57 protein-coding genes and 2 tRNA genes (1 of these 59 only partly in view) are annotated in these 56,952 nt (G+C 58.2%); 8 read left to right on the top strand and 51 right to left on the bottom strand.

The annotated features are described in order from the left end of the window. The 3 genes in view from bioD to B5F39_RS11450 are tightly spaced (each overlapping or abutting the next) and all read right to left on the bottom strand, a layout consistent with a single transcriptional unit that may run on beyond the window. Positions 1–409: the 5' portion of a dethiobiotin synthase gene (gene bioD, locus B5F39_RS11460; protein WP_087367655.1), read on the bottom strand. Its footprint begins 293 nt before the window's first position; 409 of the gene's 702 nt are visible here — the first part of the coding sequence; it begins with the start codon at positions 407–409; its stop codon lies beyond the left edge, outside the window. Beyond that, positions 406–1,368 carry a biotin synthase BioB gene (gene bioB / locus B5F39_RS11455; RefSeq protein ID WP_087367652.1) on the bottom strand — a complete coding sequence of 321 codons (963 nt, stop codon included), beginning with the start codon at positions 1,366–1,368 and terminating at the stop codon, positions 406–408. Before bioB ends, bioD begins: the two co-directional genes overlap by 4 nt. Further along, positions 1,368–1,928 carry a biotin transporter BioY gene (locus B5F39_RS11450; protein WP_087367649.1) on the bottom strand — a complete coding sequence of 187 codons (561 nt, stop codon included), beginning with the start codon at positions 1,926–1,928 and terminating at the stop codon, positions 1,368–1,370. The genes bioB and B5F39_RS11450 overlap by 1 nt, the downstream gene beginning before the upstream one ends. A gap of 147 nt (positions 1,929–2,075) precedes the next feature. On the opposite strand from B5F39_RS11450, the gene B5F39_RS11445 reads away from it, so the two are divergent. After that, positions 2,076–3,716 (top strand): NFACT family protein, encoded by a 1,641-nt coding sequence (locus B5F39_RS11445; protein WP_087367646.1) that lies wholly within the window; start codon positions 2,076–2,078, stop codon positions 3,714–3,716. Here B5F39_RS11445 and B5F39_RS11440 read toward each other — a convergent pair. Next, on the bottom strand, positions 3,703–4,704 hold the full coding sequence (locus B5F39_RS11440) for an RluA family pseudouridine synthase (RefSeq protein ID WP_087367643.1): 1,002 nt from the start codon (positions 4,702–4,704) through the stop codon (positions 3,703–3,705). The two genes, B5F39_RS11445 and B5F39_RS11440, sit on opposite strands and share 14 nt — an antisense overlap. Continuing rightward, the gene (ileS, locus tag B5F39_RS11435) at positions 4,688–7,468 is read right to left on the bottom strand and encodes an isoleucine--tRNA ligase (protein ID WP_087367640.1); all 2,781 of its coding nucleotides are present in this window, start codon (positions 7,466–7,468) and stop codon (positions 4,688–4,690) included. The genes B5F39_RS11440 and ileS overlap by 17 nt, the downstream gene beginning before the upstream one ends. Before the next feature lie 170 nt (positions 7,469–7,638). On the opposite strand from ileS, the gene B5F39_RS11430 reads away from it, so the two are divergent. Then, positions 7,639–7,995, top strand: coding sequence for a diacylglycerol kinase (locus B5F39_RS11430; protein WP_087367637.1), 357 nt, complete (start codon positions 7,639–7,641; stop codon positions 7,993–7,995). A gap of 83 nt (positions 7,996–8,078) precedes the next feature. Here the strand turns inward: B5F39_RS11430 and B5F39_RS11425 are convergent, their stop codons facing one another. Then, entirely contained in the window at positions 8,079–10,292 is a 2,214-nt protein-coding gene (locus tag B5F39_RS11425) for a SpoIVB peptidase S55 domain-containing protein (protein WP_087367634.1), read from the bottom strand. Between the two features lie 18 nt (positions 10,293–10,310). Continuing rightward, positions 10,311–11,421, bottom strand: a protein-coding gene (gene prfB / locus B5F39_RS11420) for a peptide chain release factor 2 (RefSeq protein ID WP_143330735.1) whose coding sequence is annotated in 2 segments (ribosomal slippage) — positions 10,311–11,348 and positions 11,350–11,421 — 1,110 coding nt in all. Because the reading frame shifts where the segments join, the coding sequence is not laid out codon by codon here. Positions 11,422–11,524: 103 nt separating this feature from the next. Here prfB and B5F39_RS11415 point away from each other — a divergent pair. Continuing rightward, positions 11,525–12,535: a biotin--[acetyl-CoA-carboxylase] ligase gene (locus B5F39_RS11415; RefSeq protein WP_087367629.1), complete on the top strand. Its 1,011-nt coding sequence runs from the start codon at positions 11,525–11,527 to the stop codon at positions 12,533–12,535. Positions 12,536–12,548: 13 nt separating this feature from the next. Continuing rightward, complete coding sequence (selD, locus tag B5F39_RS11410; protein ID WP_087367626.1) at positions 12,549–13,580, top strand: selenide, water dikinase SelD; 1,032 nt, start codon at positions 12,549–12,551, stop codon at positions 13,578–13,580. 66 nt (positions 13,581–13,646) lie between these two features. Here selD and B5F39_RS14105 read toward each other — a convergent pair whose 3' ends face one another. Beyond that, the gene (locus B5F39_RS14105) at positions 13,647–13,826 is read right to left on the bottom strand and encodes a hypothetical protein (protein ID WP_143330734.1); all 180 of its coding nucleotides are present in this window, start codon (positions 13,824–13,826) and stop codon (positions 13,647–13,649) included. A gap of 214 nt (positions 13,827–14,040) precedes the next feature. Between B5F39_RS14105 and B5F39_RS11405 the strand changes: the two genes are divergently transcribed. Then, on the top strand, positions 14,041–14,523 hold the full coding sequence (locus B5F39_RS11405) for an Lrp/AsnC family transcriptional regulator (protein ID WP_087367623.1): 483 nt from the start codon (positions 14,041–14,043) through the stop codon (positions 14,521–14,523). 123 nt (positions 14,524–14,646) lie between these two features. On the opposite strand, the gene B5F39_RS14295 is transcribed toward B5F39_RS11405, so the two are convergent. The 12 genes from B5F39_RS14295 to B5F39_RS11350 form a co-directional block, all read right to left on the bottom strand. Next, the gene (locus B5F39_RS14295) at positions 14,647–14,811 is read right to left on the bottom strand and encodes a hypothetical protein (RefSeq protein ID WP_158096034.1); all 165 of its coding nucleotides are present in this window, start codon (positions 14,809–14,811) and stop codon (positions 14,647–14,649) included. Positions 14,812–14,908: 97 nt separating this feature from the next. Beyond that, positions 14,909–16,027 (bottom strand): LptF/LptG family permease, encoded by a 1,119-nt coding sequence (locus B5F39_RS11400; protein ID WP_087367620.1) that lies wholly within the window; start codon positions 16,025–16,027, stop codon positions 14,909–14,911. Then, entirely contained in the window at positions 16,024–16,503 is a 480-nt protein-coding gene (locus B5F39_RS11395) for an HAD-IIIA family hydrolase (RefSeq protein ID WP_087367617.1), read from the bottom strand. Before B5F39_RS11395 ends, B5F39_RS11400 begins: the two co-directional genes overlap by 4 nt. A 2-nt stretch (positions 16,504–16,505) precedes the next feature. Further along, positions 16,506–17,318 (bottom strand): acyl-ACP--UDP-N-acetylglucosamine O-acyltransferase, encoded by an 813-nt coding sequence (gene lpxA / locus B5F39_RS11390; protein ID WP_087367614.1) that lies wholly within the window; start codon positions 17,316–17,318, stop codon positions 16,506–16,508. Next, positions 17,315–17,794, bottom strand: a complete 480-nt coding sequence (gene fabZ / locus B5F39_RS11385) for a 3-hydroxyacyl-ACP dehydratase FabZ (protein WP_087367611.1) — start codon at positions 17,792–17,794, stop codon at positions 17,315–17,317. The genes lpxA and fabZ overlap by 4 nt, the downstream gene beginning before the upstream one ends. Positions 17,795–17,837: 43 nt before the next feature. After that, positions 17,838–18,659 carry a UDP-3-O-acyl-N-acetylglucosamine deacetylase gene (gene lpxC / locus B5F39_RS11380; RefSeq protein WP_087367609.1) on the bottom strand — a complete coding sequence of 274 codons (822 nt, stop codon included), beginning with the start codon at positions 18,657–18,659 and terminating at the stop codon, positions 17,838–17,840. After that, entirely contained in the window at positions 18,646–19,689 is a 1,044-nt protein-coding gene (gene lpxD, locus B5F39_RS11375) for a UDP-3-O-(3-hydroxymyristoyl)glucosamine N-acyltransferase (protein WP_087367606.1), read from the bottom strand. Before lpxD ends, lpxC begins: the two co-directional genes overlap by 14 nt. Before the next feature lie 25 nt (positions 19,690–19,714). Further along, on the bottom strand, positions 19,715–20,911 hold the full coding sequence (locus B5F39_RS11370; RefSeq protein WP_087367603.1) for a hypothetical protein: 1,197 nt from the start codon (positions 20,909–20,911) through the stop codon (positions 19,715–19,717). Between the two features lie 58 nt (positions 20,912–20,969). Further along, on the bottom strand, positions 20,970–22,979 hold the full coding sequence (locus B5F39_RS11365) for a POTRA domain-containing protein (protein ID WP_239391238.1): 2,010 nt from the start codon (positions 22,977–22,979) through the stop codon (positions 20,970–20,972). Positions 22,980–23,055: 76 nt separating this feature from the next. Continuing rightward, complete coding sequence (locus B5F39_RS11360) at positions 23,056–23,655, bottom strand: hypothetical protein (RefSeq protein WP_087367600.1); 600 nt, start codon at positions 23,653–23,655, stop codon at positions 23,056–23,058. Positions 23,656–23,692: 37 nt separating this feature from the next. Then, positions 23,693–24,295: a sigma-70 family RNA polymerase sigma factor gene (locus B5F39_RS11355; RefSeq protein ID WP_087367597.1), complete on the bottom strand. Its 603-nt coding sequence runs from the start codon at positions 24,293–24,295 to the stop codon at positions 23,693–23,695. 93 nt (positions 24,296–24,388) lie between these two features. After that, a complete protein-coding gene (locus tag B5F39_RS11350) occupies positions 24,389–25,099 on the bottom strand; it encodes a histidine phosphatase family protein (protein WP_158096033.1) in 711 nt (236 codons plus the stop codon). A 223-nt stretch (positions 25,100–25,322) separates the two neighbouring features. On the opposite strand from B5F39_RS11350, the gene B5F39_RS11345 reads away from it, so the two are divergent. Next, positions 25,323–25,398 (top strand) — tRNA-Gly (locus B5F39_RS11345). Positions 25,399–25,405: 7 nt separating this feature from the next. Continuing rightward, positions 25,406–25,481: transfer RNA gene (locus B5F39_RS11340), tRNA-Thr, on the top strand. 135 nt (positions 25,482–25,616) lie between these two features. Here the strand turns inward: B5F39_RS11340 and argF are convergent. The 24 genes from argF to tig form a co-directional block, all read right to left on the bottom strand. Beyond that, positions 25,617–26,570 carry an ornithine carbamoyltransferase gene (argF, locus tag B5F39_RS11335; RefSeq protein WP_087367591.1) on the bottom strand — a complete coding sequence of 318 codons (954 nt, stop codon included), beginning with the start codon at positions 26,568–26,570 and terminating at the stop codon, positions 25,617–25,619. A gap of 99 nt (positions 26,571–26,669) precedes the next feature. Continuing rightward, positions 26,670–27,905 (bottom strand): arginine deiminase, encoded by a 1,236-nt coding sequence (locus B5F39_RS11330; protein ID WP_087367888.1) that lies wholly within the window; start codon positions 27,903–27,905, stop codon positions 26,670–26,672. A 159-nt stretch (positions 27,906–28,064) separates the two neighbouring features. Continuing rightward, positions 28,065–29,108 (bottom strand): (E)-4-hydroxy-3-methylbut-2-enyl-diphosphate synthase, encoded by a 1,044-nt coding sequence (gene ispG, locus B5F39_RS11325; RefSeq protein WP_239391236.1) that lies wholly within the window; start codon positions 29,106–29,108, stop codon positions 28,065–28,067. A gap of 47 nt (positions 29,109–29,155) precedes the next feature. Further along, positions 29,156–30,208, bottom strand: coding sequence for a M50 family metallopeptidase (locus tag B5F39_RS11320; protein ID WP_087367585.1), 1,053 nt, complete (start codon positions 30,206–30,208; stop codon positions 29,156–29,158). Then, positions 30,205–31,374, bottom strand: coding sequence for a 1-deoxy-D-xylulose-5-phosphate reductoisomerase (locus B5F39_RS11315; RefSeq protein ID WP_239391234.1), 1,170 nt, complete (start codon positions 31,372–31,374; stop codon positions 30,205–30,207). Before B5F39_RS11315 ends, B5F39_RS11320 begins: the two co-directional genes overlap by 4 nt. Then, the gene (locus tag B5F39_RS11310; protein ID WP_087367582.1) at positions 31,375–32,208 is read right to left on the bottom strand and encodes a phosphatidate cytidylyltransferase; all 834 of its coding nucleotides are present in this window, start codon (positions 32,206–32,208) and stop codon (positions 31,375–31,377) included. Continuing rightward, positions 32,195–32,884, bottom strand: a complete 690-nt coding sequence (uppS, locus tag B5F39_RS11305) for a polyprenyl diphosphate synthase (RefSeq protein ID WP_087367579.1) — start codon at positions 32,882–32,884, stop codon at positions 32,195–32,197. Before uppS ends, B5F39_RS11310 begins: the two co-directional genes overlap by 14 nt. An 11-nt stretch (positions 32,885–32,895) precedes the next feature. After that, positions 32,896–33,558, bottom strand: coding sequence for a uracil-DNA glycosylase (locus tag B5F39_RS11300; protein ID WP_087367576.1), 663 nt, complete (start codon positions 33,556–33,558; stop codon positions 32,896–32,898). After that, positions 33,555–34,388 (bottom strand): Asp23/Gls24 family envelope stress response protein, encoded by an 834-nt coding sequence (locus B5F39_RS11295; protein WP_087367574.1) that lies wholly within the window; start codon positions 34,386–34,388, stop codon positions 33,555–33,557. Before B5F39_RS11295 ends, B5F39_RS11300 begins: the two co-directional genes overlap by 4 nt. Continuing rightward, positions 34,389–35,645, bottom strand: coding sequence for a UDP-N-acetylglucosamine 1-carboxyvinyltransferase (gene murA, locus B5F39_RS11290; RefSeq protein ID WP_239391232.1), 1,257 nt, complete (start codon positions 35,643–35,645; stop codon positions 34,389–34,391). It abuts the gene before it with no gap. A 36-nt stretch (positions 35,646–35,681) separates the two neighbouring features. After that, entirely contained in the window at positions 35,682–36,806 is a 1,125-nt protein-coding gene (gene wecB / locus B5F39_RS11285) for a UDP-N-acetylglucosamine 2-epimerase (non-hydrolyzing) (protein ID WP_087367568.1), read from the bottom strand. 25 nt (positions 36,807–36,831) lie between these two features. Then, entirely contained in the window at positions 36,832–37,722 is an 891-nt protein-coding gene (locus B5F39_RS11280) for an MraY family glycosyltransferase (RefSeq protein WP_087367565.1), read from the bottom strand. A gap of 13 nt (positions 37,723–37,735) precedes the next feature. Then, a complete protein-coding gene (gene upp, locus B5F39_RS11275) occupies positions 37,736–38,836 on the bottom strand; it encodes a uracil phosphoribosyltransferase (protein ID WP_087367562.1) in 1,101 nt (366 codons plus the stop codon). 27 nt (positions 38,837–38,863) lie between these two features. Further along, positions 38,864–39,799, bottom strand: a complete 936-nt coding sequence (meaB, locus tag B5F39_RS11270) for a methylmalonyl Co-A mutase-associated GTPase MeaB (protein WP_087367559.1) — start codon at positions 39,797–39,799, stop codon at positions 38,864–38,866. Positions 39,800–39,863: 64 nt separating this feature from the next. After that, positions 39,864–40,100, bottom strand: a complete 237-nt coding sequence (locus B5F39_RS11265) for a flagellar biosynthesis protein FliR (RefSeq protein WP_087367556.1) — start codon at positions 40,098–40,100, stop codon at positions 39,864–39,866. Positions 40,101–40,203: 103 nt separating this feature from the next. Continuing rightward, positions 40,204–41,175, bottom strand: a complete 972-nt coding sequence (locus B5F39_RS11260; protein WP_087367553.1) for a Gfo/Idh/MocA family oxidoreductase — start codon at positions 41,173–41,175, stop codon at positions 40,204–40,206. Positions 41,176–41,221: 46 nt separating this feature from the next. Beyond that, a complete protein-coding gene (locus tag B5F39_RS11255) occupies positions 41,222–42,136 on the bottom strand; it encodes a polyphenol oxidase family protein (RefSeq protein WP_087367550.1) in 915 nt (304 codons plus the stop codon). Then, positions 42,126–43,424 (bottom strand): folylpolyglutamate synthase/dihydrofolate synthase family protein, encoded by a 1,299-nt coding sequence (locus tag B5F39_RS11250; protein ID WP_087367547.1) that lies wholly within the window; start codon positions 43,422–43,424, stop codon positions 42,126–42,128. The genes B5F39_RS11255 and B5F39_RS11250 overlap by 11 nt, the downstream gene beginning before the upstream one ends. A gap of 1 nt (position 43,425) precedes the next feature. Next, positions 43,426–46,086 (bottom strand): valine--tRNA ligase, encoded by a 2,661-nt coding sequence (locus tag B5F39_RS11245; protein WP_087367544.1) that lies wholly within the window; start codon positions 46,084–46,086, stop codon positions 43,426–43,428. A gap of 95 nt (positions 46,087–46,181) precedes the next feature. Beyond that, positions 46,182–46,811, bottom strand: coding sequence for a ribosome biogenesis GTP-binding protein YihA/YsxC (yihA, locus tag B5F39_RS11240; protein ID WP_087367541.1), 630 nt, complete (start codon positions 46,809–46,811; stop codon positions 46,182–46,184). Between the two features lie 4 nt (positions 46,812–46,815). Then, on the bottom strand, positions 46,816–49,146 hold the full coding sequence (lon, locus tag B5F39_RS11235; protein ID WP_087367539.1) for an endopeptidase La: 2,331 nt from the start codon (positions 49,144–49,146) through the stop codon (positions 46,816–46,818). Then, entirely contained in the window at positions 49,130–50,455 is a 1,326-nt protein-coding gene (gene clpX / locus B5F39_RS11230) for an ATP-dependent Clp protease ATP-binding subunit ClpX (RefSeq protein ID WP_087367536.1), read from the bottom strand. Before clpX ends, lon begins: the two co-directional genes overlap by 17 nt. A gap of 67 nt (positions 50,456–50,522) precedes the next feature. Beyond that, positions 50,523–51,107: an ATP-dependent Clp endopeptidase proteolytic subunit ClpP gene (gene clpP, locus B5F39_RS11225; RefSeq protein WP_087367533.1), complete on the bottom strand. Its 585-nt coding sequence runs from the start codon at positions 51,105–51,107 to the stop codon at positions 50,523–50,525. A 40-nt stretch (positions 51,108–51,147) separates the two neighbouring features. Further along, positions 51,148–52,503, bottom strand: a complete 1,356-nt coding sequence (gene tig / locus B5F39_RS11220; RefSeq protein WP_158096032.1) for a trigger factor — start codon at positions 52,501–52,503, stop codon at positions 51,148–51,150. A 359-nt stretch (positions 52,504–52,862) separates the two neighbouring features. Here tig and B5F39_RS11215 point away from each other — a divergent pair, with 359 nt between their 5' ends. Further along, positions 52,863–54,065: a site-specific integrase gene (locus B5F39_RS11215; RefSeq protein WP_087367527.1), complete on the top strand. Its 1,203-nt coding sequence runs from the start codon at positions 52,863–52,865 to the stop codon at positions 54,063–54,065. 99 nt (positions 54,066–54,164) lie between these two features. Here B5F39_RS11215 and B5F39_RS14290 read toward each other — a convergent pair whose 3' ends face one another. The 7 genes from B5F39_RS14290 to B5F39_RS14485 all read right to left on the bottom strand — a co-directional run. Then, positions 54,165–54,452: a helix-turn-helix transcriptional regulator gene (locus B5F39_RS14290; RefSeq protein WP_158096031.1), complete on the bottom strand. Its 288-nt coding sequence runs from the start codon at positions 54,450–54,452 to the stop codon at positions 54,165–54,167. A 210-nt stretch (positions 54,453–54,662) separates the two neighbouring features. Further along, positions 54,663–54,815, bottom strand: a complete 153-nt coding sequence (locus B5F39_RS14285) for a hypothetical protein (protein WP_158096030.1) — start codon at positions 54,813–54,815, stop codon at positions 54,663–54,665. 175 nt (positions 54,816–54,990) lie between these two features. Next, on the bottom strand, positions 54,991–55,437 hold the full coding sequence (locus B5F39_RS11205; RefSeq protein WP_087367521.1) for a hypothetical protein: 447 nt from the start codon (positions 55,435–55,437) through the stop codon (positions 54,991–54,993). 206 nt (positions 55,438–55,643) lie between these two features. Further along, positions 55,644–55,934 carry a hypothetical protein gene (locus B5F39_RS11200; protein ID WP_087367518.1) on the bottom strand — a complete coding sequence of 97 codons (291 nt, stop codon included), beginning with the start codon at positions 55,932–55,934 and terminating at the stop codon, positions 55,644–55,646. A gap of 4 nt (positions 55,935–55,938) precedes the next feature. Beyond that, a complete protein-coding gene (locus B5F39_RS11195) occupies positions 55,939–56,148 on the bottom strand; it encodes a hypothetical protein (protein ID WP_087367516.1) in 210 nt (69 codons plus the stop codon). Beyond that, entirely contained in the window at positions 56,145–56,672 is a 528-nt protein-coding gene (locus B5F39_RS11190; protein WP_087367513.1) for an N-acetylmuramoyl-L-alanine amidase, read from the bottom strand. The genes B5F39_RS11195 and B5F39_RS11190 overlap by 4 nt, the downstream gene beginning before the upstream one ends. A gap of 92 nt (positions 56,673–56,764) precedes the next feature. Beyond that, on the bottom strand, positions 56,765–56,952 hold a 188-nt coding region (locus B5F39_RS14485), incomplete at its 5' end, for a hypothetical protein (RefSeq protein ID WP_204245115.1).

Raw genomic sequence — 56,952 nt, 5'->3', positions numbered from 1 at the left:
TGTCCGAGAGCATAATGCGCTCGCCGTCCCAGCGTATCGGGCAGACGATGCCGCCGCTGCCCTCGACGCATAGGTATTCGTATTTTTTCAGGGCGCGCGCGAAATCACGGCGTATTACGTTAAGATTAGGCGGATCACCTTCGATGCGCGCAGCGAGGTGAGGCGACAGAGGATTTTTGTAAATGTAGGAGACGAGGCTCTCCGGCGCTTCTGTCATGCCGCTCATACGGGCGACGAAATCCGCGTCGCCGGGGACGAGCTTGCCGCCGCGCTCCTCCGCGCCGCTGAGCGCCGCCTTGTAATAACCGGCGTTTATTCCGGCATCGCGCAGCTTTTTTACAATCAGCGCCGTGACGTAGGTCTTCCCGACGTCCGTTCCAGTCGCGGTGACGAATATCGCGCGGCTCACGGCCTTCTCGCCTCGTAGCCGAGTTCGTTTATCATTTTCATATCCTCCTCGATAGAGATTCCGGCGGTCGTCAGCATGTCGCCCGATATCGCCGCGTTCGCGCCAGAGCGGAACACGGCGCGCCCCTTGTCGGCGAGCAGGCCGCGGCCGCCGGCCATACGTATCGCCGCATCCGGCAGAATGAACCGAAAGAGCGCCGCAGTCCGCCGGATTTCGCCGTATCCGAGCGGCGGCATGTTTTCGTACGGAGTGCCCTTGATAGGGTTGAGCACGTTGAGCGGCACGGATTTCACGCCGAGCCCGCGCAGCTCGAGAGCCATGTCGGCGCGGTCGGCGAAGCTCTCGCCCATGCCGATTATCCCTCCGCTGCATACCTCCAGCCCGGCGCGCATGGCGGCCTTTATCGCCGCTATCTTGTCTTCATAGCCGTGCGTCGTGCAGACGTTCGGGAAGTTGCGGCGCGAAGTCTCGAGGTTGTTGTGCACACGCGTGACGCCGGCCTCCCTGAGCTTCACAAAATCTTCGTATCCGAGCAGCCCGTGTGAAGCGCAGAGGTTTATTCCGCATTTCTCGCGGAGAAAAGCGTATATTTCGCAGACGCGCCCCACTTCGCCGCCGGCTAGCTTTCTTCCCGAGGTGACGAGCGCGACGCGGCCTATGCCGCGTTCCTCGTTGTAGCGCGCCTCGCGCAATGCCTCTTCGGCGCCTATCAGGGGATATTCCTTAGCGCCGGAGCGGTAGGCCGCCGACTGCGCGCAAAACTTACAGTTTTCGGTGCATCGTCCGCTTTTCGCGTTGATTATCGTGCAGGCGTCGAAGCCGCTTCCCGAAAACCGCCTGCGTATATCGTCGGCGGCGCTTGAAAGCTCTTCTATATCCGCATTCTCAAGCGAAAGGGCCTCTGCCCTCGTTATGCTTTCTCCGGAAAAAATTTTTTCTTTTAATTCGCCGATTTTCATTAATGTTTTCCGCCTCCGATGCGTGGTATGACTTTTACGGCGATAGCCGCCGATACGAAGCAGAGCGCGACGTCGCCGGGCGCAGCCAAAACCACGCAGTACAGCAGAAGCGTCAAGACGGCCACCGGCGAGCCTGCAAAGTACGATGCCGCGAACCAATAATAGACGACGCCGAAGAGATACACGACGGCGATATTTGCGAAGCTCGCGCAGAGAAGCAGAGCAAAGCTCTTTTTTTCGCGCGACCACGCAATTTTGCCTGCGATCCACGCGCCGGCCGCGAAGCCTACGATGTAGCCGAACGTCGGATTCATCACGTACCACGGACCGCCGCCGCCTGTGAACACAGGCAGCCCTATCAGCCCGGCAGCCATGTAAAGTCCCGCCGCCGACGCTCCGCTCTTCGGCCCGAGCAGAAGTCCGGCGAGGTTCGCGAAAAGAAATTGAAGCGTAAAAGGCACCACGGGCACGGGAATTCTGATGAACGCCCCGACCGCAATCAGCGCCGCGAAAAGCGCTGTCAGCGCCATATCCCTGCTGCCGCTTCCCCTTTCTTTCATCCGCCCGCCTCCTATGTCAACGTCTTTACAAATGAAGTATGACATGAGGCATTGATTATGTCAACCTATACATGTCTGTTAAGTTGACTACAGTAAAACCCCGATGGTGTATAATCTCGGCGAGAAATTACGTTAGGAGGTATAGCCTTGTCCTTCGGTCCCGAACTTATATGGAGCTGGAGCCGTGAGCTTTCCGCGCTCGCCGGAAGACGGGCGCAGCGCGTCGACGGCGGAGGCAGCGCCGTCATAATCTCGCTCGCCGGCGGCGCTGAGCTGCTGCTCTCGTGGGGCGCGCAGAACTGCGGAGCCGCGGTCATCAGCGCAGGCGACAAGAAGTCTCTGCTCGCAGCCGCGCGCCAGACCCCGCCGATAGCTAACGCCGTGAAAAGCCATCTGACCGGAGCGCAGCTCGTCTCCGTCGCGCAGCTCCACCGTGACAGAATACTGGAATTCACATTCAGGAAAACGATAGGGGCCGGCTTCTCCACCGAGAGGCGGCTAGTGCTCGAGATAATGGAGCGCTTCAGCAATCTCGTCATCACCGACGAGAACGGGACGATCATAGAAACCGCGAAGCACGTACATCCCGCTGACAACAGCTTCAGGACCGTCCTCCCGGGCGTACCTTACCACATGCCGCCGCTCTTCGGAGGAACGCCGCTCGAGGAATGGCTCGCGGAGCCGCGCAGGGATACGCTGATGAAGGTCGCAGGCGTCGGCAGGCCGCTGCTGAAACTGCTCGCCGCTTACCCAGCCGCGCTCGCCGCCGAATATCTTCGCGGGCTTTACTGCGATTCCGGCGCGCCTATGACGCCGCAGAGGATAGGAAAATATGTTACGGCGCTTCCGGGACTTCTGCCCGACGCTGAAAAACTGCCCGACGGCTCCACGTACGCGCTCATCGCGCTCGCGCCAATGAAGGACGGCTCGATCGAAAGCCGCCGCAAAAATATAGTCAAACACATCGAAAAAGAAATCACTCGACGCGAACGGCAGCTCGGAGACATCAGAAACCTGCTAACGGACGGGAGCCCTGCGCGCTTCAAGCTTTGGGGCGAGCTGATAGTCGCCAACATGTGGAATATAAAACACGGCGCTGCGGAGGCGGAGCTGGCAGGCTACGACGACGCCGGGAACGAGATTTCACGCAAAGTGCCGCTTGATCCGCGCCTCTCGCCGTCTCAGAACTCGGCTGCGTATTTCGCGAAATACAAGAAAATAACGTCGGCGCAGGAACGCGCATCGTCGCTCGTGCGGAAGGTGGAAGAAGAGCTCGACGAACTGCGTGAAGAGCTGGCGCTCGCCTCGTCGATAGACGAAGCGCAGGCGCTCGTGATGCTTGAAGAGGAGCTGGGCATGTCGAAGACGCAGAATCAGAAACGCGGAGGCAAAAAAGAGCCGCAGCTCCCACCGCATGTGCGCTTTGAATTTGAGAAGGCGATAGTCTGCGCAGGATTATCCGCGAAGGGCAACCGCTGGCTGACCTTCCGCTTCGCCTCGCCCGACGACTGGTGGTTCCACGCGCAGGGCGTGCCGGGCGCCCACGTCGTACTGCGTGCGGCGGATACGCTGACCAGCGAGGAATTCGGCGAACTCGCGGCATTCTGCGCCTCGCTCGCGGTCTTTTACAGCAAGGCCAAGAACGAGCCGCGCCATCGCGTGGACTACACGCGCCGCAAATACGTCAGCCCGATACGCGGCGGCGAGGCGAACGTAACGTATAAGGAATTTTCGAGTATAACCGGAGAGCCGTCGCTGTGGAGCGAAAAGGCGCCTAAACGGGATTAGTCCCCGCGCGCAGCTCTTCCAGGTAAGAGGATAGCTCTGGCGGGAGAGGCTGAACGAAGCTCATGTCCTCGTGCGTGCGCGGGTGTTTGAAGCCGAGCTTCCACGCGTGAAGGAAAAGCCGCTCAGGGCCGAACGGCGAAGGGCGCGACGGCGCGTAGAGCCTGTCTCCGACAAGCGGGCAACGCAGAGCCTGCATGTGAACCCGAATCTGATGCGTCCGCCCGCTGTGTAGACGGCATATGACAAGCGACTTTCCGCCTCGCGTCCATATTTTCTTATAATCCGTCCACGCCTCTCGCCCGTCCTCGACGCAGGCCATTTTGAGCCTGTTGTACGGATCGCGCCCGATCGGGTATTTGACCGTCCCTTCCGCCGCCGGCGGCTCTCCCCAGCAGAGAGCGAGGTATTCTTTATTTACTCGCCTTTCCTTGAATTCTTTGAAAAGCCCCTCTTGCGCCAGGCCGCTGCGCGCGACTACCATCAGCCCAGACGTAGTTGCGTCGAGCCTGTGGACTATGCCGGGACGCTGGACTCCGTTGAGCGCGCCCAGGCCGGGATAACGGAACAGCAGGCCGTGTACGAGAGTACCGCTCCAATGGCCAGGCGCGGGATGGACGACGAGACCGGCTGGTTTATTGACGATTATTATATCCTCGTCGTCGTAGACGACCTCGAACGGTACATCCTGAGGCTCGAGGTCAAGCGTCTCCGCGGGGGGGATCTCGACGCCGAGCCTATCGCCTTCCGCGACCTTGACCGACGGCTTAATACGCCGCTCGGGCGTGAGGGCCGCATTGCCTTCTTTAATGAGCTTCTGCGCGTACGCCCGGCTTATCCCAATGAGACGCGAGAGCGCGAAATCCAGCCTGTGGCCTGAAAGCTCCGCGGCTATCTCGAACTCCTGAAAAGAAGAGGGAGCGGGCCGCTCGCCCTCCCCCTCTTCGCTCAGTCCGTTTATCAGAAGCTCTTCGTTATTTTCCGACGACATCGGCGCAGCGGTCGCAGATTCCCTTTTCCGCGACTTCGTGACGGTGCTTCCAGCAGCGCGGACATTTCTCGTCCTTCGACTTGCTTACGCCTATCGTGAGACCGGTCGTCTCGTCCTCGTAGACGTTTTCTGCCCCAGAGATTTCGTCTACTACACGGCAGGCGGAGACGATGAGTATGTTCTCCCACGTCTCGTCGCTTATCTTTCCGGCGAGCGGCTTATAGTAGTCGCTGAGCTTCACCTGCACCTCCGCGTCGAGCGGGTGTCCGATGATGCCCTTGCCGCGCGCCGCTTCGAGGCCGCGGAGCACTCCCTGGCGAGCCATGAGCAGTAGGTCCCACTCCTCCTCCACCGACGGGTCTATGCCCTCGGCGAGAGGATCGGGCCAGTCTGCGAGAAGTACGCTCTGCGGCAGAGTCGCATCCATCTCACGCATCTTCTGCCAGATTTCCTCAGCCGTGAACGAAAGCACCGGCGACATCATCTGAGTGATGGTCTCGAGCACCTGCCACATGACGGTGCGGATCGAGCGGCGGCTCTTCGCGTGTTCGGCGTCGGCGTAGAGCTTGTCCTTGCTCACGTCGATGTAGAACGACGACAGCTCGTTGTCGCAGAACTGGTGGATAAGCGTCATAGGCTGATGGAACTCATAGTCGTCGAAGCCGGCCATCACGCGCGAACGCAGCCGCTCGAGCTTCAGCAGTATGTACTGATCGACCGGAGCGAGCTCGCTGTGCGGCAGCATATCCTCGGCCGGGTTGAAGCCGGAGAGGTTCGCGAGCAGGAAGCGCGCTGTGTTGCGTATCCTGCGGTAGGATTCTATGAGGTTGCGGAATATCTCCTCCGAGATGCGCACGTCGCCGCGGTAGTCGGACGAGGCGACCCAGAGGCGCAGTATGTCCGCGCCGTTCTTTTCAATTATCTTCTCCGGCTTCATGACGTTGCCGAGAGACTTCGACATCTTCTGCCCGTCTGGGCCCATTATGAAGCCGTGCGTGAGCACCATCCTGTACGGTGCGCGTCCGCGCGTCGCGACGCTGTTTAAAAGCGACGTCTGGAACCAGCCGCGGTGCTGGTCGCTGCCTTCGAGGTAGAGGTCGGCGGGCCAGCTGAGGTCCTCCCAGTTGTCGAGGACGGCGGAGTGGCTTGTGCCGGAGTCGAACCATACGTCCATAATGTCCGAATCCTTGCGCAGATGTTTGCCGCCGCACTTCGGGCAGACCGCGAGGTCGCCGACGAGCTCTTCCGGAGTCATCGTCCACCAGCAGTCGCTTCCGTGCTCGCGCACCTTCTCCGCCACGCGGCGCACGCGGTCGCCCGTCAGGATGACCTCGCCGCAGTCCTCGCAGTAGAACGCCGGAATCGGAACGCCCCACGTACGCTGGCGGCTGATGCACCAGTCGGAACGGTCGCGCACCATGTTTGTGATGCGGTCCTTGCCCCAGTCGGGTATCCATCTGACGTCGTCTATGCACTTGAGCGCCTGGTCGCGGAACTCGGAGACCGCGACGAACCACTGGTCGGTCGCGCGGAAGATGACGGGCTTCTTGCACCTCCAGCAGTGCGGATAGGAGTGCGTTATCTTCAGTTTTCCGAGAAGGCGGTGCGAGCCTTCGAGAAGCTCGAAGACCTTCTTCTCTCCCTCGGCGAGCGACATACCGCCGAAAATCGGCGTATCGGCATAATAATGTCCCGTCGGATCGACCGGGTTGTAGACTTCTATACCGTAGCGGACGCCGGTCTCGTAGTCGTCGCTTCCGTGTCCGGGCGCGGTGTGGACACAGCCGGTGCCGGAGTCGAGCGTAACGTAGTCGGCGAGCACGAACGGGACGGCCCTGTCGTAGAAAGGATGCTTCGCGAGCGAAAATTCAAGCTGCTGCCCCTTGCAGACGAGGATAGGCTCTCCGAGCTCGAGGCCAGTCGCCTTCTCCACCTCGCCCTTGAGGCCGACGGCAATGAGATACACCTTGCCGCCGCACTCGTAGAACCCGTAGTCGTAGCGCGGATGGACGGCGACGGCCATCGACGCGGGCAGAGTCCACGGCGTAGTCGTCCAGATTATGACGTTTACGTCTTTTCCGGCAAGCTCCGGGAACACCTTCGCTGCGTCGGTGTATTCGTAAGCCACGAAAATCGACGGCGAAGTCTCGTCGCCGTACTCGATCTCAGCCGCGGCGAGAGCCGTCTGGCAGTCCGTACACCAGTAGATCGCCTTGCGTCCCTTATAGACCAGCCCCTTGTCAACCATCACGGCGAGTCCTTCAAGCTCCGTCGCCTCGTAAGCCGGAACGAGCGTCATGTACGGATGGTCCCAGTCGCCGATGACGCCGAGACGCTTGAACTGCCCCGTCTGCACGTCCGCGAACGAACGCGCGTAGGCTGCGCACTTCGCGCGCAGCTCGACCGGCGAGATCTCGTCCTTGCCGACGTTCAGCTCCTTCAGAACCTTCAGCTCTATCGGAAGCCCGTGCGTGTCGTAGCCGGGCACGTAGGGCGCGAAGTATCCGCGCTGCCATTTATATTTAACGATAAAGTCCTTGAGTATCTTGTTCGTCGCGGTTCCGATGTGGATGCTCGCGTTCGCGTAGGGCGGCCCGTCGTGAAGAATGAAGGAGGGCTTGTCCTTATTCTTTTTCTTCAGCTCGCCGTAAACGTCGATGTCGTACCAGAATTTCAGAAATTCCGGCTCCCTCTGCGACAGGTTCGCGCGCATCGGGAAATCCGTCTTGGGCAGAAACAGCGTATCCTTATAGTCGTTCGCCATAAAAAAACCTCCGTCTAAAGAGAATGGAATCCGCTCGGAACTCCACGATATACAACTTTGTTATTATAGCGAAACGCAGGCAAATATACAAACGCACGCGCCGCCGGACTATATTGCCGGCGGGAAGGGGCGCTGGGCTTCTGCTATAATTAGCGCCGGGGGTGTGCGCGTTGGAGCAGTGGAAGAACGGAAACCTATTCAACAAAACGCTGTACTCGCTTAACGGGCTGCGCGTTTCTTTTATGACGGAGAAGGCCGTGCGCAATGAGTTTCTGACGTCGGCCGGGTTCGTCGCGATTGCTTTCTTTTTTGACTGCGATCCGGACGACGTTTTTCTTGTTTTTCTGGCCTCCCTCGCCCCAGTCGTCGTCGAACTCATAAACACGGCGGTCGAGCGGCGCATCGACACGAACGACGGCCCCGCTTTCCGCGAGGATGTGCGTATTCAAAAGGATACGCTCTCAGCGGCGGTTTTTCTAAGCCTCTTTATAGCATACGGACTTTGCGTCAAGATCATTTTCTTTTAGCGTTCTCCCGCATACAGTGCCAAGACGGCGGTCCGTCCGGGCCGCCGTCTTGGCACTGTATGAATTTGTTGCAAAGGCTTCGTTTATCCGCGTTTCTGCGAGATTATTTTGAAGTTCTCCTCGTCGTCTCCGTCGTCATCCCCATCGTCGCCGGGATCGTCCGGTGCGTCTGGGTCGTCCGGTCCTTCCTCGCCGGCGTCCGCTCCGTCGTCGGTTTTCGCGCCGTCAGAGGCCTTTGAGGACTGCACTGAGGCTATGAGCGCGGCGAGCTGTTCGTCGGTGATTTCGCCGTCTTCTCCGCCCTTCGATTTAATTTTGATGAAGGTGCGCTGTACTCCCTCTACGTAGTAGTTCGTGTCGGCTATGACCATCGCGCCTTCTTTTATCAGCTCTGCCTTGATTTCGCTGACGAAGCGGTCTTCAAGAAGATCCTCCGGCGAGAATGATTCCCCGCCGCCTTTCCGGCCTTCTCCGCGCTTGGCTCTGTCCGGGGCTTCCGGTCTTTTCTTGTCTTTGTCCTTCGATGCGCCGCCGACAGCCGAGAGTTTGCCCCTGCCTTTTTCAGGCTGAGTCTTGGCGCCGTCTTTGCCGGCTCCAGGATTTTCAGGGCCGCCTATTTCGACAATGAGCTGATTGTTGGTCTCCTTGGCGTTGAGTTCCCTTATCATCTCTTTGAACGACGTTATGGCGCGCGTTCCGGTGATGAGCGGCTCCTGCACCGGCTCTTCTATGCCGCCGCCGCGGGCGGCTATCTCGCAGAAGGCCATCGCGTTCTCTGGAACCGTGAGCTCGAAGGTGTGTACGACGGCATCCCTGCGCCAAGGACGGCAGGTGACGTCTACAGTCAGTTTGTCGCCAGGCTCGTAGACGTCCTTTTTGTCGCGGATCTCAATTTTTTCGATGTAGACTATGCGGGGGTCGCGAGTCATCTCCACGTTCACGGTGACTCCGTATGGATTTATCTCGCGGAATTTGTTGTGGGCTATGATTTTGCCCATAGCTTCGACCTCTTTTTGGAGCGACTTTACGACGTCCTTATCGGAGAAGAATATGTCGCGGCGTTTCCACTGCGGTTCCATGTTGCCGCCCGAGACGGAATAGGTCAGCATAGCGGTTCCCTGACCTTTGCGCCCCCACATCGAGTCTATCAGGCCGAGTATGCCGGTCGTGCCGATTTCCGGCCCCGTGAACGGATCGGCTATCGTCTGGAAACGCTTCGTTTCGACGCGGCCGGTGTCGGCGTCCTTGAAGTTCACGGTGTAGCTGTAGGCGGCCGCCAGCTGCCCGAGTTTTCCGCCGATGGCCTGCGGTCTGTCCTGCGTCACGACGCCCCCTATTTTATCTATGTAGCCGAGTTTGAAGGAGCTGGTGAGGCTCGGTATTATCTTCACTATCCCCGCCTCGGTCATCGCGTATGAGACCGCGCCGCGATTGAACATCGGATGCGCGAAGGCGATGAATCGCCCGTCTTTCGAGAGCGCCGTCAGCGTGCCTATGCCGCCGGCCGAAAAGTCGCCCCACGCAAGCGCGGCCCCTATCGCAGCGCCCGGCTCAGGCTTCCATCCGAGGTTGACTGGACTTTCCGCTCCGGCCTTCGCGCCGAAGGGTACTACCTCGACGCCGAACTGGCTTTCAAGCCGCTTCGCCATCCTTTCGCTGATGCCGTCCACCATGAGCGGCATGGCCTTCTTTTCGAGCCTGCCTCCGGGAAGAGTTTTTTCGCCGGAAACATCCGCCGGGCCGTCCTTGCCATCCGGATTCTGCGCGCCGTCCTTCGCCTTTGGCGCTTTGTCAGCCGAAGCCGGCTCTGCCGTCGCGCCGGCGGCGGCGGGCTTTTCAAGCGGGACGGGAGGGATGCCGAAGCCAGGCAGGTCGTCCTCCCAATCCATGGCCTGCGTCATTTCTTCTATCGGCGTGACCATGCCGAGGTTGCTGTCCGCGAAAGCCCAGCCGTAGCCGATGGCTCCGATGAGCTTACCGTCTATGTAGACGGGCGAACCGCTCATACCGGCGGCTATTCCGCCGTGCTCACGGACGTATTTGTCCTGCACCTCTATGACGATGAGGTTTTTCGGGCTGGTTTTTCGCGGCAGTATGCCGATCACGCTGACTTCGAATGGCGTTATCTTCGTCCCGGAGAACACCGTCTTCGCATAGCCTTTCATGCCGGGCTTCACCTCGGAGAGCGGCATCACCGGCTCAGTCGGGACGAATTTAGAAGGCTTCTCAGCCGCCGCTGCGCCGCAGATCGCAAGGGCCGCCGCGAGCGCAGCTATCATAGCTGTGATCTTTTTCATTTTTTGCAGTCAACTCCGTTACTGTTTTTTGTCGTTTTTCAGGAAACGCAGATAAGCGATTATGAGCTCGTCGATGTTTCCGTCGAGCACGGCCTGCACGTTTCCTATCTCGCAGCCGGAACGGTGATCCTTCACGAGCTGAAATGGCTGTAGCGTGTACGAGCGTATCTGGCTGCCCCACGCTATCGTTCTTTTTTCTCCCTGTATGCTGTCCAGCTGCTCCTGGCGCTCTCGCATCATGCGTTCGAAGAGCTTGGAGCGGAGCACCTGCATCGCGGTCGCACGGTTCATGTGCTGCGAGCGCTCAGTCTGGCAGGATACTATTATCCCAGTCGGGATGTGCGTGATGCGCACCGCGGAGTCGGTCATGTTGACGTACTGCCCTCCAGCGCCGCTCGAGCGGAAGGTATCCATCTTTAGATCTTCCGGACGTATCTCTATCTGAACGCTTTCCGGCAGCACCGGCATGACCTCGACGGACGCGAAGCTGGTATGGCGGCGTTTGGCCGAGTCGAATGGAGATATGCGCACGAGCCGGTGGACTCCCTGCTCGCCTTTGAGATAGCCGTATGCGTAATCTCCGGAAACAGAGAAGGTCACGCTCTTTATTCCCGCTTCCTGGTCGGGCAGTTCGTCTATGACCTTCACGGAGTAGCCGTGCGATTCAGTCCATCTCATATACATGCGGCAGAGCATCTGCGCCCAATCCTGAGAGTCGAGGCCGCCGGCCCCGGCGTGTATCGTCATTATCGCGTCCCCCGCGTCGTATTCGCCGTCGAGAAGGACGAAGGTCTGATAGTCTTCTATAGTCTTTGAAAGCTTTTCGGCGCGCGTATAAAATTCCCCTTCGAGCTCGGCGTCCGCGCCCTCGGACAGAATTTCAGCGATCGCCGCTATTTCATCGAGCTCGCCGCTCATTTCAGAGACTTTGTCAAGCTTTGACTGAAGCCGTGAAAGCTCGCGCGTTACCTCCTGCGAGCCGTCCGAGCCCCAGAAGTCCGGCTTTTCGGTTATTTTGCGAAGTTCTTCGATTCTTGTCTCTGACGCAGGCAGGTCAAAGACTCTCACGCAGCTCATCAAACGATGAACGCAGGTTTGTAATGACGGTCGACGTCGGAAGCGAAACCATCAATACCCCTCCCCTGAATATACACAAATTACCCATTATTATAACCTCAACTTGCGAAAAATCGTATATAATCTAGGCAATTTTGAACGGAGGATGTGGCGCGATGACGAAAAACTGCGGCGAGGAAACAAGCAGGACGAGGCTCTTCGAAGCGCTCGCCGCGAGCCCGGGCGAGATAGTTTCGAGCTCGCGCGTTACGGAGCGCCTCGGCGCGTCGCGTCAGGCCGTATTCAAGGCGGTGTGCGCGCTGCGCGACGAGGGCGTGCCCGTCGAGTCGGTCCCGCAGAAAGGTTACAGGCTCGGCAGTCTCGACGGCGTCCAGGCGATGCCGCCTACGCTGATAGAATATTTTCTGCGCGGCAATCCGCTCTTTAACAAATTCATATATCTCGAAGAGACGGACAGCACGCAGAGCGTGATAAAAAGCCTGGCGCGCCAGGGAGCGCCCGCCGGCGTCGCCGCTTTCAGCGAGATACAGACGTCGGGGCGAGGCCGGCGCGGACGGAGCTGGGCCGGCGCGCCAGGCAAGAACCTAACCTTCTCGGTGCTTCTGCGGCCGAACATCAGGCCCGGCGAAGTCCAGCTTCTCAACCTCGCGGCGGGCGTCGCGGTAAAGAGCACCCTGCGCACGCTCTACTCCATCCCCGCGGAGCTGAAATGGCCAAACGACATACTCTGCCGCGGACGCAAGCTATGCGGCATACTCAGCGAGGCGGCCGGCGAACCTGACAGAGTCTACTACGCCGTCACGGGAATAGGCGCTAACATAAACATGACCGAGGACGAGATTCCCGGAGAGCTGCTCGGATCGGCGACCTCCGCCCGCATCGAGAGCGGAAAGCTTCTCCCGCGCTGGCGCGTATTCGTCGAACTGCTCTCGCGCCTGGCCGAATGCACGGGACTGCTCTGCTCGAAGGCTGGCGGCGCGGAACTTATAAATCTGTACCGCCGCGAGTGCGACACTCTAGGCAAAGACGTAAAAGTCATACAGGACGACGAGACCTTCACGGGGCGCGCCGAAGACGTGACCGACGAAGGCGCGCTCGTCGTGAGAATCGGTTCGGAAGAAAAAATATTCGCCGCGGCGGACGTTCAGCATCTGCGCGCGGTTTAGGAGGCAGATTCCAATGAGACTGACGGAACGCGCGCGCACAAGCGGCTGAGCCGCCAAGATAGCTCCGGCGGAGCTCGACAAGATATTGAAGGGGCTGCCCGTGCTCAAGACGGACAGGCTGCTGGCGTCGTGGAACCACGGCGAGGACGCCGCGCTTTGGAAGATAACCGAGGACCGAATCGGGATACTAACGATAGACTTCATTACGCCGGTCGTCGACGACCCGAGGCGCTTCGGCGAAATCGCCGCCGCGAACTCCCTCAGCGACGTCTACGCGATGGGCGGAGACCCTATAATCGCTCTCAACGTCGTGTGCTTCCCGACCTCGTGCGAACCTCTCTCCGTGCTTCAGGAGATACTCGACGGAGGCGCGAACAAGATAATCGAGGCGAACGCGATGCTCGCAGGAGGCCACAGTGTGCAGGACCAGGAGCCTAAATACGGCCTCGTCGTATTCGGAGAGGTAGATGCCAAAGCCATGTGGACGGTCGGCACTGCTCGCGAGGGCGACGCGCTGATACTGACGAAACCGCTGGGCACCGGCATAGCCGTCACCGCTATCAAAGCAGGGCTGTTCGCACAGGAGAACATCGAGGCGGCTGAGCTCAACATGGCGAAGCTCAACGCCGTGCCGCCGCTCTTCCCGAAAAAGCTGCGCGAAAAGGTGAGCGCCTGCACAGACCTTACCGGTTTCGGCCTCGCGAGCCACGCGCTCGACCTCGCGTCCGGCGGGACGTCGCTCGAGATAGAATGCGCAAGGGTCCCGCTCCTCCCCGGCATCGAGGAGATGGCGAACATGGGACTGCTCCCGGCCGGATCGTACGAGAATAAGAAATATGTAGGAGACAGGGTGATAAACGAATCGCCGCTCGGACGCTTCGCCGAGGACATAGCCTTCGACCCGCAGACCTCAGGCGGGCTGCTCATAGCGGCGCCGCGCGGCGCATGCGAAGAAATGCTGCCCATACTGCGCGCGAACGGCTTCGAGCGCTCCGAGATAATCGGACGCTTCGTCGCAGGAGACGAAAAACTTTACCTCAAATAATCGCAAAACACGAAAAAAGCGGGCCTTTATCGAAGGGCCCGCTTTCACTCTGAAGACATGGCGCCGTTACGCGGCCGCTATCATAGCGCAGAGCACCAGAGCAAGCACAGCCGTCATCTTGAAGCAGAGGGAATCCGCCTTCTCGACGTCCTCCTTCGGCCATTTGCGCTCGAGGAAACGGCTCACGTCCATGCCGCTCTTCATCGCGTTCTGCGGGAAAATTATCATACGAAGGGCTTCACTCATACAAAACACCTCTTTCTCAAAAACATTCCCGATTTCCGGGCGGCTCATATTATCGCAGAAGCTAGCCGCAAAGGCTATAGAGCCGTAAAAGCGGCGAGGTCCTGCGTCTTTAAGAATTAAAATGAAGCGACGGCATTGCTTCAATTATTACAGAACCGCTAAACTTTCTGATATAATCAAAAATGGAAAATTTTTCGTGCGAGGCTGACGGACGATGGAAAAAGACGGAATAACGCTGGACGATACCGACAGGCGGATACTTGCGATATTGCAGGAGAACGCGCGGGCGGCTTTCACGGAGATAGGACGGGCCGTCGGGCTCACCTCGCCCGCCGTCAAAGAACGCGTCGTGCGTATGGAACAGGCCGGGCTGATAAAGGGCTACAGGGCCGAGCTAGACTACTCGATGCTCGGACGTCAGCTCCGCGCCGTCGTCATGCTTAAAGTCAAAAACTATGATAGATTTTCCGAGAAGAGAGGCGCGGCTTACATTTACGAGATAAAGAAGATTCGCGGCGTCGTCCGCGCCTGGGACGTGACCGGGGACGTCGAGTGCATAGCAGAGGTGGCCGTGCCTTCGACAAAAGAGCTCGACGCCGCGCTCGCGCAGTTCAGCGCCATCGGTTTCGCGACGACCACATACCTCATACTAAGCGACACGGGAGAGCTGCCTGCGCTTGACAGAAGCGGAAGATAAGACGTTAACGCCGCAGAACCCATAAAAACGGGCGCCGGATTAAGGAACGCCCGTCTTGTTTCAGATGAAGGAATGGAGTCTTACAGAGCCGCTCCACTCTGCAGAGCGGTTTTTAAGACAAATCTATTGATGCGAGAACATCGTTATCGCTTCAGCCGGGGCTTTGAAAGTAAAAATTCCGGAGCCGCCCGTACCGGCGCATGTTATATAGGCCTCGTCGGTGCCCGGTTTTATGCAGACGTTCGACGACTTCATATACTCTGCGCGCCCTTCGATAAGTACGTTCATAAAAGCAGTATCGCGCGCGCCTGATGGGAATATACGGGCATCGCCGGCTTCCTGAAAAGAAAGCCGGCGATGCCCGTACTATAATCACAATCTGACTTCAGCCGAGTCTGTTCGCCCTCAGACAGAAGAAGACGCTTATCGCAAGGAATACGAAGTTAGCAACCCATGCGGCGAGTATGGGCGGCAGCGAGCCGCTTTCGCCGAGCGCCCGTCCGAAGGACATGATAACGTAATAGACGAATATTATTATGACGCTGAAGCCGAGGCCGACGCTCGAACTCGAACGCTGCGGCCTGCTGCCGAGCGCCGCGCCGAGTATGCCGAAGATGAGGCAGGCCCACGGGACGGCGAGGCGCAGATGGAAGGCCATCCACAGGTCTCCGGCCTCCGCGCCTGTCTTGCCGCGTATCTCTATCGCGCGCAGCAGCTCAGGTATCGTCATCTCGTCGGGCTTCCTGTCGTTCGCGGATATCTCGTCCGGCTCCATGTTGAGCATGAGCGCCTGGCGGTTGAACTTGAAGAGCAGCCCGACCTCCTTGGTCTCTTTCTTTATCTCGTAGACGGCGCCGTCAGTCAGCCACCAGCTTCCGGAGAGCCATTCCCCGCTTTTCGCCGCGATTATGCGGGCGAGCCGCCCGCCCTCAAATTCCTCTACGACGACGTTCTCCATCTCCTTTGTTTCGTTGTCCATCTTGTCTATGTATATGACGCGTTCGACGGAACCGCCGCCCTCTTCCTTAAGGAACACTTTTTGAGTGAAGACCGGCGCAGATTCGTGGAGCACCTCGTACTTCATGACGTTCGCCGCCGCGCGCTCGCTGACAGGGACGACGCTCTCGTTTATGACGAGGGCGCAGATGGATATGACGAAGGCCGCCGCGACGACCGGGCGCACGATGCGCTGGAAGGAAAGCCCGGCGGACTTGAGCGCGACTATCTCGGAATTAGCCGAAAGCTTGCCGAAGCCCAGCAGCGCCGCGAGAAGGCAGCTCATCGGTATTGTGAAGACGACGAGCCTCGGCATGTAATATATGAACAGCCTTATGACTATGCCTATGGAAACGCCCTTCTGTATTATGAGCTCGGCCATCTGGAAGAGAAGTCCTCCCGCCACCAGGATTATAGTGAAAGCGACGAGGCCGAAGAAAAACGGCGCTTTCAGCTCGTTCAGTATAAAACGGTCAAGAGCTCTTACTTTAAAGGATGATATATTCAATCGGCAGCCTCTCCGTCGTTGATTCTGATTATCATTTCCGCGCACTCACGTATGGCGCCGCGTCCTCCGCCGCGCTTGGCGACATAACCGGCGGCCTTCTTCGCCTCGGCGCAGGCGTTCGCAACCGCTATGCCGAGACCGGCCCATTCGATGCACTCGACGTCCGGGACGTCGTCTCCGGCGTAGGCCGTCTCGTCCGCCGTCACGCCAAGCTCCGCCGCTATCTTCCTAAGCTCCGGCAGCTTGTCTTTGACGCCGTTGACGCAGCGCGTTATCTTCAAATCTTCCGCGCGCTTCTGCGTCGGCGCTGAATAACGCCCGCTGATGAAGGCGACCTTCACGCCCTTTTTGATGAGCGCCGCTATTCCCTGCCCGTCCTGGACGTCAAAGCGCTTCATTTCGTTCCCCGAGCCGTCCATGTAGATGCCGCCGTCGGTCAAAGTGCCGTCGACGTCCATAGCGAACAGTTTTATCAATCTTATTCCTCCGACTTGCGTTCCCAGTCGTGCGTTACGCGCGGAGTGAAGCCGCGGGTGCTTTCCGCCGCGAAGTCGATGATCATCTGCGCCTCACGGTCGTTCGGATATTTCTCTGCGAGCCGGCGCAGCGCCTCTTTCAGCTGCAAGGACGAATTATAAATGAGTTTATACATATCGCGTATCTTGCGGCGCGACGCGGACTCGAAGCCGCGACGGCGCAGCCCGACCTTGTTGATGTCGAAGACGCGAAGCGGTATCCCAGCCGCGAGACAGTAGGGAGGCACATCCTGCGTAATGCGCGAAAGCCCGCCTATCATGCAGTACGAGCCGATATGAGTAAACTGGTGGAATCCCGTCATGCCGCCTATGACGACATAGTCGCCGACGACGACGTGCCCGGAAAGTCCGGCTTTGTTGGCTATAGTGCATTCGCGCCCGATGCGGACGTTGTGCGCGAGGTGGACGTTCTCCATGATGAAGCAGCCGTCTCCGACCTTCGTCACGTTGCCCTCGCCAGCGGCGCGGTTCACGGTGACGTATTCGCGGCATACGACTCTGTCTCCGAGGATGGCCCAGGTCTCCTCGCCGCGGTAGCTTAAATCCTGAGGTATTCCGCCGATGACGGCGTGCTCGTGGATCACGCAGCCCGCGCCCATCTCAGTATAGTCGCAGACGCGCGCAAAAGCGCGGAGTTCCGAACCGTCGCCTATCCTCGTCTTAGGGTCTACTATACAGTACGGTCCTATCTTTACGTCCTCGCCGAGCTCGGCCTCTTTGGCCACTATCGCTGTGGGGTGTATTTGGACGCTCATTTCTTATCTTCCGCCTCGACAAGCGTAAGGCCGGAAGCGATATGAAAGCCCATCTCCGCCTCAGCCACAACTTCGCCGTCGACTGTGGCGACGAATTCGAATTTTCCCATGCTGCCGCGGCGCCTCTTGAGCCTCGCGGTCGTGCGGAGCTGGTCGCCGGGCTTCACGGGCCTGCGGAATTTAGCGTGGTCTATGGAAGTGAGGTAGACGAGCTTGCGTTCGCCCGTCTGGAATTCCTTCTGCATTTTCATGAGGACTGCGCCGACCTGCCCCATAGCTTCGAGTATAAGCACTCCCGGCATAACGGGCTCGTCGGGGAAATGTCCCTGGAAGAAGGGCTCGTTGAAGGTCACGTTCTTATAGCCCGTAACCTCTTTTACGGTATCCGTGTCTACTATGTTTTCGATCCGGTCAACAAGCAGAAAGGGGTATCTGTGCGGAAGCAGCCCCATTATCTGGTTGATGTTTACTTGCATAAAAAATCTTCCTCCTAATGGCGTCGCGGCGCGTAGCCGTGGATTATGCGAAAATCGCCCGTATCCGCCCGACGAGCTTGCCGTGAATGCTGTGTCCCGCCGCGACGGCGACGTAGTGAGCCGTCGGGACGGGGCCGGCGAGCGTAAGGTCGCCGAGCAGGTCGATGACCTTGTGCGTGACGCACTCCAGCGGGAAGTGCAGCTGCGCGCCGCCCACAAGGCCGCATTCGTCGAATACCAGGGCGTTGTCGAGGCTTCCGCCCTTCACGAGCCCGTGCCGCCTAAGATAATCAAGTTCGGACGTCAGCCCAAACGTTCTTGCTCTAGAGATTATATTATAAAAATTGTCGCGTGTGACATCATAGAAGACATTTTGTGTGCCGACCGGCGTGCCCGAATAATCTATGACGTAGCTCACCGTCAGCCTGTCCGACGGCACCGCGGCGAGGAAACGCTTCCCTCCGTTCTCTTCCACCGCGACCGGCGCGGACAGAGCGCGTCTCGGAGCTTCGCCCGGCACGTCGCAGAATCCCGCGCTGTTTATCGCTTCTGCGAACGGGAAAGCGCTCCCGTCCGTTATCGGGACTTCGCTGCCCTCGAGCAGTATCTCGACGGCTTCAAGCCCCATGCCGGTTATCGCCGCGAGCATATGCTCGCCAGTCCTTACGACAACTCCGTTCGGCAGAGAGAAACCGGTAAGCCGCTGATCCTCCTCCACGACGGAGCACGTTACGTTGGAAGCCTCGCCCGCGCCGTTCACGAACCAGACCCCGGCGCGCTCCGACGGCATCAGCCGCACCGTGCTCGTCTCGCCCGAGTGCAGGCCGACGCCGGAAATTTTTATTTCTTCCTTAAGCGTTTTCATCGTTCAGCCTTTTTTCCAGAGCCTCTATGCGTTTCGCGAAGGCCTTCACGTTCGACGCCATTTCTGGAAGCTGGCGTACGGCTGCCTGGACGCGCAGCTCTTTCCTGTGGTCCTGCGCCGGGAAGCCGGAAACGACGGCCCCGTCCGGAATGTCGGACGACACCCCTGCGCGGCCGCCGACCGTGCAGCCGTCGCCGATGGTGGCGTGGTTCGCCGCGCCGGACTGCGCCGCCATAATGACGCGGCTGCCGACGTGGCTGCTGCCAGCTATGCCGGACTGAGCCACTATTATCGTATAAGCGCCTATCACGCAGTTGTGTCCTATCTTGACGTGGCTGTCTATCTTCGTCTGCGGCCCGATGTAGGTTTCGCCGAAGGTCGCCCTGTCTACAGAGCTGAAGCAGCCTATTTCGGCGCCGTCGCCGAGGCGCGCCGTGCCTATCTGCGGAATCTTCACCATCCCGGCTTTGGGGTCCGGCATAAAGCCGAAGCCGTCGCAGCCTATCACTGCGTTCGCGTGCAGCACGCAGGCATCGCCGAGCACGCAGTGGTGAAACACTACGGCCCCGGGCTCGAGCAGGCAGTTTTTGCCTATAGTCACGTCATGGTCTATGAAGACGTTCTCCATTATCACCGTACCGTCGCCGACTGACGCGCCGGACTTTACGACGCTTCCGGCTCCGACAGCGACGTTTTCACCGAGCTTCGCCGCCTCGTCCACAAATGCGCGCTCGGACACCCGGCGCTCGCGTTTCGGTGCATTGTCGAAAAATGTCAGCAGCGCGATGAGGCCGGCGCGCGGGTCGTCAAGCTCGACGCCGTTCTGTCCCTCCTTTATCCACCCTTTCTTGGTGAAAAGCACGGGGCAGCCCGGCGCGAAGCGCTCGAGCTTCTTTTCCCAGAGCGGCGATATGGCGCCCTCCTTCGGCGTCCGCGGGTCGGAAATGGACGATATTATTATCTCAGGGTCGCCGACGACTCTGCCGCCGGTCAGTTCCGCAATTTGTGCAAGGGTTATGGTCTTAGCCATCCTAACAAGTCCTCTCCGCGCGGGCCTACAGGTTGCCTATCATTTTAAGGCTCCACCTGTCGCCGTCGCGCTCGTCGTATTCGACTTCAAACGATATATATTCTGTGGCGCGCCACCCGAGGGCGCCGTTGAAAATTCCGTCCTCGCGCAGCCGCACCCATGCGTAGGGCTTGTGCAGCTCGGCGTCGAGCGACAGTTTGCCCCACCACATTTCATCTTCTGTATCCCATTCGCCGCCCAGCCACAGGCTGCGGACCATCGGACGGAAACGAAGGCCGAAGCGTCCGTCTATCTGCCAGTCCTGCAGGCCGAGTATCCCTTCGGCGTATGCCTCCATGTCCAGGTCGGGTATCAGCTCGACCTTACGCCCGAGGTGCAGCCCCAGCTCCGCCGACTTATCCGACGTACCGGCGTAAATCGTCGCCCACGCCGCGATGGTATAGTTCCGGCTGTCTATCTTGACGTTCATGTTCGAAATCTGCGAGGCCTGGAAACTTGCCTCGGCGGACGAATTTGAACGCCGCACGAGCATCTGCTCGTTTATATAATCCTCCGTCCATTCGGCGAGGTCGCGGGAATGCTTCGCGGCCCATTTGACCGGAAGGCCGACCAGAGGGGCATAGTGCCCCTGCAGCTCTTCGCGGAACTCACCGTAAAACAGCGTCGGCAGCGAAGTCGATGTAAACGACGGGTTGACTGCAAGAATCATCGGCATCTGCGGAACAAACGAGACGCTCAGCACAGCCTCGGCTTCGCCGCGCGTTATGAGCATCTCGGGCGTCCAGCCCGGCAGCCGCTCCGCCGCGAGGGCGTTTATCTTATCCTGCAGCGCCCTGTCGGACCACGAGAGAGATTCCAGCGGCACCCCGTCAAGCAGCGACGCAATCTCTGATGCGAAGCCCTCGACATCCGAGCCGAACCATTCAAGCGGCATGTCGCGCAGCGACGGCGTCGCGAGCTCCACACGCCAGAGAAGCGTGCCGTCCTGCGCGTCGAAACGCACGACCGCGGCCCCCTTGCCCCGCGGCGTCACCGTCACGCGATAACCCGCGAACAGGCGGCGGGCGACGGTCTGCAATATCTCGGCCCTGTATTCCGCGCCGCCAGACTGCGGTATGCTTTCGGCGACCGCGGTCAGCGTCTGGACGGCGAGCTCCTCCTGCCATTCCGCGAGGCCGTCAGTCGTAATACTGACGGCCCACGCCCGGCCGGAAGCAAGCAAAAATGTTGCGGCAATGAAAATTGCCGCAACTATCCGTTTATAGCGTCTGTAACCCGGCCTAGAAGAGCTCTCCGAAGCCAAAGACAAATCTGTCCTCATCGCCGCTCGCGTAGTCGAGGCGGAGGTTGCCGAGCGGGGTGTTGAGCCTTACGCCGACTCCGGGAGAATCGCCCCATTCTTCGCCGCCATATTTCTTATCGCGGCCAAACAACCCGCCAGAATCCCACGCTCTTCCTATATCGTAGAAGAATACAAGGCTGAACATCTTTTGTATTGGTATGCGAAGCTCAACGTTGCCCAGTACCATATTGCGGCCATGGAAATAGTCGTCGTCGTAGCCGCGCAGCGTAGTATCTCCGCCGATTTCATAGAGTTCGTCGTACGGGACATCGCCGCTCGCAGACCCCGCGACGACGCGCGCCGCAAGGATGACGGGCTTGCCGTCTACTCCGTCAAGGAACGATGTTTCGAATATATCCTTGAGGAAGTTTCCTATCGGGTAGTAGAATCTGCCTTCAAGCCAGTATTTCACGTAAGTATAGTCGATACCTTCAACGTCGGCCTGACCAACCTGAACGTTTAAAGATTCTATGTCGCCTTTCTGATATGGCAGATATTCGTCAAGATTGAAACGTCTTAAAGTAAACGTTGCGGAATAGTAATCGCCCTCGCCAAGTTCCTGCTGCTTTATGTCGTTAATCATATCTTGTGTAGAAGGCTGATTGGGCGTTCCGTAACTTGAATAATAATTTTTAGCATACTGATCCCACGCCGCATCGTTGGCATTATTTCTGACATTATCATTTTTCGTGTTGTGCCAGTCGAGCAAGACGTACCAGTTGTACTGCGAGTCCTCAGCAAATTTCTTACCGAAGCCGACGAATGCTCCGAAACGGTCGCGGTCGTACTCCAGGTACTCTGTGTCGTCTTCATAGTAATAGATGTCGTCCCAGGCACGTCTGTAGACGCCGACGCGCCAGGCGAATATTTTATGGCTCATATAGGGCTGCTCGACCGTAAGCCAGTACTCCTCGCGGTCGCCGAGCTCGAAGCCGACGCTGAGACGCAGGCCGCTGCCCCATATATTGGAGTTCTCGTAGCTCATACCTCCGCCGAAGCCGCTCTGCGTGCCGTAGGCGACGTTGAAGCCGAGTCTGCCGGTGCGCGCCTCCTCGACCGTAAGGACGAGCACGACCTCGTCGGGGTTCTGTCCCGGTTCGAAGTTGACGTTGACGTCGCTGAAGTAGCCGAGTCCCTGCAGGCGGTTCAGAGTCAGGCGCAGTTCGTTGGAGTTGAACCTCTCGCCGACCTTGACCCTGATGTAGCGCTCGATTATCTTCGTCTTCGTTATCCTGTTGCCCTGTATGACTATCTCGGAGACCTTCGGCTCGATTATCTCGACCGTGATGACGTCGCCGTCAATCCTGACGTCCTTGACGTTAGCCATCACGTAGCCGTCGGCCTGGTATTTCTCCTTAATCCTCTGGAGGTCGTTGCGGAAGAAGGTGCGGTTGAATATCATCCCCGGCTGCGTGAATATGATGTTGCGCAGCTCGTCCTCGGTGTATACGGTGTTGCCGACGAATTTAATTTCTCCGACCTTCGGGTTTTCCTGCACCAGATAAGTGACGCGGACTCCGTCCTCTTCGTCCGTCACCCTGTAGTCAGTGGCGTTGAAAAATCCGAGCTCGAATATGGCCTCGGCGTCCTTACGGAGCTTTTCCTCATCAACGTGCTCTCCGACTTTCGACGTCACGACGCTCATGATGTGCTCCGTCGCCACTTCGCTGTTTCCCTCGACGCCGATGCCGACGATCACCGGCCCCGCCAGCTCCTCAAGCGACGGCGGTTCCGGCAGCCTCTCGGCGACGCCCTCCCCTTCGGCGCGTGCGCCCTCAGGTGCGGCCGGTCTCTCCGACGGTCCTTCGGCGCTGACGTCGCCGGATACAGGCGGCTCGTCCGCCGTGGCCGGCGCCTCCGCCGAGACTTCCGGCTGCTGCGCCGCCGGCGTTTCCGAGCCGCCGCCGGCCGCATACCCGGCCTGGGCGGCGAGCATAAGCAAAGCCACAGAGAACGCCAGCAATTTGGTTCGCATCAACACAAAGTACCACTCCTTGAAACAAAAAACTGAATCAGCTTCAAGCTTAGTTTATTATCTTAATAGCCGGGGTGTCCCCTCTGAGGCTTTTCTCTCCTATCTGAATGAGCGTCAGCAGCTCTTCCGGCCGGATTTTCTCGGCGCGCGGCGCGGCGGGTCGCTCGGGGATGTCCGTGATGTGGCGCTCGGCCGTCCTTGCGGCGAGCTTCGGCTTCGCCGGGAGAGACTTCTCCGCTTTTTTGACGGCCACGTTGCTTTCTTTGAGGTTGGCGCGCAGCATCTGGAGCAGCTCTTTCTCTTCCGCGGTCACGAGCGTGAACTCTTCGAATTTGTTCTCGGCGCCGGTCGGAAGCGCGGCTATGTTCTGCGGCTTTCCGCTCTCCACTGCTATCGGGAACGTGCAGAGACACACTATAGCCATGGCGATGCCGAATGAACGGGCGCCGAACGAAGCGCACGTCCTGAAGCTGAACGAGCGCTTTGGGGCCGCGGATTCCTCGGCCTTCTCCCACAGCTCCTCTCGCACTAGGCGAAGCTCCGCCGACAGGCAGTCCGCCTCCGCCACAGCCGATTTCCATTTTTTATTGTCGCAGGCCGCCGTCAGCCGGTCGAGCCATCTTTGAAGTCTCGCAGTCTTTTGCGTCATTTTGAATTTCGTCCTCAGCCGCGCGGCATGTGAGCCGTCAGGCCTTGGATGCCTCCTGCGCGCTCTCTATGCCGAGCCACGATTTAAGCTTGGCGAGCGCCTTGCGGCGTATCCTATAGACGTTGCTCACGTCGATTGACTTTTCCGCCGCCACGTCGTTTGCTACGCGCCCTTCCATGATGAGCGCGTTGATGATGTCGGACTCGCGTTCCGAAAGCTGCGACAGCGCGTTCTCAAGGTCTATCGACCATTCTCTGCGCTCCGGCGCGTCGTAAAGGGCAGCGCCGCCGTCCTCTCCGCTTTCGAAAACGGCGTCTTCCACAGGCGTCGGGGCTTTCGCTTCTACGCGCTGCAGGAAATTTATCATCCTGCCGTTGATTTTGTAATATGCGTACGTGGAAAAACAGATGTTCCGGCTCGGATCGAAAGAATCGACCGCGCTTATAAGCGCGAGCATCCCCTCCTGGATCAGATCATGGTATGTGTTGTATGGAACCTTCAGCTTCTTGGCGAGCCAATAGACCATGGGCCTGTTGGCGAGGATCAGCTCTTCTCTAGCCGCGTCGCTGCCGGCGGCGCACTCGGCCCACAGCTTGGAATCGTCGCGGCGTCCGCCGTCGTATTCTGTTGTTTTTTTCATGTTACCCCACCTTTGCAGCCATGTCCGCGCAATGCGAATAGGCGAAGGTCTGCACAATTTTTTCTATTTTACCACACACCTAACGTCTTTGCGCTAAGAGAGCGGCAAATCAGCGATTTTGTCCTCGTCCGCATGGAGGTGGAGCGTGTCGTTGAGGAACGAGAGCGTCGCTTTTCCGTTATTTTCCACGCAGAGGGCCGAGATAGAGCAGTTGTCCACGCGCGTCTTCCAGAACACGTTGGAGCGCGGGACGCCGAGCAGCGGCAGCAGAAGAGCGCGGAACATCGCGCCGTGTCCGACGACGACTATGTTCTCCTCGCGCCGCGATATAAGTTCGTCAGCCGCACGCGACGCGCGGTCGAAAACTGCATCGGCCTCCTCGCCGCCCGGGACCGTTACGTGAAGCTCGTTCGAACGCCATTTATAAAAGAGCTCTTCTCCGCTGTGCGCTTTGATTTCCGGGACGGTCAGCCCCTCCCACTCTCCGAAGTTAATTTCTATAAAGAGCGGATTTTTTTCTACGATTACGCCTGGGTGGTGCGCCGCGATCCGCTTCGCGGTCTCGAAGGCGCGCGACAGAGGGCTGCAAACTATGGCGCCTACGTTCAAACGCGCGAGCCGCAGCCCCGCGCGCCGCGCCTGCTCCTCGCCCTCAGCGCAGAGCGGGACGTCGGTGACGCCCTGATAGCGGAACAGGTTGTTCCATTCAGTCTTGCCGTGCCGCACGAAATATATCTTTCTGCCGTTTTCGGGCGCGCTGAGCCCCGGCGCCTCGTCCGTGTCCTTCCTGATGTGTTCCGTCAATGCAATACGCCTCTTTTCAGCATCTCAACTGTTTTTATAATATCAACGGTTCACAGCGTTGACAATATCCCCGCCGCCGCGTGATGAAAGTTTCATTTTACTGTTACAATGCCGGCGACGCGATGGAAGGCGGCAAGGAGGCTCATGAAAATTTATCTTAATTTTTTTCAAAAAAGGAGTGGCGCTAATTCAAAAGTTATGATATTATTCTCTCCGTTGAATTGCGGACATAGCTCAGTTGGTAGAGCATTAGCTTCCCAAGCTAAGGGTCGCGGGTTCGAATCCCGTTGTCCGCTCCAAAGAGAGGCCAGCGTAGCTCAGTTGGTAGAGCAGCGCACTCGTAATGCGCAGGTCTCCGGTTCGAGTCCGGACGCTGGCTCCATTCTTTGAGATTTTAAGCTCTCCGTCGGGAGAGCTTTTTTGTTTTTCAGCTATTGGCTTGAACATGAGAGACGGCAAAAACAAGGGGACGCCTTGCGGCGTCCCTTTGTTTTTTACTTAAAAGCGAAAGGCCGGATTAGAGGTTGCCGATGCTCGCTACCATGACGGCCTTGATCGTATGCATGCGGTTCTCGGCTTCGTCGAACTGACGCGCGTGGCGGGACTCGAATACATCTTCCGTCACTTCGTTGCCCTTCACCGCCGGCAGGCAGTGGAGGAAGATAACGTCGTCGTTGCCGGCCGCTTCAATAAGCTCGCGGTTTACCTGATAGGGCTGAAGCAGCGCTTTGCGCTCGGCGGCTTTAGCCTCCTCGCCCATCGACGCCCAGACGTCTGTGTATATCGCGTCCGCACCCTTGACGGCGGCCTTCGGGTCGTCGGTGATGGTTATGGTCGCGCCCGACTCGCACTCCTTCGCTATCTGCTCGCACTCGGCGACGAGCGCCGGGTCCGGGAAGAGCTCCTTCGGCGAGCCTATGACGAAGTGCATCCCCATCTTCGCCGCACCTATCATGAGGGAGTTGGCTACGTTGTTACGTCCGTCGCCGACATAGACGAGGCGGATGCCCTTAAGGCGTCCAAAGTTCTCGCGGATAGTGAGGAAGTCTGCGAGAACCTGCGTCGGGTGATAATCGTCGGTGAGTCCGTTCCAGACTGGGACGCCCGCGTACTTCGCGAGGTCTTCGACCACCTTCTGGCTGAATCCGCGGAACTCTATGCCGTCGAACATACGCCCGAGAACGCGCGCAGTGTCGGCCACGTCTTCCTTGTGTCCGAGCTGGATGTCGTTCTTTCCGAGGTACTCTGGATGTCCGCCCTCGTCGATTGCCGCGACCGTGAATGCGCAGCGGGTGCGGGTAGACGGCTTTTCGAAGATGAGCGCCACGTTCTTACGCTCCAGCAGGTTGCCCTTTATGCCGGCCCGCTTTTTATTTTTGAGGTCGGCGGCAAGGTCGAGGAGATATTCAATCTCCGCCGGCGTATGGTGCTTCAAAGAGATAAGATGACGGTTGCGAAGATTCACAGGCATAGAAAAAACTCCCTTCACTTTTTATTGTAGATTTGTATTTTACTCTATTTTATCTTTTTGTAAATAGTTTTTACAAAATTAATCAATATCAACTAAATTTTATACAGGGGCTCTGTTGAGCGGCATCGACATGCAGCGCGGGCCGCCGCGTCCGCGTCCGAGCTCAGGCCCTTCGAGCTCGAGCACCTCTACCCCGTTGTCGCGGAGCAGCTTAGCCGAGTTGACGTTGCGGTTGTAGACGACGACCTTGCCAGGGGCGACGGCGAGGGTGTTGCAGCCGTCGTGCCACTGCTCGCGCGCAGTCTCAGCGTCGTCGCGTCCGCGCATGACTATGAGCCGCAGCCTTTCGACTTCGAGCGTAGATGCTATCGCCGCCTGCCAGTCTTTTTTCTGCTCGAGCGTTTCAAGCGTGCCGCCGTCGGAATAGTCGAGCTGCCAGACTTTCAGGGACTCCAGCAGCGGCGGATATACGCAGAAGGCGTCCTTGTCCACCATCGTAAAGACCGTGTCCAGGTGCATGCAGTAGCGCCCGCGCGGTATCTCGAAGGCGAATACGCGCTTTATCGAGGTTTTCGCAGCGAGGTTGCGCCCGATGCGCTGGACTGTCGTAGGCGCGGTGCGCTGAGACACGCCTATCGCGACGGCTTTGTCCGACAGGACGAGTATGTCGCCCCCTTCGGCTTTCTGCGGCCAAACCTCGTCCGGCGCGTCTCCGAAGAGTACGCGCATGCCGGCGAATCTCGGATGGAAGCGTATGATGTATTTCCAGTACAGCGGTTCTATCCTTCGCGCCTCGAAGGTCATCTGTCCAAATATTATGCCGTCGGCGACTGTTATCGCAGGGTCACGTTGGAAGTACAGGTTGGGGATCGGATGAATCAGAAAATCGCTGCCGTTCGAGACTGATGCGACGAGGCTGGGAGCGCGCCGGCAAACGCCGTTCGCCTCTTTCTTGGTCCAGCCTTCTATAAGGTGGCCGGCCAGCTCGCTTTCCGGCATCTCCATGAGCACTGGGCGGAATTCGTCAGAGATGCGGCGGTCAAGGCATTCAAAACGAAAGACGTCGTTTATCAGTTCTTCCTTCGCGTCGGGGACGGCCATAGTCTCGGCGAGAGTTCTGCTGAAGTAGAGAACCTCCGTGCCGTTGTCCCTAAGCAGCTTCGCAAAGCCGTCGTGCTCGCGCTGCGCCTGCTCCAGCCACAGGAGGTCGTCAAAGAGAAGCTCGTCCATGTTGTCTATCGTCAGGCGGTCGATCTCTCTGCTCGGGCGGTGCAGCATCACCTGCTTAAGCTGCCCGGTCTCAGAGAATACACTAAACTCGGTATTTGAGTTCATTTTTGCACCTCTTTTCATTCCGTCTTCAAGATATACGCCGATTGCGGCGGCGGACGCCGTCTTCATAAAAATCTTTGAATTATCTAAGTTGCGGCTTTATCTTATAGTTTTATCGAAGATAAGTCAACACACCGAAAGGATAAAGTTTTTATGAACTTGTTATTTTTTATGGTTTAGTATGGAGTTGATTTCGCGCCGGACAATTTCTTCAAATACATCCATAGAGCCGCGGCAGAGGAACGCGCCTTTTTTAAAAACTATGAACCCGTCCGGGCACCCCGCGACGCCGAGATCCGCGCCGGCCGCCTCCTTCGGCCCGTTCACCTCACAGCCCATAACGGCTACCGTTAAGCCTGAGGCGGCGGAGGGAGGCAGTATTTTCTTCAGGCGTTCGACGAGCTCCGCGACTTCCACGCGGCGGCGTCCGCACGTCGGACAGCTTACGAGCTCCCAGCCGCGGCTGCGCAGTCCGAGGGCCTTCAGGATGTTATAGCCTGTTTCGACTTCTTCTTCTCCGGGCGCGGTGAGGCTGACGCGCAGAGTGTCGCCTATGCCCTGCGCGAGCATCATGGATATTCCCGCGGCTCCCTTGACGACGCCGGAATTGCCGTTTCCGGCCTCGGTTACGCCGATGTGGAGCGGGAACGGGTATCTGCCAGCCAGTATAGCGTTGGCGCGCACCGTCTCCGCTATCGAGGACGATTTCGCCGATATGATTATCCGGGTGAAGTCCATGTCCAGCAGCGGCCTTAGCTGTTCTTCAACAGCAAGGACCAGCGCCGCGCCGCGGTCGCCGCCGCAGCGTTCGAGCTGCGAATTTCCGAGCGAGCCGCCGTTCGCGCCTATCCGTATGACGACGCCGCGTTCCTTAGCCGCCGCCACGACGTCCGCGAGACGCGCCGCGCCGCTCATGTTACCAGGGTTTATGCGTACGGACGGGCAGCCGGCTTCGATGGCTGCGAGCGCTAGCCTGTGGTCGAAGTGTATGTCCGCCATGAGAGTGAGCCGCGATTCTCTGACGAGCGACGCGAAGGCCGGCGCAAGCGCGGAGTCCGGCAGAGCGACGCGCGCGAGCTCGCACCCTGCGTCGCGGAGCCTTTCTGTCTCGCCGACACAGGCCGCGAGGTCGGTGAGGCGGCTTTTCAGCATGCTCTCGACCCTGACGGGAGCTCCGCCCCCTATCTTCAATCCGTTAATTGTCACCGAGCGCGCGCTTCCCATCGTATTATCCGCCTCCGCTGAGATATGATCTAAAGGTTTGAGATAAAGAGTCTGAATATGTCCTTGCCCGTGACGAGCGTTATGAGCGCGATGAGCACGATGAACCCTCCGTAGTGGATTATCGTCTCGACCTTCTCCGGAACTTTGCGCCTGGTCACCATTTCGATGAGCACGAACACGATGCGCCCGCCGTCAAGCGCCGGAAAAGGCAGAAGGTTCAGCAGTCCCAGGTTCAGATTGATGACGCCCAGGAACCCGACGAACGCCCAGAAGCCCGCCGTCAGCGCGTCGCCGGCCATTACGGCGATGCCGACCGGGCCGGTTACGTCTGCGCGCATCTGTCCGGTCACCGTGAGCCAGAGGCTTTTCAGTATCGCCACGCTCATGCTCCACGAATAGCTGAACGAAGCTCCGAGGGCCTGGATGAACGGATATTTTCTATACGGAGGCTGCACGCCGAGCAGCCTTCCGCCGGCTTCCTCCGAATAGGGGATGTTTATGGAGAGTTTCTTCTCTTCCCCGCCGCGCGAAACGACGATGTCGAAGGTGTCGCCCGACTTGCTTCCGTCGCGGATGATTTTCTGTATGTCCCCCCACCTGTCGAGCGGCTTGCCGTCGATGCTCTCGATTACGTCCCCGCTTTTGAGCCCCGCCGTGTAGGCCGGTGTGTTTTCCATTATTACGCCCAGTCTCGGCGCGCTCATGTCGTATGCGCCGTTTCCGGCCAAGTAAAGGGCCGTCAGCAGCCACGCGAGCGCGATGTTGACGGAAGCCCCCGCGCCCATTATCAGAATCCGCTCCCACGGTTTTTTGTTGGCGAGCGAGCGGCTGGGATCGTATCCCGGCTCGTGCGGCTCCGACGTCTCGTCGTCTTCGCCCTCGAGCCTGACGAATCCGCCTATCGGGAAGGCGCGAAATGAATACTGCGTCTCGCCTTTTTTGCGGTGCCATATCTCGGGCCCCATGCCGAAGGAGAATTCATGTACCAGCACGCCTCGGAAACGCGCCGCAAAGAAGTGCCCGCCCTCGTGCGAAATGACGCATATTCCTATGACTATCAGGAAAGATATCAAGCTTATCAACTAAGTATGCCTCCGTTGAATTTTTTACATTTTTCGACGGCGGCGCGGCGGCCGGTTTCGACCAGCGATATCGCTTCGTCGAGCGACGACGGCGCTCCGCCGTTATATTCTTCGAGAACCGACGATATGACGCGCGCGATGCCGCGGTATGAAATTTCGCCCTTCAGAAAATATTCCACGGCGCTCTCGTCCGCGCCGACGAGCAGCGCCGGGTACGCGCCGCCCATACGCCCGGCCTCGCGCGCGAGCGCGAAGCACGGGAAGAGCTTTTCGTCGATTTCGCTGAACCGCAGTTCCCACGCGGAAGGCTCGACGGGCGGAAAGCCCTTCTCCACTAGCGGAAGTCTGCGGGGCCACGCGAGCGCCGCAGCCGCAGGCAGCCTCATGTCCGCGCGCGAGAGCAGAAGCTTGACAGTGCCGTCTATGAACTCAGCGATGCCGTGAACCTGCGACAGAGGATGAATGAGCGCTCCGACTTTTTCCGACGGAAGGCCGAAGAGCTGCATCGCTTCGATGCACTCTATACCCTTGTTCATCAGCGTAGCGCTGTCTATCGTTATCTTCGGCCCCATCTTCCATACGGGGTGCTTCAGCGCGTCGGCCGCGGTCACGCGCTCCATCTGCTCCTCGGTATAGCCGCGGAACGGCCCGCCGGAAGCAGTGAGCCAGATACGCGAGATTTCTTTCTTTTCGGAGTCGCGCACACACTGCCAGACGGCGCTGTGCTCGCTGTCCACCGGACGGAGCTGTCCGCGCCGTTTCACTAACGGCATGACCCACGGGCCTCCTACTACGATACTTTCTTTGTTGGCGAGAGATACGTCTATGCCGCGTTCAAGCGCCGCCTGAAGCGCCTTTATAGCCGTGATGCCGGACGAAGCGAACACCGCGTGTTCCACTCGTCCGTCCGTTACAATATCAGTCAGCGCCGCTTCGCCAGTGAGGCAGACGAAGCCTTCTTCGCGCCACGACGGAACGGCCGGCTCCGTGAGGCACAGTATCTTCGCCCCGTGCCGACGGCCGAGCTCCGCGAGCTTCTTGGCGTCGCGGCGGGCGGCGAGCGCGGTTATCTCGAAAATGTCAGGGAAACGCGCGCATATGTCGAGCACCGCGCCTCCGACGCTGCCGGTAGCCCCAGTTACCGCGAGCCGAATTTTATCAGACACTTAGCCCACCAGCTCGAATATTACGAAGGCGAGCGTAGCGTTCACGAGAATGCTGTCGAATCTGTCGAGAACGCCTCCGTGGCCAGGTATCAAATTACCGGTGTCCTTCACGCCGGCCTCGCGTTTCAGCACAGATTCGCCAAGATCGCCGAGCTGTCCTGCGACGCCGCAGAGAAGCCCCAGCAGCAGAAGCGGGAGCGGCGGGAAGGAAAATATCAGGGCGAGCAGGCCTCCGCACATAAAGCTCGCCGCGGCGCCGCCAGCGAAGCCCTCCCACGTCTTATGCGGGCTGACCTGGCTGCACAGCGGGGTCTTACCGAAGTGGCTGCCGGTGAAATACGCGGCGACGTCGCAGCACCACGTGCAGAAAAACAGAGTGAGAAGGAACATCGCCCCGTGTTCCCTGGCGCGTATCAGCATCATGAAGGTCCACGGAAGGACGATATAGGCTATGCCGGCGACGGTGGCTCCGACCGCCGCCAGAGCGTCGCTGCCGTCGGAGACCTGGCGCTTCATCACTTCGAGGAAAAGCGCGATGAAGGCGATGGCGGAGATGGAGCAAAGTATCGCAGTTACGTCCATCAGGCCGAAGGCCGCGCCGAAGAGTATCACGAACGCGGAGGCCATCACTAGGATCGGAGAGGCGTGTACGCGCGACGATTGGAGCTTATAGAACTCCCACAGCGAAAGCAGAGCCGCGGCGGAGGCTATAACGTCCCAGACTATTCCTCCGAGTATGACGCCCCCCACTATCGCCAGGACGATAAAGACGCTGCTGAAGGCCCTGAGCTGGATGTCAGGACTAGAATAGAAAAATTCCTTAAGCTTTTCCATAACGCCGCTCCCTTTCGTAGTAATCACCGACCGCGTCGAGAAGGTCCTGTTTGTCGAAGTCGGGCCAATATTTATCCGTGAAGTAATATTCGCTGTAGGCGCTCTGCCACAGCCAGAAGTTCGACAGGCGCAGCTCGCCGCTCGTCCGTATGATGAGGTCCGGATCAGGCAGATCCGGCAGGTAGAGATGAGCGCGCAGCATATCCTCCGTCACAGGGCCTTCCGCGCCGGAGGCTATCAGCTTGTCCACCGCCTCGAGTATCTCGCGCCGCCCGCCGTAGTTGACGCAGGTGACGAGCTGCGTGCCGGTGAAAGCCTTCGTCTTCTCAGCAGTCTCTTCGAGTATGGCGGCGATGTCGTGCGGAAGGGCCGACAGGTCGCCTGCGAAACGCAGCCTGACTTCCTCCTTGCACAGCTCTTCGAGCTTGGAGCGCAGATAATAGCGGAAGAGCCCCATGAGGCCGAGCACCTCGCCGCGAGGGCGCTTCCAGTTCTCGGTCGAAAATGCGTAGAGCGACAGACAGGGTATCCCGAGTTCCTTCGCGGCACGCACAGTGCGTTCGACGGCCTTCACTCCGGCGTGATGCCCCATAATGCGCGGCAGCCCGCGCGACTTCGCCCAGCGTCCGTTGCCGTCCATAATGATCGCTATGTGTTCGAGTTTCTTTGTTTCCATTTCTTTTCCGCCTAACCGAATTTAACGGAGTCCAGAGTGCCGGTGCGCTTCACTTCGTCCCACTGGCGCTTGACCTCCTGGATGTCCAGCCACGTCAGGTGCTTCGGGCTGCCCTCCTTCGAGCTCGCGTTGCGCAGAAGGTAGCTCGGGTGAAACATCGGCATGACAGCCGCGCCGCGCCACTCGAACCAGCGTCCGCGCAGCTTCGTGATGCCGCCCTCCGTCTTCAGTATCCATTTGGTCGGAGTGTTGCCGAGCAGAACGATCAGCATCGGGTTGACGAGCATTATCTGCGTCTGCAGGTGCCTGTCGCACATCACGCTTTCTTCCGGCGTAGGCACGCGGTTTCCCGGCGGCCTGCACTTTACGATGTTGGTGATGTATACTTCCCTGCGGCTTATGCCGGCGGCCGTGAGTATCTGAGTGAGAAGCTGCCCGGCCCGTCCGACGAAAGGAAGCCCCTGTTCGTCTTCGTCGGCGCCTGGCCCCTCTCCTATGAACATCAGCCTGCTGTCCGGGTCTCCGTCTCCGAAGACGACCTTGGTGCGCGTCGCCGCGAGCGGACATGAGGCGCATTCAAGCGCGTTCCTCCTCGTCTCCTCCCAGAGCCTGCGTTTCATCTCAGCGCGTTCCTCCGGCGAGAGCTTAAGGAGTACTTCGTCGGCTTCGCTCATACAACCACCTCCGCAATGACCACGTTGACGCTCTTCACGTCGAGTCCTGTGAAATACCTGATGCTGGCCGCGATGCGTTCCTTGACCAGCGCGGCGACGCCGACAAGGTTCCTTTCGCCCAGAGCGACAGTCAGCTTCAGGTCTATAACCAGCGTCTCCTCCTCGCCCGGCACGGCCTTGACCTCGTTGACCTTGACGACCTGCGCCGTCCTGCCGGCTATGAACGATGCAAGCTGTTCTATGGCTTCGGTTTCTATATGCACCTCGCCGTAGAAGCTGAAGGGGGGGCGCACGATAGTCTTTTCTCCCTCGTGCTTGTCCTTTGACTTCCAGAACACCCGGAGCTGTCCGACGAGCTTTCCCGCGAAATTTTTGCGCACGAGCACGTGCGAGACGGGAATGACGTGCTGGCCTTTCCCGAAGCGCTCGCGGCGCGCTTTGACTATCTCTTCCGGAGTCGCCACGTCCTCTATGTGGACTATCTGCTGCGGGGCCGGCAGGTCGAGCTTCTTCAATATCTTAAGCGCCATATTGTCCGAGGTCGCTATCACCATCACGGAGCACGGAGCTACCGATCTGAAATAGGAGACGACCTCCCTGCGATGGTCGTCGAACTCGAAGAGAGCGCGCCTTATCGCGCTTATTTGATTGCGCTCGGATTTCGCGCTCTTGCCGCACACAATGCTTCCCTTGTGTATAACTAGGCCGTCGTCTATGATGAAGTCGGCGTTCACAAAGGACGCGATGAGCTGAGCGCGCTGGCTCTTGCCTGTGCCGGCCGAGCCGACGAATGCGGAGGTAGTGATCCCTTCGATGAGGCCGTCCGCCATTTACTCCACCGACGGGGCTTCCATCTCTATCTCCGCCCCAAGAGAGCGGAGCTTTTCAACGAGCCCTTCGTAGCCGCGCCATACATGCTCGAGGCCCCGCACGGTCGTCTTTCCCTCGGCGGCGAGGCCCAGCATTATGAGCGCCGCGCCAGCGCGAAGATTGGACGAGAGCACCTCGGCCCCGGTAAGTTTGTTCACTCCGGTGACTATCGCTATGTTGTCCTGCACCTCTATCTTGGCGCCCATTTTTCTGAATTCGTCTATATGCATCAAACGGGAGTCGAAGACGCTCTCGTGTATGACGCTGTTGCCCTCGGCAAGCGTCAGCAAAGCCATTATCTGCGGCTGTGTGTCCGTCGGGAAGCCCGGATAAGGAAGAGTTTTGACCGTGACTCCCTGGAGCGGGCCTTTCCATTTGGCGGTTATCTCTCCGTTGAAGACGTCGATGTCCGCTCCCGCTTCTTCCAGCTTGTTCAGCACCGACTCAAGATATTCCTGCGGGATGCCGCGCACTGTGACGCAGCCTTTCGTTATGACTCCGGCCATGAGATATGTCGCGGCCTCTATGCGGTCGGGGATTATCTCGCCGCTCGCCGAGTGCAGCTCGCTCACGCCGGTTATTTTGATGTTTTCGGTGCCGTCTCCCTTTATCTGGACGCCCATGAGTCTGAGTATCTCCGCGAGATTCGATATCTCGGGCTCCTTCGCCGCGTTTTCTATATACGTCGTGCCGTCCGCGAGCGCCGCCGCCATCATGAGGTTTTCGGTCGCGCCGACCGACGGAAAGTCGAGCTGTATCGTAGCGCCTTTCAGCCGCCCCGCGGTCGCGGTCACGGCTCCGGCTTTGAGTTCGATGTCGGCGCCCATCTTAGCGAGCCCCTTGAGATGGAAGTCAAGCGGACGGCTGCCGAGCACGCAGCCTCCGGGCAGCGGCATGAGGGCGCGTCCGCACCTGGCGACGAGCGGGCCTAGAACGAGCGACGACGCGCGCATTTTGCGCACGAGCTCGACCGGCGTCTCGCACTCTATCTCGTCCGGCACGCTGATAGTCATGCATCTGTTTTCAAATTCGACCTCCGCGCCAAGATGACGCAGAAGGTGGCACATGGTCTGTATGTCGTAAAGCTCAGGCACGCCCTCGAGACGCAGGCTCTGCCCCCGCAGCAGTATTGCCGCCGCCATGACGGGGAGCGCGGCGTTCTTCGCGCCCTGTACGTCTATCGTTCCGACGAGCGGCCTGCCGCCCGTCAAAGTCATCTCGTCAGCGAATCTTTTTTCTCCTTGCGTCACCATTTAGCTAAGCAGGCTCTCCTTTAAAATTTCGGCGATCTTCTGCGACGCCTTTCCGTCGCCGAACGGCTGCGCGGCGCAGCGGCGTTCTATCTCCGGTATCGCCGCTTCGTCCTCAAGCAGTTTCAGCGCGGCTGCGGCTATCCTTCCGCGGTCCACGCCGACGAGCACTCCGCTGCCGTGTTCGACGGCCTCGGGGCGCTCGGTGACGTCGCGCAGTATAAGCACGGGCTTCTTTATGGCCGACGCCTCCTCCTGCACGCCGCCGCTGTCGCTCAATATAAATTTCGAACTGTTCATCGCCCATACAAAGTCGGGATAGTCGAGCGGGTCGCAGAGTATGACGTTTCCGCGCCCGCCGAGATGCTTGCGTATTATCTCGCGCACGGCGGGGTTTTTGTGCATCGGGACCACCATCCAGAGCTCCGGGTGTGCGTCCAGTATGTCGGTGAGCGCGGAGCAGATGCCCTCGAGCGGCGCGCCCCACGACTCGCGCCGGTGCGCCGTGACGAGCACGAACGGAGCCCCGTCCGGCAGAGCCGCGAGCTCGGGGCTTTCTGGCTTGGCGCGCGCCGCGACGGTGTAGAATAGAGCGTCGATGACAGTGTTTCCCGTCACGCTTATGGCCCGCTCCGCCATGCCCTCTTTTCTGAGATTTTCAGCCGCAAGCTGCGTCGGAGCGAAGCCCCACGCGGCGAACTTGTCCACCAGAACTCGGTTCATCTCTTCGGGGAAGGGCAGACGCATATTCCAGCTTCTAAGCCCGGCTTCGACGTGCCCTACCGGAACGCCGCGATAGAAAGCCGCCAGCCCCGCCGCGAATGTCGTCGTCGTGTCGCCGTGCACAAGTACGGCGGACGGGCGCGTCTCGTCGAAATATTCCCCGGCGCCGGTAAGCACGGAGGCGGTTATATAATCGAGCGTCTGGCGCTCTTTCATTATATGAAGATTTCTGTCGGCGGCTATCTTGAAGAAGTCGAGCACCTGGTCGAGCATTGCAGCGTGCTGTCCTGTAGCCAGCACCTTTACGTCGAAAACGTCCTGCTCACGCAGGGCGATGACTACAGGAGCCATTTTTATAGCTTCGGGACGGGTCCCTATAACGCAGACGACCGTTTTCCTATCCATCGGGAACCTCCACACATTTACAAATTTACAAAATGTTAAAGACCTGCAGCCCGAGCAGCCTCATTCCGAAGCTGAGAAAAAGGCTGTGCGCCGCGCCGAGAACGACCAGCACGGCGAACTTCGGCAGCCCGGCGTCCTGGAGCTTGTGATGCGCGTGGCCGCGGTCAGGCTCGAAGGGAGACTTGTGCGTCAATATCCTGCGCGTCATAGCGACAAGCGTATCGACCACAGGCACGCCCCCAAGAAATAATAGCACAAAGGCGAGATGAAAAAATCCTTTCTCAAATATATTGGGGAAAATGCTCCACGCGAGCTGAGACGCGCAGATGTAGCCGAGCAGAGTGCTCCCACCGTCGCCGAGAAATGTGCGCGGCTGCGGAAAGTTCCACAACAGCACGCCGAAGACGAGTCCGGCGAGCGGCAGCCACACGCCCCCGTTCCCGAGCATGAGCGCGCAGAGCGCCGTTATCAGAGTTATCGTCAGGCACAGCCCGTCCATGCCGTCGATGAGGTTATAGGCGTTCGTCGCGCCCGCGATCCACAGCACGAGCAGAGCTCGCTGCCACAGCGGCACCGGCAGAGCGCAGACGACCCACGCCGCCGCCAGAAGATGAAAGATGAGCCGGACGAGCGGCGGCAGCGGGTGCATGTCGTCCATGTAGCCGACTATGAATATCATAGTCGCGCCTGTAGCGATGTACGGCACCTCAACGCCGGGATTCCCGGTGAAGAGCGCCCACATGAGGTAGCCGCTCCAAAGGACGAGCCCGGCGCCGCGCGGCATCACGCTGCGATGCTTCTTCCTTCCTCCGGGGACGTCGAGCAGCCTGAATTTCTCGGCAAGCGCGATCGCCATCGGCGTGCCGACGAGCCCCCAGAGGAAGGTCATAAGCGTAAAGAGGTATACGGGAAACAAGAACGCCTCCGTGTTACTTGGTGCCGAAAAGCCTGTCGCCGGCGTCTCCGAGACCCGGAACGATGTAGCCGTGGTCGTTGAGGCGGCTGTCTACCGCGGCGACGTAAATGTCAACGTCTGGGTGCTCTTCGTGGAACTTGGCTATGCCTTCCGGCGCGGCGAGCAGCGACACGAGCGAGACGCGCTTTCCGCCGCGCGCCTTGATGTGGCTGACCGCGGCCGCCGCCGAGCCGCCGGTCGCGAGCATCGGGTCGACGACGAAGATGTCGCGCTCGGATATATCCGCGGGAAGCTTGCAGTAATAATCGACGGGCTTCAGCGTCTCGGGATCGCGGTACAGCCCGATGTGCCCGACCTTGGCGTTCGGTACGAGTTTGAGTATGCCCTCGACCATGCCGAGACCTGCGCGCAGCACAGGGACGATCGCCAGTTTTTTGCCGGATAGGGTGAATACGCTCGTCCTCGCCACGGGGGTCTCTATCTCGACCTCTTCAAGCGGCAGATGGCGCGTCACCTCGTACACCATGAGGCCTGCGACCTCCTGCACGAGGTCGCGGAAGTCCTTCGACGACGTCTCCTTGTTGCGCATGAGGCCGAGCTTGTGGCGCACGAGCGGATGGTCGATGACTACGGTACGGCCTCCGGCCGGGGCGGACTCTATCGCGTTGGAGTTGGCGCTTTCGTAGGCGCTTATCTTTTCGAGCCTGTATATGTGGCGGCCTCCCTCAAAAGGCTCCGCGAGCCAAGCTTTCACGATGTCCGCCGCGACGTCGGATCCAAGCACGCGCGCGCCGAGGACGAGCACGTTCGCATCGTTGTGGCGGCGGCTCATCACGGCGGTGAAGTGGTCGTGGCAGAGCGCAGCTCGGACTCCCTTGACCTTGTTCGCGACGATGCTCATGCCGATGCCGGTGCCGCAGATCAGTATGCCGCGCTCCGCCTTATGGCTCGCGACGGCCTCGGCCGCCATGAAGCCCCAGTCGGGATAGTCTACGCGGACCTCTCCAGACGCCGTGCCGCAGTCTATGACCTCGTGTCCGGCCTCGATAAGAGCGGCTTTGATGTCTTCCTTGAGTTTATAGCCGGCGTGGTCAGCGCCCATCGAAATTTTCATATCATCTATTCCTCCGTCAAAAGTTTTTTACTTCATTATTTCTTCCATTATTTCGCCGGCGAGCGTGTAGGGATCGGAACGGCGCTCCGAAAGGCTCAACATGAGCTCGTCGTTTTTACGCGCCTTCCACGATTTTTCCACGACTGCGGAAATTTCTCCGCGCAGTATCGACTCGACCTCCATTTCAAGCTGCGACCAGCGGCGGCGGCGGCCCTCGGCGCTTTCATTGAGATATTTTTCGTGCGCGCCGATGATGTCCTTTACCTTGTCCACGCCGGTGTTCTTATTCGACGAGACGAGCACGACCGGCGGCACCCACTCGCGTTCGCCGAGCATCTTGAGCATCACCTGCACGTCCGCAGCGACTTTGTCGGCGCCCTCTTTGTCCGCCTTGTTGACGACGAATACGTCGGCTATCTCCATGATGCCGGCCTTCATTATCTGTACGTCGTCGCCCATGCCTGGCGTGAGAATGAGGCAGACCGTATCGGCGATCTTTACGATATCGACCTCAGACTGGCCGACTCCCACCGTTTCTATCAGCACTATGTCGAAACCGCAGGCGTCGAGTATGAGCGCGGCTTCGTGCGTGCCGCGGCTGACGCCGCCGAGATTTCCGCGCGAGCCCATGCTGCGGATGAATACGCCCTCTTCTACGGCGTGGTCCTGCATGCGCAGGCGGTCGCCGAGTATCGCGCCTCCGGTGAACGGGCTCGACGGGTCTATCGCTATGACTCCGACCTTCTTCCCATCGGCCTTGAACTGCGATATGAGCCTGTCGACGAAGGTGCTCTTGCCCGCGCCCGGGCTTCCGGTTATCCCGATGACGTGAGCCCCGCCCGTCCTCGGGTATATCTTTTTCATAATTTCCTTGGACTCGGGAGATTCTGCCTCCACAAGACTGATAAGGCGGCCGATCGATCTCGGGTCGCCGTCGAAAGCGCGAGTTAGCAGCTTATCCATAAATATCGAACGCTCCCTGCTTTTATTTTGTGAGGTGAAATCATTGCCTTCATTCATAACGAAGCTAGTTGCCGAAGAGGACGTCTATCCCCGCGAAACTGTAGATGCCGAGGCCTATCGACGCTGCGAAGGTGAAGCCGAGCACGACGCGGAGATATGTAACCCACATCCCGTCTCCGGGCCATTTCCCCGAGCTGATGTTGACGACCATGCGCGCGAGAAATAAAGAGACTCCGAAGAGGGCGAGCGCGACGAACGCCTGAATGTTTACGGAAGGCACGTTTTTAAGAAAATCGAACAACTACGCTCACCCTTTCTCGAACGGCGGATAAACAAAAGAGAGGGGAAATATCCCTCTCTCTACATGATAACGCTTATCACGCCGAATGTCATGTACCGCCGCGCTAGATTGCGGAGAGAATGGCGTCCGCCTGACGCTTGTCCTCGTGTATCTGGCGCAGAGCCGCGACGCAGACCTCGAGCGCACGTTTGCCGTCCCTGATGCCGACCATAGGCTGACGCCCGTCGCGCACGCATGAGATGAAATGCTGCAGCTCCATCTTGAGCGGCTCCGTTTTCGGAAAGACGGGGTGCTCCATAACCTCGACCACGTTGCCGCCGCTCTGTCTCACGCAGCGCTGTACGGTGATGTCCTGAGCCTCGTAGTTTACGGTGATGTAGCGCTCGGCCTCCGTTATCTCCATCTGCCGCTGGCGCTTCTCCGAGACGCGGCTGACGAGTATCTGGGCGATCGTACCGTTCGCAAAGCGCAGCTGTACGGAGGCGATGTCTTCGTGCGGCGTGCGTATGCAGCTTCCGACCGCAGATATAGAGACGAGGTCGGAGTGCACCATCGAGAGTATGATGTCCACGTCGTGTATCATCAGGTCGAGCACGACGCCGACGTCGCTGATGCGCGGCGAGAACGGGCCCATCCTGCGCGTCTGTATGAAATACGGGTCCTTGATAAATTCACGCGCGTGCTGCACCGCGCTGTTGAATCGCTCTATGTGTCCTACCTGGAGTATTACGTTCTTCTCGACAGCGAGGTTGAGAAGCTTTTCCGCCTCGTCTACGCTCGTCGTCACCGGCTTCTCGACAAGCACGTGTATGCCGTGCTCCATCGCTATCTTCGCGACCTCGTAGTGGCCGACGGTCGGGACGACTATGCTCACGGCGTCAGGATGTTTTTCTTTTATAAGTTTTTCAAAATCGCCGTAGGCGCTGACGCCGAGAGGCTCCGCGATAGATTGGGCGCGCTCCTCGTTGATGTCCGCGACGCCGACGAGCTGAGCTCCCAATATCTCCGTATATACTCTCGCGTGGTGCATCCCAAGATGTCCTACGCCCACGACTCCTACCCGTACTGTGTCCACAATGCTTCACTCCCCGGAACGCGGTGTACTGCTTATATAATTATTTTCACATATTTTCGCGGATTGTGGAGCGTCCCGCAAGTAAAAAATTCCTTTTTTCTTTGTCGCCCGCGCGATAGGAATAAAACAGTCCGTTTCCGCAGCGGGTGCAGCCTCCGAAGCTGAATATATTTTCTTCAGGCACGCCGAAGCCGGCGAGCTGCCGCCGTATCTCTGCGCCGATGTCGAAGTACGCGGCGTCATGCCGCCGTTTCTCGGCGCCCGGCATAGCCGCGCGCACAGCGACGCCGTCCGCCCCGGCGCTTTCGTTTTGCGATAGCGGCGCGTCCGTTACTCCGCCGTGACATGCCGCCGCGAAGTCATACAAATCTAATTCCCGGGCGAACCTTACGCTGTCCAGAGAAAATTTCGCAAGAGCCTCGCGCGTCGCGGGATCGTCCTCACGCCGCGAGTAGCAGCATGGCCCTATGCATGGGCCGATCCATGCCCATGTCTTTCCGCTCCCTCGCGTTCCGCCGAAACGTTCAAGCGCGGCGGCGGAAATGTTTTGCAGCGTGCCTTTGAAGCCGGAATGCAGGACCGCCATCCACGATTCTTCCCCGGCGTGCGCTGCGACTACTGGGGCGCAGTCCGCAAAACGCAGGCTCGCGAGCGCGTAATCCCCCTCGCGGATAAAAACTCCGTCGGCCTCGCTCCGCAGAGGAAGCGTTTCGCACTTCGACGCTTCTATAATTTTCACGCCGTGCACCTGGCGCGGCGCGACGAGCGGGCGGCCTTCATACTCCGGTGCGAGCGACGCCCAGACGCGCGCCGGGTCGCCTTCGGCTTCGTCGTTGAGCGGCCCTCGCGCGTAAAGGCGCGCGAAGAATTTGCCGTCGAGTTCGCGCGGCATTACGAATTCGACTTCCACGCCGTGGGCCGAACGGCTCAGTCTGAATCCGGCCGGTTCTTTACAGTTCATCTATATGCGCTTTTATGTATCCGACTAGGTAGAGGCTGCCGCAGCAGACGACTGGCAGGCCGCCGCCGGCAGCGGCGCGTATCGCCGCAATCGGGTCGCTGTAGGCTCCGGCGGCGCGCAGCCCCGCGCGCTCCGCGGTTTCCCTCATGCCGTCCGCTCCGAGCGAACGTTCGAGCCCCGGCACCTCGGTACAGTACACTTCGGCTTCCAGCGGACGCATCAGAGAGAGCGCGCCAGAGATGTCCTTGTCCTTCATCATGGCAAGCACTACAGAAAGGCCGCCCTTCGGAAAAATTCCCGCGAGGGTCTCAGACAGCCGCTTCATAGCGTGCGGGTTGTGCCCTCCGTCGACGATTACAAGCGGCGAACGGCTGACTATCTCCATGCGTCCATGCCATTCCGTCTCGGAAATCCCTCGTTTTATGGAATCTTCTGTAATGTGCGGGAAGCGTCCCGCGAGAAGCCGCGAGGCCGCGACAGACATGGCGGCGTTGTCGGCCTGGAAAGAGCCTACGAGCGGCGTGAAATATTCCCGCGAGCCCGCGCCGTCGGAGAGCGTGAAGCGCGTGCCGTCGAGAGAGTACGAACGCTCCGTTATCCTGTATTCCTCCGAGAACACATGCGCAAGGGCGCCGCAGCGCGCTGCGGCTTCGCGGAACAGTCCGTCAAGCCGTTCGTCCCCGAAGAAGAGCGCCGGCGTATCCTTCCGCATTACTGCGAACTTCTCGGCCGCTATCTTTTCAATCGTATCTCCGAGAAATTCCGTGTGGTCCATGCCGATCGGGACGACGACGCTGAGCGCGACGTCGCTAAGGATGTTCGACGCGTCCAGCCGGCCGCCCATTCCGGCCTCGAATACGGCGGCGTCGGGCTTTCTGCGCGCAAGTATCAGTATCGCGGCCGCCGTGACGAGTTCAAAGTAGGTCGGCAGATTGTCCCTGAAATAGTCGGCACTATGAACTATGCCCTCAAGTTCGGACGCGGCGTCGAGCCATTCTTCCGCCAGCGCCCGTTCGCCGTCTATCACGAGACGCTCCGAAAAGTCGACGAGATGCGGACTGGTGTAGAGAGCGGCGCCGTAGCCCGAGGCCCTCAGCACGGAATAGATACCGGCTGCGGTCGATCCTTTGCCGTTCGTCCCGACAATATAAACCGCAGGGAACTTTCCCTGCGGCGAACCGGCTTCGCGAAGAAGCCGCGCGAGACGGGCGAGCCCGGGGCGTATGCCCGGACTCGCCATCTGAGCCAGCTTTGCTTCGACAAGCTCAAATTTATTTTTTTCGTTCATATTATTCGGACAGGCTCGCCAGGTTCGCCTTCGTTCTCTCGGCTTTGGCTTCGTTGTCGGCGAGCGTATTCTTTTCCTTTTCTATAACTTCGGCGGGCGCGCGCTCGACGAACTTTTCATTCGCGAGCTTCGCTCTGCTCTTCTCTATGTCTTTTTCGAGCTTTGCAAGGTCGTTCCGGAGGCGCTGCATCTCTTTCTCGACGTCGAGCAGTTCGCCGACAGGGAGATATACCTGCGCGCCGTCAAGGACCGTCGCGAGACTCTTCTCCGGCTTGCAGCCTTCGCCGGCGAAGCTCACCGTTTCGACCTTTGTAAGCAGCTTTATCTGCTTCTCGCATTCTTTGAGAAGCTCAAGCTTCGCCGCGTCGTGTACTGCGAGCGTGACGCCCGGTATCGTCTGCTGCGGCGCTATGCGCGCCTCGGCTCTGAGGTTGCGGACGGCGCGTATGGTCTCCTGCACGAAGTTCATGTCGGAAATCACTTTTTCGTCGATCTCGGCAAGCCTCGGCTTCGGCCAGCCGCTGCGCATGATGAAGTCCGTCCCGAACGGGAAGGCGTGCCACAGCTCCTCCGTCACGAACGGGATTATCGGATGCAGCAGCTTGAGGACGTCCTCGAATACGGCGAGCATGACGGCCTGCACGGTCTTTCTGCGCGCTTCGCCCTCTTCGCCTCGCAGCGCGGGCTTTGCGAGTTCGAGATACCAGTCGCAGAGCTCGCCCCAGGTAAAGTCGTACATGAGGCGCGCCGCTTCGCCGAAGAAGTATCCGTCAAGCAGCCGCGTCATCTCGGACGAGACCTGTGAGATACGGTTGAGTATCCATTTGTCCTGGAGCTGGAGCTCGTTGTCGTCTATCTTCTGTCCCGCCTCAGCATCTTCGAGGTTCATGAGCGCGAAGCGGCTCGCGTTCCACAGCTTGTTCATAAACAGGCGGTAGGTGGAGATCCTTTCCGTAGAGAGGAATATATCGCGTCCCTGCACCGTGAGGGCGGCGAGCGTGAGGCGCAGCGCGTCAGCTCCGTAGTCCTTGACTATCGTCAGCGGGTCTATGACGTTGCCGCGCGACTTGCTCATCTTCTGCCCCTTCTCGTCGCGGACAAGCGCGTGGATGTAGACGTCGCGGAACGGCACCTCATGCATAGCTTCGAGGCCGAACATTATCATGCGCGCGACCCAGAAGAAAATTATGTCGAAGCCCGTGACGAGCACCGATGTCGGATAGAACTTGCGGAGCGTCTCGGTATCGTCGGGCCAGCCCATCGTCGAGAAGGGCCAGAGCCCGCTTGAGAACCATGTATCGAGGACGTCTTCGTCTTGATGCAGGTGTGTACACCCGCACTTCGGGCATTTCTCCGGCGCGTTTTCTTCGACTATGACCTCGCCGCACTCGTCGCAGTACCACGCCGGGATGCGGTGTCCCCACCATAGCTGACGCGATATGCACCAGTCGCGGATATTCTCCATCCACTGATAGTAGACGTTGGTCCACTGCTCTGGGATGAACTTGATTTTCCCGGCCTGTACGGAGGCTACTCCGGCGTCGGCGAGAGTGCGCGTACGGACGAACCACTGCTCGGAGAGGTACGGCTCGACGACCGTATGGCAGCGGTAGCAGTGGCCTACAGAGTGGCGCAGGTCTTTGACGGAGAGCAGAGCGCCCTCTTTTTCAAGGTCTGCGGCCACAGCGTCACGCGCCGCAAAGCGGTCCATTCCCGCGTACTTGCCGGCGTTTTCATTCATTATGCCGCGCCCGTCTATGACCTGTATCTGCTCAAGGTTGTGGCGCTGACCGACAAGGAAGTCGTTCGGGTCGTGTGCAGGCGTTATCTTGACGCAGCCGGAGCCGAACTCCGGGTCGACCATGTTGTCTTCAATAACTGGGATGACGCGCCCGACGAGCGGCACGACGACTTTTTTGCCGATGAGGTGGCGGTTCTTCTCGTCGCGCGGATGTATCGCTATCGCGCTGTCACCGAGTATCGTCTCCGGACGCGTCGTCATTACGACCACCGCTCCGTCGGATCCGTCGGCGAACTTATAGGCGACCTCGTAGAACTTGCCGTCCTCGTCCTCGTGCTCGACTTCGAGGTCGGAGAGCGCCGTCTGGCAGCGAGGACACCAATTTATAAGATATTTGCCACGGTAGATGAGCCCTTTCTTGTAGAGCTGGACGAATATCTTGCGCACGGCGCGCGAAAGGCCCTCGTCCATAGTGAAGCGCTCGCGGCTCCAGTCGCAGGAGGCGCCGAGCTTCTTCAGCTGATTGATTATCGTGCTTCCGTAGAGCTCTTTCCACTCCCAGACCTTTTTGACGAATTCCTCGCGTCCTAGGTCGTGGCGTGAAACCCCTTCCTTCGCGAGCGAACGCTCGACGACGTTCTGCGTCGCGATGCCTGCGTGGTCGGTTCCGGGAAGCCACAGAACCTCGTAGCCCTGCATTCTTTTCGTGCGGCTCAGTATATCCTGGAGAGTATTGTCCAGAGCGTGGCCGACATGCAGCGAGCCCGTGACGTTAGGCGGCGGGATGACTATCGAAAAAGCCGGCCTCGGCGACGAGGCGTCGGCCTTGAAAAGCCCGTTCTCTACCCACTGCGAGTACCACTTGTCCTCGATGGGCGCCGGGTCGTAACTCTTGCCCAACTGCGTTCTCTCGGAATCCATCCGTTTTCCTCCTCAGCTGACGCGCCTGGTGGCGCGCCGTTTCTATTAACATTCCCGACAGCCGGCCGTTCCGGAACATCGGGCATGTTTATGCGTTATTCGCCGCGCGCCACTTCGAGCGCGTCGAGGCGCTCCATCTCACGCAGCACCTCCGTGATTCCTTCGCGCAGCTTCTCCATCTCCGAATTGTTGACTCCCGAGGTGATGAAGGGCGGCAGCACGGAATCGAGGCCGCCGCGCATTATCGTATTATACTGCCCCTTGCGCCGTCCAGGCGAGATTTTATCGCCTTTTGTGAATACGACGAGCCGCGGCATGTCCATCCTGTCGAGCCACGCGATGAGTTCTTCGTCGTTCGCTAGCGGGCCGTGGCGGAAATCAATCAGATGCACGACGTACGATATATTGCGTCCGGCATTGAAGTATTCCTCGATGAATTTCCACCAGCTTCGGCGTTCGTCCATGCCGCGCGCCGCGTAGCCGTACCCCGGAAGGTCGACGAGTGAAAATTTCTGCTCGCCGCAGTCCACGTTGTAAAAATTTATGCTGCGCGTCTTGCCAGGCTTCGAGCTGACCTTCGCGATCTTTCTGCCGAGCAGAGCGTTGATGAGGGTCGACTTCCCGACGTTAGAGCGCCCGACGAAAGCTATCTCCGCCCTTTCCGGCGGAGGAAGCTGGCCTTTGTTGAAAGCCGTGCAGAAAAGTTCCGACTTCCAGTGAGCCATAACGCTACTCGCCCGGCCTCAGCGCAAGCTCGAAAACTTTCGAGACGTTGGAGACGTAATGAAGCTTCATGCCCTTAAGCACCCACGGGCTAAGCTCCGCGGCGTCCGGCTTGTTGTCGTCGGGCAGTATTACATTCCTTATGCCGAGGCGTTTTGCAGCAAGTATCTTCTCGCGCACGCCGCCGATCGGAAGCACGTTGCCGTGAAGCGTCATTTCCCCGGTCATCGCGTATTCGGTGTTTATCGAACGCCCGGTAAGCGACGAACACAACGAAAGCGCGAGCGTGATTCCGGCCGACGGGCCGTCCTTAGGCACAGCTCCTGCCGGGACGTGTATCTGTATGTCCTTTTTGTTCCAGTCAAAATTTGCCAGGCCGCAGCGTTCGGCGTTGGAGCGCAGGTAGGCGAGCGCAGTCACGGCTGATTCCTGCATTATGTCGCCGAGGTTGCCGGTGTAGGCGACCTTGCCGGCTCCGTCCATCACGGCGGACTCGATCAGTATCACGTCGCCGCCCGCTTCCGTCCACGCGAGCCCTATGGCAGTCCCGACGGCGTCTCCCTTAGGTATCCTCGTCGCGTACAGCTTCGGCGCTCCGAGCAGGACATGGAGCTTCTCTTTCGTTATCTGTCCCTTGATTTCTTCGCCTTCCCCGGCAAGCGACGCCGTGACCTTTCGCGCCGCTTTCGCGAGCTGCCTGTCGAGGCCGCGCACACCGGCCTCCATCGTGTACGAAGAGATTATCTCTTTTATAGCCGCGTCTGTTACTGAGAATTCCTCTGCGGAGAGCCCGTGCTCCCTGAGTATCCTCGGAATAAGGTGCTTTTTTGCAATTTTCAGTTTCTCTTCCATGACGTATCCAGGAAGCGAAATTACCTCCATGCGGTCGAGCAGCGGACGCGGTATCGTCGAGGTCGAGTTGGCGGTGGTTATGAACATCACACGGCTTAGGTCGAAGGGGACTTCGAGGAAGTTGTCCGTGAAACTCTTATTCTGCTCCGGGTCCAGCACTTCAAGCAGAGCGGAAGCGGGATCGCCGCGGTAATCTGACGAAAGCTTGTCTATCTCGTCCATGAGTATCAGCGGGTTGTTGGTCCCGCACTGCTTTATCTTGTGGATGATGCGGCCGGGAAGAGCCCCTACGTATGTACGGCGGTGTCCGCGTATCTCGGCTTCGTCGTGCATGCCTCCGAGCGAAATGTTGACGAACTTGCGCCCCATCGCGCGCGCGATGGATTTCCCGAGCGAGGTCTTGCCTACGCCGGGAGGGCCGACGAAACATATCACCTGGGCGCGCATGTCCTCGCCAGCGCGCTTCTTGACCGCGAGAAATTCGAGAATGCGTTCCTTCACGTCCTCGAGGCCGTAGTGATCCTCGTCAAGGACTTTACGCGCGTTCGATATGTCAAGATCGTCTTCGGTTGAAACGTTCCACGGGAGCTCAGTCAGGGTCTCGATATAGTTCCGCGCGACAGCGGCCTCCGGCGAAAGCGGCGGCAGCTTGCAGAAGCGACCTATCTCCTTGTTCACTTTCTGCAGTATATCATCCGGCATACCGGACGCCGCGGCGGCCTCTCTCATCTCGTCTGCCTCAGAGGTAGGGCTTTCCTCGCCGAGCTCGTCGTTGATGACCTTAAGCTGCTCGCGCAGGTAATAATTGTGCTGGTCGCGGTCGATCTCCGAACGTACCTTTTCTTCAAGGTCGCGCTCGAAGCCGAGCAGCTCGTTCTCGTTGACGAGCATCTTCATAAGCAGATCGAGCCTGTCCTCGACGCCGGCGGTCTCGAGAATTTTCTGCTTGTCCGCTATATCGAAATTACCGTGCGAAGCTATGATGTCGCAGAGCACTGCGGGGTCGTCTATGTCGCGCACCGAACGCGCTATCTCTTCGGGAAGCTTCGGGTCAAGCCGCACGTTGTTCTCAAACTCGCGCAGCACGGCGCGCATTAGCGCGCGGAGCTCGGTAGAGACTGCGGGACGTTCGGAAGCCAGAATGGAGACAGAGGCGAGCATGAAGGAGTCGTTCGACGCCATTTTCTTGACCTCGGCGCGTTCCCCCCCCTCGACTACCACCTTCAGCGTTCCGTCCGGCAGGCGCACGTTCTGGAGCATCTTGCACACCGTGCCGACTTTGTAAAGTCCGTCAGGCTGGAGCGTATCGCCGTAAGGGCGTTTCTCGGCTACGATGAAGAGCGTGCGGTCGCGCTCGGCTGCCTCTTCGACGGCGCGGATTGATTTCGGCCTGCTTATGAAGAGCGGCGAGACTACCCCAGGGAATATCACCAGATCCCTGATCGGGACCACCGGGTAGACGAGCGTTCTATTCTGCTCCGCCATCGTTCGTTCCGTCCGTTTCCGCGACAGGCTTCGCGCCGCCATCGACGGCCTCTTTCGTCACCGTGAGCTTAGTCACGTTGGAATGCTTGCTCGGTATCTCGTACTGCAGGTCGAGCATAAGCTTTTCCAGAATCGTGCGCAGACCGCGCGCGCCGGTGTTGAGCTTGAGCGCCTTCTGCGCTATAGTCCGCACGGCGTCGTCTGTAAATTCGAGGTCTATGCCTTCAAGCTTAAAAAGTTTTTTGTACTGCTTCAAAGGAGCGTTTTTCGGCTCTTTGAGTATCTGCACCAGCGCGTCTTCCGTAAGCGGCTCGAGGGCGACGAGGACAGGCAGGCGTCCGATGAACTCCGGAATGAAGCCGTAGGCGCGCAGGTCGTCCGGCTCGAGCTTCTTCAGAAGCTCGGAAGCGTTGTGTTTGCCGACGTTGGAATTTATCTCTCCGCCGAATCCCAGCTGCTTCTCGTTCACGCGATGAGAGATTATTTTCTCGATTCCGTCGAACGCGCCGCCGCAGATGAACAGGATGTTGCTCGTATCTATAGGGATCATTTCCTGGCTCGGATGCTTGCGGCCGCCCTTCGGCGGAATGTTGGCCACCGTTCCTTCGATGATTTTGAGAAGCGCCTGCTGAACGCCTTCGCCGGAAACGTCGCGCGTTATCGAGGCAGACTCCGACTTACGCGCTATCTTGTCTATCTCGTCTATGTAGATTATTCCGCGTTCTGCGGACTGTATGTCGAAATCCGCCGCCTGCAGCAGACGAAGCAGAATGTTCTCCACGTCTTCTCCGACGTAGCCGGCCTCGGTGAGCGTCGTCGCGTCGGTCATCGCGAACGGGACATGCAGCATCTTAGCCAGCGTTTGGGCAAGCAGAGTCTTGCCGCTGCCGGTCGGGCCGACAAGCAGCACGTTGTTCTTCGGCAGCTCGACGTCGTCATCGTCAGAAGCCGGGTTCAGAAGTCTCTTATAATGGTTGTATACGGCTACGGAAAGAACCTTCTTCGCCTGCGCCTGCCCAATAACGTACTGATCGAGGAATTCTTTTATTTCAACGGGCTTGGGCAGTTCTTCCATCGCGGGAAGCGAAACATAATCTGCTTTTGCGCTGTTCCCAAGCCCCTTAGCCGGGTAATCCGGCTGCGGACGTTCGCCCCTTAGCATAATGCTGCATATGCGTACGCAATCGGAGCAGATAAAAACGTTTGGAAGCTGGCCGGAAAAGAGCTTCGGCACCTCGTCCTGCGACTTTCCGCAGAACGAGCAATAGTTCTTTTTTCTGTCTTTGAATATATTTCCGTTCTCATACATGCGAACTGGCACCTCGCAATAAAACGAGGGGACCCCGTACGCGGAATCCCCCCGTCAGACTGTGTCCTTAGCGTTTTTCGATTATTTTATCGACGATCCCGTACTGCTGAGCCTCTTCGGCTGACATATAGAAATCTCTGTCCGTATCCGCCTCTATCCTATCAAGCGGCTGCCCCGTATGCTTCGCGAGTATCTCGTTCAGCTTCGCCCTCGTTTTGAGAATCTCTTTGGCGTGTATCTCTATATCCGAAGCCTGCCCCTGCATACCGCCCATAGGCTGATGGATCATTATGCGCGAATTAGGGAGAGCTATACGTTTGCCCTTGGCGCCGGCGGTAAGGAGCACCGCCCCCATGCTTGCGGCCATTCCGAGGCATATCGTAGAGACGTCCGGCTTGATATACTGCATCGTATCGTATATCGCAAGCCCGGCCGTCACAGAGCCTCCGGGGCTGTTTATATAAATCGAGATGTCTTTGTCGGGGTCCTCGCTCTCAAGGAACAAGAGCTGGGCTACGACGAGATTGGCCACCGTATCGTCGATAGCCGTCCCCAGGAATATTATCCTGTCTTTCAGGAGGCGGCTGTATATATCGTATGAACGTTCGCCTCTCCCGGATTGTTCGACTACTATAGGTACGTAATAGGACATTATAATATTCCTCCTTTTCCGTAAAAATTATGCTATAAGTTTATTCGGCTTCCTTTTCAGCCGGTGTTACCTTCTTCTCGGGAACTTCCACGCACTTCACAGTCTTGCTGATGAAGTCTATCGTCTTGCGTGCGCGGAGTCTCTCCGCTATATCGTAAAGCCTGTTGCGGTCTCCGTAGATGTATTCCTGAAGCTTCTGCGGCTCCACTCCAGACATGAGCGCTAGCGAGTTGATTTCCTGTCTGAGCTCTTCGGGCGTCCAGTTGATGTCGTTCTCGTCGGCTACAGCCTCGAGTACGAGCGAACGCTTCACGATCCTTCTCGCGGTCGAGTCGAGCTCAGCCTCATAGGAATCCTTGTCCATTCCCGTCTTCTCGAAGAAATCGTCCATGCTCATGTTGCTTTCGCGCTTGATACGCTCCGCCTGCTGCTCTCTCATGGCGCTCTTCTGACGCTCTATCATCTTCTCAGGAATTTCCACTTCCGAGAGATCCACTACCTTCTCGACGGCGGAATCCTTAAGGCTGGACTCGCTCTGACGTCCTGCGGCTGTCTCAAGCTGCTTCCTTATGTTAGCCTTGAACTCGTCCACCGTCTTCTGCCCGTTGTGTGTGATTTCGGCCGCCAGCTCATCGGTCAGCTCAGGCGTGTTCTTTTTCATAACGCCTAGGACCTCTATCTCATAGCGGCTTTTGACGGCTTTCGCTTTCTTCGCCTCTTCGCCTTCGTTCGGAAGCTCTATCGAAACTTTCTCTCCCGGCGCTTTGCCGATAAGCGCTTCGGCTACTTCAGGGCGGATCGTGTCGGAGCCGAGGAATATCTCGGTCTTCATGCCGTCCTGCTCTTTTTTCTCTTCTCCGTCCTCGTAGGTCACGAAGGTATCATACTTCACGGAGACATAGTCGTCTTTCGTGAGCGGGCGCTCTTCGTAGGTCGGGACGATTTCAGCGCGGGAGTCGAGTATGTTGGCGACCCTTTCGTCGACCATTGCGTCGGTGACTTCATATATAGTCTTCTCAGCCTCTATTTCGCCGAGCTCGGGCAGCGTGACTTCGGGCGAGACTTCAAAGGTGACCGTAAACTCGTAGGGCTCGTTTTCCTTAAGCGGCTGGGGCTTGAGATCCGGGTCTGCGATAAGCTTGAGCTCGAACTCCTCCACCATGTTGTCTATCGCGTCCGTCAGCAGCTTTTCGAGAGTCTCGGCGCAGGCCGCGTCCTTCGGGAAGTAGAGCTCAAGCATCCTGCGCGGGACCTTGCCTTTGCGGAAGCCCTTGATGTTGGCTTTCTTGGAGATATCCTTATATGTATTTTCTATCGCTTTATTTACCTCTTCTGCCGTGAACTGGGCCTTAGCCTCCACAACATTTTTTTCCTGAGATAAAATTTCGGTCTTCAATTTATTTTCCCCTTTCCAGATATTACGACTGCCTTAGCTTAACCATAGCATTGTACCATAACAATACGTTTTATACACCATACGCGCGAAAAATATTTTCCTGCGCATAAAAAAATACGGGGCGCGCACCCCGTAGAAATTTCTAAATTCTGGTCGGGATGGTCGGATTCGAACCGACGACCCCCTGCTCCCAAAAAAGGCGCAACTGACGTATTGTACACTTGTATTGATATAAAAGCAACACAGAAATCTGTCTATTACTTGATTGACAAAAAATAAATGATTACAATTAGATATACATAAGAGCAATAAGTCAAAACTTAGAGGTTAAATAGAGGTTAAGAAGGAGAAGAATAGAAATGCCGACCGTAAAACTAACTCAAAGTTATATCAACTCTTTGCCTGTACCAGAGAAGGGGTACTGGATACTTGACGAAACTTTGCCGTGCTTGCGACTTTATGTCGGCAAACATGGAAAGACTTATTATTTAAAATACAAAAATTCAAAAGGAAAAAGCGATTCATATAAAATTGGAGATGAAAAATTATTTACACCAACGCAGGCCAGAGAAACCGCAAAGAAATTTCTCGCCGAGATGGCCGTCGCGGGAACTGACATTAAGCGCGAAAGGAAAAAGGCTAGAGGAATGACTGTTCGCGACCTCATAGATGCCTATGTGGCAGCAGGAGGGTCTCAGTTTACCGTTGATATGATAACTGCTCTATCTGTGTTTTTTGACCGTGAAGCAGAGAGCTTAACTCCGATTGAAATAGAAACTTGGCGTACCAACAATAAAAAAGTGACAGGCAATAAGGATTCAACTATCAATAAGCAGGTTGGGGCCCTTAAGACCATCCTTAATTTTGGAGTTGATAGGGAGCTCATTGATCATAATCCGGTTGCAAAAATAAAAAAGCTCAAAGAAATCGATTCTGTAGCAAAGACGCGCTATCTCACTGAAGACGAACGTGCCAGGCTTTTGGCAGCCCTCAACAAATACGATATAGAACAACGCGAAGCGCGTCGCCGGACACGCCAGCACGAAAAAGGCAAACATCTGCCATCAATGGAAGGATGGGCTTTCGCGAACTATTTCAAACCCGTTATACTACTTTCACTCAACACAGGTATTCGCAGACACGCATTACTGTCTCTACGATGGGACGACGTTGATCTGGAGGCCGGCACAGTGACACTGCGGGCTGAAACGGCGAAGAGTAAAAAAACGGCTGTTCTTCCCCTCAACAGCATGGCACTCAATGTTTTGCGCCAATGGCACGCGCAGCGCGTAGACGGCAACCCGCTGGTGTTCCCGTCGCCCCAGACCGGCGGCATCATGGATAACTGCGACACGACCTTCGCGCGCTTGCTCAAGGAGGCAGGCATCACGAATTTCCGCTGGCATGACATGAGGCACGACTTCGCATCAAGGCTGGTCATGGCGGGCGTCGATCTCAACACCGTGCGCGAGCTCATGACGCATTCGGACATCAAGATGACGCTGCGATATGCTCACCTAGCGCCAGAGAAGATGCGCGAGGCGGTAGAAAAGATAACGTAAAAGCCGCCTATTGGCGGCTCAATTACAATCTTATGCGATTGCTCAGTTATATTGCAAGGCTGGAGCGTTTCGAGTCACAGAGGCGCTCCTTTTTCTACATTATATCTTCACTCTAAGTGTTATCAGTTTTTCGCCGCCGCATTCCTTGACTTCTACAATACTGCAACCGTTTAACTCGTTGTGTTCCGGCTCTCCTATGAGCTCGGCAAAAGAGCAATTTAGTATAACCGTGAGCTGTTTCAGCGTCGCGATTGACGGCTCCTGTTGTCCGCTAAGCCAGCGTGCGACTGTGCTTATTGCTATGCCAAGCTCGGCAGCAAGCGAGGTTTGCGTATACCCGGCTCGTTTTATTGCAGCTCTCAGTCCGGGGACGACACTCTGAGACATCATTTCCTCCTTTCTAGCCAGACGACAACGTAACTGAGGACTACGCCGCCGAGAACGCCGTTGAGAAAAATTGCAATGTTGCCAGCCGTCCACGGCATTTTTACAAGCCCTGCTAGACATAGTATCGATATGGCTGCTACTATAACATGTTGTCTTTTCATCCTCCATACTGTGGTAGAATGAGGGAGGAGGAAAACTCCTCCCTCGCGTTTACCGCTTGCGTCTCTTTGGTCGGACCCGCTTGCGGTTTTTCTTGAGCTCTTTGATTTCCTTCCGAAGCTCCGCTCGAATTACCAAAAGCATTGTGATGATTTCGAGCGCTGTTGCGGTGATTTCAAGGAGCTCTTTCTTGTCTTCTACCACATCGCCTCACCTCCTTTCGATATTTATAATTATAGCGTAAAACGCTATAATTTCAAGCATCTATATAGCGTTTTTATCAAAAATATATAGAAACAAAAAATCAGGGCGAAGCCTAAGCCCCGCCCCTCTGCGATCTACATGTAGTGTTGTGTGATTATCCGGTGGACTCACCGCCTCAAAACCTGATGATGGCATAAGTAACGCCGACGCCGCAGACGGCCTCTTTGCGGAATGGGTCGTACCCGCCGAACAGCCCAACGGCCCACGGAGACGAAAGCCTCCGGTTCTGCTTCGCAAGCCTTTCAGTCTCCGCCTTCCACGCGGCGCGTTCCTCCGCGACGGCGGCCTCCAGCGTCTCGAATTCCTCCTCTATCTGCTCAAGACTTGCGTTTTGCGCGACAAGGTACTCTCTGAGCGCCATCAGCTCCGCCGCCTGCGTCTCTATGAGCTCCACTGTGTCGCGTCCGTCGCGGATGGGGACGACGTAGGCCGGTTCAGTCAGCTCGTAGCCTTTCGGTTTGAGCCTTATGTTCTCTGTATCTTCCGAGCAGGCCGTTCCAGCGGCGAGCAATGTCAGCGTCACTATCAGCGCCGACACTCTGAGCAGCTTTTTCCTTCGCATTTTTCACCACCTCCGGCAGTTTGTCCTTCTGCTTCTGCGCCTCGGCTATCGTCTCGCTTATCTTCCTGGACGCATCTTCCGTGGCCGCAATCTCTTCGGCCGGCGCACGTATGTCTCCGGCGTCCCTCGCGCCGATCCACACGGCGGTCAGAGCCCCGGCGGCGAATACGGAGAGAGCCACGATACCCCACAGCCATTTATGCTCGTTAAATATCTCTTTCAAGCTCACGCTCATGTCGTCCTCCGTGCGGCCGCTTCACGGCCTCGTAGCCGGACTTCCCCGCTGCGGCCGCGAACACGACACCGCCGAAGTAGATGCCGAGCTCCTTCGCGTTCGGCGGGATGTCGCGCCCAAGCGCCCACGATAGGACAAAAACGAGCATCACAGCCGCCCATGTGAGTATCGCGAGAGGCTTCGTCCACGGTAAGCGGTTGAGATAGCCGAAGAGCTTATCGATGTTGACTTTGCTCAGCAGGTTCTTTTTTACCAATTCCATAGCGCTACCCAAACAGCTTCGGGATCACGACGCCGAGCAGGGCACCCGCCGCAAAGATGCCGCCGCCCGCGACGACCTCCATGCGCGCGAGCTTCTTCTCAGCGATGGACAGCCGCTCGAATATTTCGTGGTGAGTCTCACGTGCCTCGTCCTGGAATTTCCGCAGCTCCTGGATGATAAGTTCAAACTGCGCTTTGAGTGTTTCTTCGCTCATTCCGGCACCTCCATTATCCCCTCGGCAATCGCTTCCGCCGCCCTGTCCTGCCAGCCCTCCGAGACAAGCTGCTCACGGTCACCATCGTTTGATATAAAGCCAAGCTCGACGAGCACAGCAGGCATGGATGTCTCGCACAGCACGGCGTAATCGTTGGCCTTGACGCCGCGCCCGCGTAGCCCTGAAGCCGAAAGCAGCCTGTCGTATATGGCGTGAGCCGCGCGCGTGGAGGCGGCGCTGCGTGTCGTGTGTACGTAGACCTCCATGCCGTTGGCCGACGTGCTGGGCGCAGAGTTGCAATGCACGCTCACGAACATATCAGCCTCTGCGCGGTTGGCAATACGCGCGCGCTCCGACAGGCCGACGTACACGTCCTTCATGCGCGTATAGACGACCTCGTAGTCCGTGAGCAGCGCGCCGATTTTAAGAGCCACAACGAGCGCGATGTCCTTCTCCCGTACGCCGCCAGCGCAGGCCCCGGGGTCTTTGCCGCCGTGTCCGGCGTCGATACAGATTTTCTTCATACGTTACACCTCCTGAAAGGCAATAAAAAAGAGCCTTGCAGCTCCCGTGTGCTCTCCGTGCGTTTCTAACGCACACGTGTGTTTATTCGTGACTATTTCCAGCGGCCGATGGCGAACCAGCGAATAGGAATTGTCGATGTCGCCGATGGAGCTCCGGAAATGCCCCAGAATATTATCCTCAATGTTCCAGTTGCAGGAATGTAGTTTGATACCATCAGCCTGCGCCCTGGAAAGGTATTAAGAAAAGCTGCACCACTAATTATTGTATTTACAAATGCTG

Source organism: Cloacibacillus sp. An23 (assembly GCF_002159945.1).
Classification (GTDB): Bacteria; Synergistota; Synergistia; order Synergistales; family Synergistaceae; genus Caccocola.
Note: the sequence above shows the minus strand (reverse complement) of the source record. Positions and strands in the feature narration are given on the sequence as shown.

Bases quoted from the DNA above. Each gene is read 5' to 3' on its own strand.
- B5F39_RS14295 (WP_158096034.1), bottom strand. From the start codon at position 14,811: ATGAACGTACTTATCGAAGGGCGCGCAGAGTATATGAAGTCGTCGAAC.
- B5F39_RS11450 (WP_087367649.1), bottom strand. From the start codon at position 1,928: ATGAAAGAAAGGGGAAGCGGCAGCAGGGATATGGCGCTGACAGCGCTT.
- yihA (WP_087367541.1), bottom strand. From the start codon at position 46,811: ATGGCTCACTGGAAGTCGGAACTTTTCTGCACGGCTTTCAACAAAGGC.
- B5F39_RS11415 (WP_087367629.1), top strand. From the start codon at position 11,525: ATGACGAAAAACTGCGGCGAGGAAACAAGCAGGACGAGGCTCTTCGAA.
- B5F39_RS11300 (WP_087367576.1), bottom strand. From the start codon at position 33,558: ATGAGCGAAGCCGACGAAGTACTCCTTAAGCTCTCGCCGGAGGAACGC.
- B5F39_RS11440 (WP_087367643.1), bottom strand. From the start codon at position 4,704: ATGTCGTCGGAAAATAACGAAGAGCTTCTGATAAACGGACTGAGCGAA.
- B5F39_RS11355 (WP_087367597.1), bottom strand. From the start codon at position 24,295: ATGAAAAAAACAACAGAATACGACGGCGGACGCCGCGACGATTCCAAG.
- B5F39_RS11295 (WP_087367574.1), bottom strand. From the start codon at position 34,388: ATGGCGGACGGCCTCATCGAAGGGATCACTACCTCCGCATTCGTCGGC.
- bioB (WP_087367652.1), bottom strand. From the start codon at position 1,368: ATGAAAATCGGCGAATTAAAAGAAAAAATTTTTTCCGGAGAAAGCATA.
- B5F39_RS14105 (WP_143330734.1), bottom strand. From the start codon at position 13,826: ATGAGTGAAGCCCTTCGTATGATAATTTTCCCGCAGAACGCGATGAAG.
- lpxA (WP_087367614.1), bottom strand. From the start codon at position 17,318: ATGAGCGTCCAAATACACCCCACAGCGATAGTGGCCAAAGAGGCCGAG.
- B5F39_RS11330 (WP_087367888.1), bottom strand. From the start codon at position 27,905: ATGAACTCAAATACCGAGTTTAGTGTATTCTCTGAGACCGGGCAGCTT.
- B5F39_RS11360 (WP_087367600.1), bottom strand. From the start codon at position 23,655: ATGACGCAAAAGACTGCGAGACTTCAAAGATGGCTCGACCGGCTGACG.
- B5F39_RS11205 (WP_087367521.1), bottom strand. From the start codon at position 55,437: ATGCGAAGGAAAAAGCTGCTCAGAGTGTCGGCGCTGATAGTGACGCTG.
- lpxD (WP_087367606.1), bottom strand. From the start codon at position 19,689: ATGGCTAAGACCATAACCCTTGCACAAATTGCGGAACTGACCGGCGGC.
- B5F39_RS11310 (WP_087367582.1), bottom strand. From the start codon at position 32,208: ATGGAAAAGCTTAAGGAATTTTTCTATTCTAGTCCTGACATCCAGCTC.
- B5F39_RS11215 (WP_087367527.1), top strand. From the start codon at position 52,863: ATGCCGACCGTAAAACTAACTCAAAGTTATATCAACTCTTTGCCTGTA.
- wecB (WP_087367568.1), bottom strand. From the start codon at position 36,806: ATGGATAGGAAAACGGTCGTCTGCGTTATAGGGACCCGTCCCGAAGCT.
- fabZ (WP_087367611.1), bottom strand. From the start codon at position 17,794: ATGCAAGTAAACATCAACCAGATAATGGGGCTGCTTCCGCACAGATAC.
- B5F39_RS11405 (WP_087367623.1), top strand. From the start codon at position 14,041: ATGGAAAAAGACGGAATAACGCTGGACGATACCGACAGGCGGATACTT.
- upp (WP_087367562.1), bottom strand. From the start codon at position 38,836: ATGAAAATTTCGATGGGCGCTGACCACGCCGGCTATAAACTCAAGGAA.
- meaB (WP_087367559.1), bottom strand. From the start codon at position 39,799: ATGGATAAGCTGCTAACTCGCGCTTTCGACGGCGACCCGAGATCGATC.
- B5F39_RS11190 (WP_087367513.1), bottom strand. From the start codon at position 56,672: ATGAAGAAAATCTGTATCGACGCCGGACACGGCGGCAAAGACCCCGGG.
- B5F39_RS11250 (WP_087367547.1), bottom strand. From the start codon at position 43,424: ATGAACGAAAAAAATAAATTTGAGCTTGTCGAAGCAAAGCTGGCTCAG.
- B5F39_RS11425 (WP_087367634.1), bottom strand. From the start codon at position 10,292: ATGAAAAAGATCACAGCTATGATAGCTGCGCTCGCGGCGGCCCTTGCG.
- murA (WP_239391232.1), bottom strand. From the start codon at position 35,645: ATGACTTTGACGGGCGGCAGGCCGCTCGTCGGAACGATAGACGTACAG.
- B5F39_RS11200 (WP_087367518.1), bottom strand. From the start codon at position 55,934: ATGGAATTGGTAAAAAAGAACCTGCTGAGCAAAGTCAACATCGATAAG.
- ileS (WP_087367640.1), bottom strand. From the start codon at position 7,468: ATGGCGAACGACTATAAGGATACGCTGTTTCTGCCCAAGACGGATTTC.
- lon (WP_087367539.1), bottom strand. From the start codon at position 49,146: ATGGCGGAGCAGAATAGAACGCTCGTCTACCCGGTGGTCCCGATCAGG.
- clpP (WP_087367533.1), bottom strand. From the start codon at position 51,107: ATGTCCTATTACGTACCTATAGTAGTCGAACAATCCGGGAGAGGCGAA.
- lpxC (WP_087367609.1), bottom strand. From the start codon at position 18,659: ATGAAAACGCTTAAGGAAGAAATAAAAATTTCCGGCGTCGGCCTGCAC.
- B5F39_RS11255 (WP_087367550.1), bottom strand. From the start codon at position 42,136: ATGAACTGTAAAGAACCGGCCGGATTCAGACTGAGCCGTTCGGCCCAC.
- argF (WP_087367591.1), bottom strand. From the start codon at position 26,570: ATGCCTGTGAATCTTCGCAACCGTCATCTTATCTCTTTGAAGCACCAT.
- clpX (WP_087367536.1), bottom strand. From the start codon at position 50,455: ATGTATGAGAACGGAAATATATTCAAAGACAGAAAAAAGAACTATTGC.
- B5F39_RS14290 (WP_158096031.1), bottom strand. From the start codon at position 54,452: ATGTCTCAGAGTGTCGTCCCCGGACTGAGAGCTGCAATAAAACGAGCC.
- B5F39_RS11245 (WP_087367544.1), bottom strand. From the start codon at position 46,086: ATGGATTCCGAGAGAACGCAGTTGGGCAAGAGTTACGACCCGGCGCCC.
- B5F39_RS11195 (WP_087367516.1), bottom strand. From the start codon at position 56,148: ATGAGCGAAGAAACACTCAAAGCGCAGTTTGAACTTATCATCCAGGAG.
- uppS (WP_087367579.1), bottom strand. From the start codon at position 32,884: ATGGAAACAAAGAAACTCGAACACATAGCGATCATTATGGACGGCAAC.